62 protein-coding genes are annotated in these 42,829 nt (G+C 62.3%); 26 read left to right on the top strand and 36 right to left on the bottom strand.

From position 1 onward, the window contains the following. Positions 1-181: 181 nt before the first annotated feature. From SJY41_RS21855 to SJY41_RS21830, 6 genes are all read left to right on the top strand, one after another. Entirely contained in the window at positions 182-1,036 is an 855-nt protein-coding gene (locus SJY41_RS21855; protein WP_380778105.1) for a hypothetical protein, read from the top strand. Positions 1,037-1,199: 163 nt separating this feature from the next. Next, positions 1,200-2,051 carry a Lar family restriction alleviation protein gene (locus SJY41_RS21850; protein WP_380778103.1) on the top strand — a complete coding sequence of 284 codons (852 nt, stop codon included), beginning with the start codon at positions 1,200-1,202 and terminating at the stop codon, positions 2,049-2,051. Continuing rightward, positions 2,048-2,206 (top strand): hypothetical protein, encoded by a 159-nt coding sequence (locus SJY41_RS21845; RefSeq protein WP_380778102.1) that lies wholly within the window; start codon positions 2,048-2,050, stop codon positions 2,204-2,206. The genes SJY41_RS21850 and SJY41_RS21845 overlap by 4 nt, the downstream gene beginning before the upstream one ends. Further along, on the top strand, positions 2,203-2,412 hold the full coding sequence (locus tag SJY41_RS21840; RefSeq protein ID WP_380778100.1) for a hypothetical protein: 210 nt from the start codon (positions 2,203-2,205) through the stop codon (positions 2,410-2,412). The genes SJY41_RS21845 and SJY41_RS21840 overlap by 4 nt, the downstream gene beginning before the upstream one ends. Further along, complete coding sequence (locus SJY41_RS21835; RefSeq protein WP_380778098.1) at positions 2,409-2,624, top strand: hypothetical protein; 216 nt, start codon at positions 2,409-2,411, stop codon at positions 2,622-2,624. The genes SJY41_RS21840 and SJY41_RS21835 overlap by 4 nt, the downstream gene beginning before the upstream one ends. Then, positions 2,611-2,913, top strand: coding sequence for a hypothetical protein (locus tag SJY41_RS21830; RefSeq protein ID WP_380778097.1), 303 nt, complete (start codon positions 2,611-2,613; stop codon positions 2,911-2,913). Before SJY41_RS21835 ends, SJY41_RS21830 begins: the two co-directional genes overlap by 14 nt. 831 nt (positions 2,914-3,744) lie before the next feature. Here SJY41_RS21830 and SJY41_RS21825 read toward each other — a convergent pair. The 36 genes from SJY41_RS21825 to SJY41_RS21650 form a co-directional block, all read right to left on the bottom strand. Then, positions 3,745-3,927: a hypothetical protein gene (locus SJY41_RS21825; protein WP_380778095.1), complete on the bottom strand. Its 183-nt coding sequence runs from the start codon at positions 3,925-3,927 to the stop codon at positions 3,745-3,747. Next, positions 3,924-4,259 carry a hypothetical protein gene (locus tag SJY41_RS21820; protein WP_380778093.1) on the bottom strand — a complete coding sequence of 112 codons (336 nt, stop codon included), beginning with the start codon at positions 4,257-4,259 and terminating at the stop codon, positions 3,924-3,926. The genes SJY41_RS21825 and SJY41_RS21820 overlap by 4 nt, the downstream gene beginning before the upstream one ends. Next, on the bottom strand, positions 4,256-4,525 hold the full coding sequence (locus tag SJY41_RS21815; protein ID WP_380778092.1) for a hypothetical protein: 270 nt from the start codon (positions 4,523-4,525) through the stop codon (positions 4,256-4,258). The genes SJY41_RS21820 and SJY41_RS21815 overlap by 4 nt, the downstream gene beginning before the upstream one ends. Next, positions 4,522-5,076: a glycoside hydrolase family 108 protein gene (locus tag SJY41_RS21810; RefSeq protein ID WP_380778090.1), complete on the bottom strand. Its 555-nt coding sequence runs from the start codon at positions 5,074-5,076 to the stop codon at positions 4,522-4,524. Before SJY41_RS21810 ends, SJY41_RS21815 begins: the two co-directional genes overlap by 4 nt. Further along, positions 5,073-5,477: a hypothetical protein gene (locus tag SJY41_RS21805; protein WP_380778089.1), complete on the bottom strand. Its 405-nt coding sequence runs from the start codon at positions 5,475-5,477 to the stop codon at positions 5,073-5,075. Before SJY41_RS21805 ends, SJY41_RS21810 begins: the two co-directional genes overlap by 4 nt. Next, positions 5,470-5,784 carry a hypothetical protein gene (locus SJY41_RS21800; protein ID WP_380778087.1) on the bottom strand — a complete coding sequence of 105 codons (315 nt, stop codon included), beginning with the start codon at positions 5,782-5,784 and terminating at the stop codon, positions 5,470-5,472. The genes SJY41_RS21805 and SJY41_RS21800 overlap by 8 nt, the downstream gene beginning before the upstream one ends. 33 nt (positions 5,785-5,817) lie before the next feature. Continuing rightward, positions 5,818-7,974, bottom strand: coding sequence for a hypothetical protein (locus SJY41_RS21795; RefSeq protein ID WP_380778085.1), 2,157 nt, complete (start codon positions 7,972-7,974; stop codon positions 5,818-5,820). 24 nt (positions 7,975-7,998) lie between these two features. Further along, positions 7,999-10,887: a hypothetical protein gene (locus tag SJY41_RS21790; RefSeq protein ID WP_380778084.1), complete on the bottom strand. Its 2,889-nt coding sequence runs from the start codon at positions 10,885-10,887 to the stop codon at positions 7,999-8,001. Further along, positions 10,887-11,645 carry a hypothetical protein gene (locus tag SJY41_RS21785; protein WP_380778082.1) on the bottom strand — a complete coding sequence of 253 codons (759 nt, stop codon included), beginning with the start codon at positions 11,643-11,645 and terminating at the stop codon, positions 10,887-10,889. Before SJY41_RS21785 ends, SJY41_RS21790 begins: the two co-directional genes overlap by 1 nt. A gap of 44 nt (positions 11,646-11,689) precedes the next feature. Beyond that, a complete protein-coding gene (locus tag SJY41_RS21780; protein ID WP_380778081.1) occupies positions 11,690-12,310 on the bottom strand; it encodes a hypothetical protein in 621 nt (206 codons plus the stop codon). A 496-nt stretch (positions 12,311-12,806) separates the two neighbouring features. Continuing rightward, a complete protein-coding gene (locus SJY41_RS21775; RefSeq protein ID WP_380778079.1) occupies positions 12,807-13,289 on the bottom strand; it encodes a GNAT family N-acetyltransferase in 483 nt (160 codons plus the stop codon). Beyond that, positions 13,289-13,792, bottom strand: a complete 504-nt coding sequence (locus tag SJY41_RS21770) for a hypothetical protein (protein ID WP_380778077.1) — start codon at positions 13,790-13,792, stop codon at positions 13,289-13,291. Before SJY41_RS21770 ends, SJY41_RS21775 begins: the two co-directional genes overlap by 1 nt. Continuing rightward, positions 13,785-15,191, bottom strand: a complete 1,407-nt coding sequence (locus SJY41_RS21765; protein WP_380778075.1) for a packaged DNA stabilization protein — start codon at positions 15,189-15,191, stop codon at positions 13,785-13,787. Before SJY41_RS21765 ends, SJY41_RS21770 begins: the two co-directional genes overlap by 8 nt. Further along, complete coding sequence (locus SJY41_RS21760; protein ID WP_380778074.1) at positions 15,191-15,598, bottom strand: packaged DNA stabilization gp4 family protein; 408 nt, start codon at positions 15,596-15,598, stop codon at positions 15,191-15,193. The genes SJY41_RS21765 and SJY41_RS21760 overlap by 1 nt, the downstream gene beginning before the upstream one ends. Positions 15,599-16,019: 421 nt before the next feature. Further along, positions 16,020-17,360, bottom strand: a complete 1,341-nt coding sequence (locus tag SJY41_RS21755; RefSeq protein ID WP_380778072.1) for a hypothetical protein — start codon at positions 17,358-17,360, stop codon at positions 16,020-16,022. A 22-nt stretch (positions 17,361-17,382) separates the two neighbouring features. Continuing rightward, on the bottom strand, positions 17,383-17,877 hold the full coding sequence (locus SJY41_RS21750; protein ID WP_380778071.1) for a hypothetical protein: 495 nt from the start codon (positions 17,875-17,877) through the stop codon (positions 17,383-17,385). Continuing rightward, the gene (locus tag SJY41_RS21745; protein WP_380778069.1) at positions 17,877-18,269 is read right to left on the bottom strand and encodes a hypothetical protein; all 393 of its coding nucleotides are present in this window, start codon (positions 18,267-18,269) and stop codon (positions 17,877-17,879) included. Before SJY41_RS21745 ends, SJY41_RS21750 begins: the two co-directional genes overlap by 1 nt. Positions 18,270-18,342: 73 nt before the next feature. Beyond that, positions 18,343-18,798 (bottom strand): hypothetical protein, encoded by a 456-nt coding sequence (locus tag SJY41_RS21740; protein WP_380778068.1) that lies wholly within the window; start codon positions 18,796-18,798, stop codon positions 18,343-18,345. Positions 18,799-18,810: 12 nt separating this feature from the next. Continuing rightward, positions 18,811-20,079 carry a P22 phage major capsid protein family protein gene (locus SJY41_RS21735; RefSeq protein WP_380778066.1) on the bottom strand — a complete coding sequence of 423 codons (1,269 nt, stop codon included), beginning with the start codon at positions 20,077-20,079 and terminating at the stop codon, positions 18,811-18,813. Positions 20,080-20,178: 99 nt separating this feature from the next. Further along, positions 20,179-20,637, bottom strand: a complete 459-nt coding sequence (locus SJY41_RS21730) for a hypothetical protein (RefSeq protein WP_380778064.1) — start codon at positions 20,635-20,637, stop codon at positions 20,179-20,181. Then, positions 20,630-21,493, bottom strand: a complete 864-nt coding sequence (locus SJY41_RS21725; RefSeq protein ID WP_380784441.1) for a hypothetical protein — start codon at positions 21,491-21,493, stop codon at positions 20,630-20,632. Before SJY41_RS21725 ends, SJY41_RS21730 begins: the two co-directional genes overlap by 8 nt. After that, positions 21,477-21,656 (bottom strand): hypothetical protein, encoded by a 180-nt coding sequence (locus tag SJY41_RS21720; protein ID WP_380778060.1) that lies wholly within the window; start codon positions 21,654-21,656, stop codon positions 21,477-21,479. The genes SJY41_RS21725 and SJY41_RS21720 overlap by 17 nt, the downstream gene beginning before the upstream one ends. 137 nt (positions 21,657-21,793) lie before the next feature. Next, the gene (locus SJY41_RS21715; protein ID WP_380778057.1) at positions 21,794-24,070 is read right to left on the bottom strand and encodes a portal protein; all 2,277 of its coding nucleotides are present in this window, start codon (positions 24,068-24,070) and stop codon (positions 21,794-21,796) included. An 87-nt stretch (positions 24,071-24,157) separates the two neighbouring features. Then, complete coding sequence (locus SJY41_RS21710) at positions 24,158-25,642, bottom strand: hypothetical protein (RefSeq protein WP_380778056.1); 1,485 nt, start codon at positions 25,640-25,642, stop codon at positions 24,158-24,160. Between the two features lie 20 nt (positions 25,643-25,662). Continuing rightward, positions 25,663-26,094 carry a helix-turn-helix domain-containing protein gene (locus SJY41_RS21705; RefSeq protein ID WP_380778053.1) on the bottom strand — a complete coding sequence of 144 codons (432 nt, stop codon included), beginning with the start codon at positions 26,092-26,094 and terminating at the stop codon, positions 25,663-25,665. Then, positions 26,087-26,350, bottom strand: a complete 264-nt coding sequence (locus tag SJY41_RS21700) for a hypothetical protein (protein WP_380778051.1) — start codon at positions 26,348-26,350, stop codon at positions 26,087-26,089. The genes SJY41_RS21705 and SJY41_RS21700 overlap by 8 nt, the downstream gene beginning before the upstream one ends. Before the next feature lie 33 nt (positions 26,351-26,383). Then, positions 26,384-27,199, bottom strand: coding sequence for a hypothetical protein (locus tag SJY41_RS21695; protein WP_380778050.1), 816 nt, complete (start codon positions 27,197-27,199; stop codon positions 26,384-26,386). A 468-nt stretch (positions 27,200-27,667) separates the two neighbouring features. After that, positions 27,668-28,858: a VapE domain-containing protein gene (locus tag SJY41_RS21690; protein WP_380778048.1), complete on the bottom strand. Its 1,191-nt coding sequence runs from the start codon at positions 28,856-28,858 to the stop codon at positions 27,668-27,670. After that, positions 28,851-29,171 (bottom strand): hypothetical protein, encoded by a 321-nt coding sequence (locus tag SJY41_RS21685; RefSeq protein WP_380784002.1) that lies wholly within the window; start codon positions 29,169-29,171, stop codon positions 28,851-28,853. Before SJY41_RS21685 ends, SJY41_RS21690 begins: the two co-directional genes overlap by 8 nt. Then, the gene (locus SJY41_RS21680; protein WP_380778045.1) at positions 29,168-30,550 is read right to left on the bottom strand and encodes a DEAD/DEAH box helicase; all 1,383 of its coding nucleotides are present in this window, start codon (positions 30,548-30,550) and stop codon (positions 29,168-29,170) included. The genes SJY41_RS21685 and SJY41_RS21680 overlap by 4 nt, the downstream gene beginning before the upstream one ends. Next, positions 30,547-30,873 carry a hypothetical protein gene (locus SJY41_RS21675; RefSeq protein ID WP_380778043.1) on the bottom strand — a complete coding sequence of 109 codons (327 nt, stop codon included), beginning with the start codon at positions 30,871-30,873 and terminating at the stop codon, positions 30,547-30,549. The genes SJY41_RS21680 and SJY41_RS21675 overlap by 4 nt, the downstream gene beginning before the upstream one ends. Then, positions 30,870-31,010 carry a hypothetical protein gene (locus tag SJY41_RS21670; RefSeq protein WP_380784001.1) on the bottom strand — a complete coding sequence of 47 codons (141 nt, stop codon included), beginning with the start codon at positions 31,008-31,010 and terminating at the stop codon, positions 30,870-30,872. Before SJY41_RS21670 ends, SJY41_RS21675 begins: the two co-directional genes overlap by 4 nt. Beyond that, positions 31,010-31,330, bottom strand: a complete 321-nt coding sequence (locus tag SJY41_RS21665; protein WP_380784000.1) for a hypothetical protein — start codon at positions 31,328-31,330, stop codon at positions 31,010-31,012. The genes SJY41_RS21670 and SJY41_RS21665 overlap by 1 nt, the downstream gene beginning before the upstream one ends. 266 nt (positions 31,331-31,596) lie before the next feature. Next, entirely contained in the window at positions 31,597-32,055 is a 459-nt protein-coding gene (locus tag SJY41_RS21660; RefSeq protein WP_380778038.1) for a hypothetical protein, read from the bottom strand. A gap of 172 nt (positions 32,056-32,227) precedes the next feature. Then, the gene (locus SJY41_RS21655; protein ID WP_380784019.1) at positions 32,228-33,166 is read right to left on the bottom strand and encodes a DNA cytosine methyltransferase; all 939 of its coding nucleotides are present in this window, start codon (positions 33,164-33,166) and stop codon (positions 32,228-32,230) included. A 307-nt stretch (positions 33,167-33,473) separates the two neighbouring features. Beyond that, complete coding sequence (locus tag SJY41_RS21650; RefSeq protein ID WP_380783999.1) at positions 33,474-33,686, bottom strand: hypothetical protein; 213 nt, start codon at positions 33,684-33,686, stop codon at positions 33,474-33,476. Positions 33,687-33,785: 99 nt separating this feature from the next. Between SJY41_RS21650 and SJY41_RS21645 the strand changes: the two genes are divergently transcribed. From SJY41_RS21645 to SJY41_RS21550, 20 genes are all read left to right on the top strand, one after another. Then, a complete protein-coding gene (locus SJY41_RS21645) occupies positions 33,786-34,496 on the top strand; it encodes a helix-turn-helix transcriptional regulator (protein ID WP_380778035.1) in 711 nt (236 codons plus the stop codon). A gap of 303 nt (positions 34,497-34,799) precedes the next feature. Beyond that, entirely contained in the window at positions 34,800-35,126 is a 327-nt protein-coding gene (locus SJY41_RS21640) for a hypothetical protein (protein WP_380778034.1), read from the top strand. Further along, on the top strand, positions 35,123-35,512 hold the full coding sequence (locus SJY41_RS21635; protein WP_380778032.1) for an HIRAN domain-containing protein: 390 nt from the start codon (positions 35,123-35,125) through the stop codon (positions 35,510-35,512). Before SJY41_RS21640 ends, SJY41_RS21635 begins: the two co-directional genes overlap by 4 nt. A gap of 104 nt (positions 35,513-35,616) precedes the next feature. Beyond that, the gene (locus SJY41_RS21630) at positions 35,617-36,390 is read left to right on the top strand and encodes a hypothetical protein (protein ID WP_380778030.1); all 774 of its coding nucleotides are present in this window, start codon (positions 35,617-35,619) and stop codon (positions 36,388-36,390) included. Further along, the gene (locus SJY41_RS21625; protein WP_380778028.1) at positions 36,387-36,620 is read left to right on the top strand and encodes a hypothetical protein; all 234 of its coding nucleotides are present in this window, start codon (positions 36,387-36,389) and stop codon (positions 36,618-36,620) included. Before SJY41_RS21630 ends, SJY41_RS21625 begins: the two co-directional genes overlap by 4 nt. Beyond that, entirely contained in the window at positions 36,617-36,772 is a 156-nt protein-coding gene (locus SJY41_RS21620; RefSeq protein WP_380778026.1) for a hypothetical protein, read from the top strand. The genes SJY41_RS21625 and SJY41_RS21620 overlap by 4 nt, the downstream gene beginning before the upstream one ends. After that, positions 36,769-36,960, top strand: coding sequence for a hypothetical protein (locus SJY41_RS21615; protein WP_380778024.1), 192 nt, complete (start codon positions 36,769-36,771; stop codon positions 36,958-36,960). The genes SJY41_RS21620 and SJY41_RS21615 overlap by 4 nt, the downstream gene beginning before the upstream one ends. Continuing rightward, positions 36,957-37,232 carry a hypothetical protein gene (locus tag SJY41_RS21610; protein WP_380778023.1) on the top strand — a complete coding sequence of 92 codons (276 nt, stop codon included), beginning with the start codon at positions 36,957-36,959 and terminating at the stop codon, positions 37,230-37,232. The genes SJY41_RS21615 and SJY41_RS21610 overlap by 4 nt, the downstream gene beginning before the upstream one ends. After that, positions 37,229-37,429: a hypothetical protein gene (locus SJY41_RS21605; protein ID WP_380778021.1), complete on the top strand. Its 201-nt coding sequence runs from the start codon at positions 37,229-37,231 to the stop codon at positions 37,427-37,429. Before SJY41_RS21610 ends, SJY41_RS21605 begins: the two co-directional genes overlap by 4 nt. Before the next feature lies 1 nt (position 37,430). After that, complete coding sequence (locus tag SJY41_RS21600; RefSeq protein WP_380778019.1) at positions 37,431-37,682, top strand: hypothetical protein; 252 nt, start codon at positions 37,431-37,433, stop codon at positions 37,680-37,682. After that, positions 37,676-37,993 carry a hypothetical protein gene (locus SJY41_RS21595; RefSeq protein ID WP_380778018.1) on the top strand — a complete coding sequence of 106 codons (318 nt, stop codon included), beginning with the start codon at positions 37,676-37,678 and terminating at the stop codon, positions 37,991-37,993. Before SJY41_RS21600 ends, SJY41_RS21595 begins: the two co-directional genes overlap by 7 nt. Then, a complete protein-coding gene (locus tag SJY41_RS21590; protein ID WP_380778016.1) occupies positions 37,990-38,151 on the top strand; it encodes a hypothetical protein in 162 nt (53 codons plus the stop codon). Before SJY41_RS21595 ends, SJY41_RS21590 begins: the two co-directional genes overlap by 4 nt. Further along, complete coding sequence (locus SJY41_RS21585; protein ID WP_380778014.1) at positions 38,148-38,417, top strand: hypothetical protein; 270 nt, start codon at positions 38,148-38,150, stop codon at positions 38,415-38,417. The genes SJY41_RS21590 and SJY41_RS21585 overlap by 4 nt, the downstream gene beginning before the upstream one ends. Continuing rightward, the gene (locus SJY41_RS21580; protein WP_380783998.1) at positions 38,414-39,139 is read left to right on the top strand and encodes a YqaJ viral recombinase family protein; all 726 of its coding nucleotides are present in this window, start codon (positions 38,414-38,416) and stop codon (positions 39,137-39,139) included. The genes SJY41_RS21585 and SJY41_RS21580 overlap by 4 nt, the downstream gene beginning before the upstream one ends. Then, on the top strand, positions 39,136-39,627 hold the full coding sequence (locus tag SJY41_RS21575) for an HNH endonuclease (RefSeq protein WP_380783997.1): 492 nt from the start codon (positions 39,136-39,138) through the stop codon (positions 39,625-39,627). Before SJY41_RS21580 ends, SJY41_RS21575 begins: the two co-directional genes overlap by 4 nt. After that, positions 39,627-40,340, top strand: a complete 714-nt coding sequence (locus SJY41_RS21570; RefSeq protein WP_380783996.1) for a hypothetical protein — start codon at positions 39,627-39,629, stop codon at positions 40,338-40,340. The genes SJY41_RS21575 and SJY41_RS21570 overlap by 1 nt, the downstream gene beginning before the upstream one ends. Next, positions 40,337-40,666 carry a hypothetical protein gene (locus SJY41_RS21565; RefSeq protein WP_380778008.1) on the top strand — a complete coding sequence of 110 codons (330 nt, stop codon included), beginning with the start codon at positions 40,337-40,339 and terminating at the stop codon, positions 40,664-40,666. Before SJY41_RS21570 ends, SJY41_RS21565 begins: the two co-directional genes overlap by 4 nt. Next, entirely contained in the window at positions 40,663-41,202 is a 540-nt protein-coding gene (locus SJY41_RS21560; protein ID WP_380783995.1) for a hypothetical protein, read from the top strand. The genes SJY41_RS21565 and SJY41_RS21560 overlap by 4 nt, the downstream gene beginning before the upstream one ends. Then, a complete protein-coding gene (locus SJY41_RS21555) occupies positions 41,199-41,471 on the top strand; it encodes a hypothetical protein (protein WP_380783993.1) in 273 nt (90 codons plus the stop codon). Before SJY41_RS21560 ends, SJY41_RS21555 begins: the two co-directional genes overlap by 4 nt. A 186-nt stretch (positions 41,472-41,657) precedes the next feature. Then, on the top strand, positions 41,658-42,767 hold the full coding sequence (locus tag SJY41_RS21550; RefSeq protein ID WP_380783991.1) for a tyrosine-type recombinase/integrase: 1,110 nt from the start codon (positions 41,658-41,660) through the stop codon (positions 42,765-42,767). The last annotated feature ends 62 nt before the right edge of the window (positions 42,768-42,829 follow it).

Below are 42,829 nucleotides of genomic sequence, written 5' to 3'. Positions count from 1 at the left end.
CTGCCCTCCGAAGGCAGAGGCCACTGGTTCGAATCCAGTCGGGTGCACCAGAAAACCTAGGGTTTTCACCACCAGCCTCGCGCCATGCTCGCACTTTGATGCAGCGATTTACGCGCACAAAACCGGAACGCGCGTACACGGCTCGTACAAGGGTTTTGACGTTCGCGAATCGGGTGGCGCTATGAGCGGCAACCCGTACTTTATTACCGGCCCTGCGCTGATCTCGTTCTCGGGTGGGCGCACGTCGGGCAGAATGCTCAAGCACATCGTCGAGGCGCACGGCGGCAAGCTGCCAGATGACGTGTTCGTGTGTTTCGCCAACACCGGGAAGGAGCGCGAGGAAACCCTCCGCTTCGTTCACGAGTGCGGTACGCGCTGGGGCGTTCATATCCATTGGCTGGAGTTCGTTACCGATCTTCGCAAGGGTGGCGCGACCAGCCGGTACGAGGAAGTCGGTTACAACAGCGCTAGCCGTGAGGGTGAACCGCTCGACCGGCTGATCGCTCGCAAGCAAGCCCTGTTCTCGACCGTGACCGGGCGCTGGTGCACCCAGTATTGCAAGGTCGGTGTCCTTCACGACTTCATGGAAGCGCAAGGATACCCGCGCGGCACTTACACCGAAGTGATCGGGTTCCGCGCCGACGAATACGACCGGGTGCACGAGTTGCCCCGCAAGCCGAACAACGCCGACCGTAAATTGCGTTTCCCCCTCGCCGACGCCGGTGTCCGTAAGGCTGACGTGCTGCGCTGGTGGGAGTGCCAGCCGTTCAATCTCATGCTCGAACGCGGCACCGGCAATTGCGACAACTGCCCGTTTCTCAGCGACAAGGCCCGGATTGCTCGCGCTCGCCGCGACCCGGTCGGCCTCGACAATTATTGGGGCGCGCACGAGCGCAAGCGCAACTTCTCGTTCGGCTACATGAGCGTCGCGGACATTCTCGCGCACATCAAGAACAACCCTTTGCTGCCAATGAGCGACATCGAGGAAGACGCTGCCGATAGCGAGTGTGTCGGCTGGTGTGGAGGGGCGGCATGAAGCCCTACGGACCCGATAACAATCGCGGGCGCAGCGACGGCGGACACTGCGTCCATCACCGAACTGCCGACAATCCCAAGCAGCACGCGAAGGCCGTGGCAAAATCGCTTCGGCATGCCGCGCGTCAAGAAGCTCGCGCCCTCGTCAAAAAGGATCATTCAGCATGACACAGAATGTCACCCAGGATCGCTACAAGGGCTGGCTGTTGTCGTTCGACCACCCGCCGATCCCATGCCGGCAGTTCGATTGGTCGGCTACGCATCCCGATTACGATGGCGCGGACGACAGCAACGACGACCGGGGTCTCCAAGCCGCCACGCGGGACGAGTTGGTCGCAGCGATTGATGCATGGACCGACGACGCTGCCATTGATGCGTTCGCGGATAAGATGAGGACGAAGATGGCCGCAAGCCGAGCCAAGGGGCGAGAGGGCTGGAACGACCCCGAGCGGTGTTCGCCGGATACCCTTGCGCGGCTAATGTACGCGCACGCTGAGAAGGGCGACCCGGTCGACGTCGCGAACTTCTGCATGATGCTCGACCACTACGGGGCGTCTACTTCGGTCGGGGCTTTGGACCACGAGCGCGAGATCGTCTCGATAATCTGCAATGCCGTTGCTGATGTACGCGCCGCAATGCAGCCGTTTATCGCGCTGATTGATCGCGTCGAGGGCTTCGACGGCTGGTGCGAGGCGCGAAACCTGAGTGGTGAGCGGTTGAAGGATAGCCCGATTTACGTGGCGGCGTATCTCGCCGCGCGTGATCCGCAGTATCCGAGCAAGTCGGTCTCGGTTCCGGATGCGTCACACGAGCTACTCCCCTGCCCGTTCTGTGGAGCGCGCTCGCCCACAGAGTCCATCACGCGGGCTACCGAAGACCTGACGATCTGGTCTGTCGAATGTGGCGCGTGTGGGGCTGAACGAGCGAGCGATACCAGCGCGGAAGAGGCTCAGGCTCTGTGGAATACGCGGCCATCGCCAACTCCATCCACCACCAAGACTGGAGCACTGACATGAAGCCCTTCCCGTTGTTTCTACTTATGGTGCTGATCGCTGACTGGCTGGTGCGTCATCAAGTGCCGTGGTGGGCTTCGATTGCTGTGCTGTCGGTGTGTTTCTTGACACTGTTCCGGGACGCCTCCCCCCTCATACAATTGGAGCAAGCAGCATGAGCGAGAACAACCCGGCGACTGTCGGAACATTTGCATGCCCGATTTGCGGCAAGGATACGCCGCACTACCACAGCCCCGAAGAGGTCAGCGAACACCGCGAGAACGAGGCGTGGGTTGAGGCAAGCTGGCAGCAGATACGCCCAATCTTGTTTCCTGAGCCCACCCCCACCTCCGAGACCGACCAGCTTGGCGGGGTGGCGGTATGAGGCTGTATGCGATCATTCTCGCCGGCGCGCTGGGCTGGTTCATCGGCAAGGCGCTGAACGTGCCTGTCTGGCGCGATGGCTGGGACGTTGGCGATCGAACGGACATCGCACTTACCGCTGCGATCCTCATGTGGGTGCTGAACGCGATCGCCGACGACCGCCACAAACGCACCCCACCCCCAACATCAGGAGCCGACGATGGGATTGCTTGAAGAGCGGGTGCTTGCCGAACGGCTGCGGCAGTTCGTTGCTATGCCGGCGATGGCGTATCCAGGTATCGGCACGATCGCGAAATGGTGTGGCGATGCTGCGGACCGGATCGAGGAACTGGAGGCAGCATTGCAGCCGTTCGCGAAAGCCGGTGAGATCGTCGGAGAGTCGAACGGCTTTTCAGACTTCTACGTTTACAGGCCAGCGGCGGGCGAGGACTATGCGATCTATGGCGACCACCTACGCCGCGCCCGTCACGCCCTCGCTCTGTCGAAAGGATCGGAGGGGTGAGGAAGCACCGGCACATCATTGTCGCAGGCTGCATAGTCCTGCTGGCCTCGATCGCGGACAAGGCGGGGTATCATGCGATTGCTATGGTCGTGATGGGATGCCTCATCGGGCATTTCGCAGCGCAGTTAGATAAGAGGCGCGCTCCGTAGCCAGCGGGGCGGCGCTCTACGAACACCAACCCCGCCGACCCTAGCCCGATGCCGCGATGGCAGAGCGGGGACCTGAAACTGGCGTCGGGCGCGGTTACGATCCACATTCGCCTCCGGGTCTAGAAATCCCGTCAGCAGCACCATGCCATACCCAACTATGTCGCTGCGGCCCGCGGACCCGGTTACTGGCGCACCTGTTGCCCGATAGTGGACACCGCCGCAGCGAAACCCTCTTGCCACGACTCGGACAGAAATGCTAGCGGGTATGTATCGCTGCTGCCTGAGGGTGGCTTTAGACGAGACCATAGGAGGTTGCCATGCACCTCACCCGGAAACGGGTTGGCAGTCGGGAAAGACCGACCTGTTCTTACCACCCCTAGCGGAATCGTTCCCGACCTGTTCTAATGCGGCGCATGACCGACACCACGAGCCCGATGGACCTAGACAACATGCGGTCCCTCGGTATCCGCTCGCTCCATCTGTGGTGCAGTTGCGGTCGTCATGCTGTGGTCAACGTCGACAAATACCCCGGAAACTACGAGGTGCCGGCGATGAAGCGGTTCTTCCGGTGCAGTGCATGCGGGAAGCGCCCGAAAGAGGCCAGACCGAACGGGGCTGACATGCGGCGTGATCCGTTTGGCTCGGGGTTGGTCATTACGGAGAAGAACGGGGCTATGCGGTATTAAGCCCCCAACCGCTTCCCGATCTGCCGCCCCGCCTCAGCCTCTACCGCATCGACCAGGATGTCCTTGACCTTCTGCTTGGTCATCGGGTTTGCAGGATCCGCGATGGCCTTTCCGATTGCGGGGAGGACGATGCGCTTTAGGAGTAAGTTGGCGATTGCGCCGAGGCCGGGGATTTTCATGGTTGAACGTCCTTCACGTTGACTGGGTCTGCAGGCGTGCCGGTCGGCCCGTCCTGTGGCGGCGTGCTGGCCTGGGCAGCGGCGATCGCTTCGAATGCCTTGGTGTTGTTGTCGGCTCGCTTCTCGTCGATCTGATTCTGGCGGAACAGCAGCGCCCCGATGGTGCCGAGCAAACCGGCGAAGGCGACGACGGACTTGTCGGCGATCGCGATCAGGCTATCCGGCAGCGCAACGCCGCGGATGCCGCTGACGACAATAGGGGCAAGCGCCACGATCAGGGCGGCGCCGATTGCCGCGAGGAATGCGCGATACTGCATCTCGGTCGAGTTCATATCTCGTTCTCCTCCACGCCATCGGTCAGCTTCGTGATCGCAGCCTGCAACACGCCGATCGCGGTGAACCGGTCGAGCGCTCCCCAGCCGTAGATCGAGATGGCCTCGCCGTGGCTGAGTTGCACGCCGACCATCGCGCGGGTTCGGTCGTCGTCATCGGTTTCAGCCTCGATGCTGTCCGCCGACTTGCGCAGCATCGCCGGCACGTCGCTGGCGTTCTTGTCGTAGAGGGTGGCGACTAGGGCTAGTTCGGGGCGCTGGATCATGCCGCGATCCCAATGCGGTTCGCGATCCAGCCGTAGAAGAACGCCTCATTCGCCGGACGTGCTTCCGTGATGTCGGCGTATCGTCCGACCTGGAACCCGTCGATCGTCTTGAGAAGCACTTCCTCGCCGGCTACTCCCCGCCGCTGCTTATAGCTTTGCAAACCGGCTATCGACATCGCGCCGATCTGGCCGTCGACCAGCATATCCGGATAGAGCGTTGCGCCGGCGTTCAGCAGGTTGAGCGCGCGCTGTAGGAAGCCGCCTGCAATCGCCTGCCCCATGTTGATGCCCGTATCGAACATCTCGGCAGCGACCCTCGGGAAGACCGTAGCGACCTGGTCGAACCGCACGTCGGTCCAATAGCGGCGCTTGTAGATCGTCACCGCGGATTCGCGCGGGAACACCTGCATGTCGCCCTTGTAGCCGAACGCCCGCGCCACCTGTTCCGTGACGCCCCAGCGCGTCGGCCCGCCCTTGTCTGCCGGGTGGTTCGAATAATCACCTTCCCTGCCGATTACCTCGTCGACGAGCTGGTCGATGGTCTTGGTCATTCCGCGTCCTCCGCTGCCGTTATCTTGCCGCTGTGAAGCCCAGCCTTTTCCGTCGCCAATTCCAGCTTCTGCGCGGCGCGAACCTCGCGAGCCTTCGCAGCGATTGCCACCGCACGACCGGGGTCGATCTCGATCATGTTCAGGATCATATCGAGCACCTGTTCGAGGTTGCCGATGTTGTGCCGATCGACGCGCTGCTCTGCCTCCAGCTCGGTAATCCGACGCCGCATCCCCTTCATGTCCGCCGCGCGTTCCTTCAACAGATTGCCCTCTCGTTCGTCGGTGAGCTTTTGTGTGATGGGCTTTTGACGGATCAGCGCGACGACGATCAGGCCAACAGCGGTCCAGATTCCAACCCCGCCTGGCGTGATTTCCGCGATCCATTTGGCGATGCTATCCATGGTCGAAGTCCTCGCCAGCGGTAGCCAGTGGCTTGCCGCGCCCGTAGGAAACCATCAGCCGGATCACGTAGAGACCCGTCAGGAAGCCGACGAAGTAGATCGCCTTCCATGACCCCAGGTCGTTCGGCGCGATTAACCAGCGGGCGATATGCGAGTTCATCACCAGCGCGACGAGGAACACCGCCAGGCGCATTGCGTCTCCGGTTCGCGCACTGCGTTGCCGGAAGGCTGCGTAATAGGCTCCGGGCGCCGCGTAGAGCATCGCAGCGCCCCAGACGGTTAGATGTGCGATCCAGTAAGTGTTCACGCCCCTACCCCTCCCTGTTGTGGATGTGGGTCATCAGTACTGGTACGCCCCATAAGTGAACGGTGCCGACGTCAGGTCCGTCCAGAGCTGTGTGTTGGCGCCAAGGACCGACAGCTTCAGGCTGTTCGTCTGCGTCGTGATCGAAAACACGTCGCCGGCAGTGCTGGCTTCGTTGCTGACCTGGATCGTGATGACGCCGGCCGAATTGAACGCCGTAATCCGCCGCATCTGCACGCCAACGCCGGGTTGCTCGCCGAAGATGTAGCCGTACAGGACCGTACTGACCGGCAGCGGGATAACGACGCCGGTCGTCTGCGATACGTTCGCCTCGACCAGCACGATGGGCACGCGCTTGAACGGTAGGCCGGCGCTGCCGAGGTGGCTGATTGTGGCGCCGGTAGGCAGGAACTCGGTGTGTAGCGCCCCGGCGATCTCCTCGAACGTGGGCACGCGGATAACCGCGCTTTCGCCGATCGCCATCTGGATATCGACGGCGCGGTTGATGCCCATGCCGGCAGCGGTTTGCGCAGGCGTGCCCTCAGGCCGGACCGCAATGCGCGGAACAAAGGCAGGCTGAACCGCTGCGATTCCCGCTGGAGACTCGACCAGCGATTTTGCCAGCTTACGGAAGGCTGGCGCGATGACCTCATCGACACAGACGCTGTTCCAGTGAACGATCTGCAGCGGGTCGTAATATCGATCCTCGCCGTGCCTCACGACGGCCCGAACGTAATCGAACATCACGTCGAGCAGGACAGCGTTATACGCTGATGCCGCGGTCTGCTGTCGGATGTCCTGCGACACCAATTGCTCTCGCGTCAGGATCTCGACAGGCGTACCGTCGACGTCGATGAACCCGAACGCCTCTGTAAAGCTCGGAGTTAACTCGGTGAACGGATCGATCGCGACCCGCCAGATCGTCACCCGCGTTGGGCCCGCCGTCGTCAAGGCCACTGGGGCGCCAATCACGTAGTCGTAGGCGTTGACCGTGGCGACGTTGTTCAGGACGAGCTGCGCCTTGTTCACCGACACCGAGGCGATGCGGTAATATCCGCCGTTGACGATAGGCGAGAGCAGATCCGGGTTTGCTACCCAGATGATCGCACCCGGATAGAGTGAGCTATCGTCGAACGTGCCTGCATCGGACGTGATCGTGTTGCCGCCAGAGAACGATACGAGCAGATCGCCATCGGGTGCCTGGTCGTTCTTCTGCCCGCGCTGGAAACTGCGTGTCGGATACGACGTCGGCACCGTGTAATTGAGCGCGCGGCCCTGCACTGGCAGCAACGTCACGGGATCCGTACGGGTCTGCTTAGACTTGCCGACGTGCGGCATTGGCGGGATCATGTTGATCACGTCGCAGTTGTGCTCGTCGCACCAAGCGTAGATGGCGGCCATGAATACCGGCACGAGACTGCGCGTCTCGCCGACGTTGAAGTTCTCGGGCGAATAGTCGTTGGTGCCGTAGCAGCCGATAAGGAGATCGGGGCCGTACTCCTCGGCATATTCCCGCGGAGACTTTGGACGGTCGATCGCCGCGTTCCAACCGGAATAGGCCGTTCCGTTGACGCCGAGATTGATGAACTCCCATACGCAGTTACCCTGCGGATCGAGCGCGGCTTTCAACTCACGCAGCGCGATCTCGACGGGGCTGTTGCCGGGCCCAGCCAGCCCTCCATCCTCGTTGAGCATGTTCGACGAGCCGAAGCCTGCAATCTTGATCGGCGTGGTCGAGAAGGCGCGATCGCGGACTGCGCGTGACAGATGCGGTAGCGCAGCTAGGGCAGACTCTGAATGCTGGTCGATTGGGCCCTGAAGTCCCTCGTCTCCTTTATCGCCCTTCGCACCGGGATCACCTTGCGCGCCGGCTGCGATCGGGAACTTGCGACGTGACGCGGGGATGCCTGCGCCAGTTGAGCCAGCATAATAGACGATGCGCCCGGCACGGTTACGCACCCGGACAGAGAAAAGCTCGTCCTCGCCGAACACGTCGGACGGCGTACCGTCTCGCACGATGTACCCGCCCGACGTGCGCAAAGGCTGGGCGGCCGGAATGGTCTTAGCGGCGTCCCAATACAACGGGCTCGGGGTCGCCTCCGGGTTGCCATAGGCAGGCCCAACCCAGACGTAACCGCCCTCTAGCGCCGTCGCGTCAAGGTCGACGAAAACCTGATAGGTGCTGTCAACCATTGCTGCTACGCTCCACGGATGCGATCATTGTTGCGCCCCTTCTGCTGGGGCCTGTTGCTGGCTGTTTTGCCCGTCGATTATCTGGGCGGGTGCAGTGCCTTCCTGCGCGGTTGCTGGGACGGAAGCTCCTTGCGTCAGTCTCCGAAGCCCCGATTGAATCCCAAGGACATCTTGAGCGATGGCCGGCTCAGCCTTGGCGATACGGGTTAGGCGCTCTGCCCAAGCTTGAGAGGCTGCGGGTGTCGGTACGCGTGGAGGACGCGCCAACCATCGAGCGAACCGCGGCGATGCCAGTAAGCGGCCTGCGCCGTAGGTAAGACCAAGAACCTTGCCGACCGAGGCGTACGCTGCGGCGCCTTCCGCCAGCTTGATAGCACCGCCGCCAACCCCGAGCGCAGATGCGCTGTTCGAATGATTATTGAACTTCTGGGCTTGTTTTGCCGACGAGGCCACGCGGGCTAGATCGTTGAGAGCCGCGCGTCCCTCAGCACCGAGCAGACGGTTCTTTGCGGTCTCGCCAATATCGTTCCAGTGTGTCAGAAACGTCGAAAGCGAAAACACCTCGCCCGTCTCGTCCTGATTGCCCTTGGTCGCCTGCCCAAGCCGCTGGACTAGGGACGCGCGAACGATGCCCTGCTCGTTGGCCGGCAATGCATCCAGGAAGCCGACGAACCGGCGGTTATTGCCGCTCATTGCCGACTTCAGCGCGCCGACGATCTGTTCGCCCGACTTCTCGGTATTTTTGCCAAGGATAGGCTCGAGCTCGTCATCGATAACGCGCAGGCGCTCGGACCAAAGGCGATCGGCGCGCCGGTATGCATTGGCTGCGCGATCGAGACCTTGCGATCGCAGGCCATTGACGATGTCGTCGGTCGCGGCGGTAACGACACGATCTGCGACTCGCTGGATGTTGGAACCGCGAAGGCCCGTAGCCTCAAACTGGTCCCGGACAGCCGTCCGCATGTTCCGCAGGCCGCGGATAGTATTCGGCTGCTGCAAAGCGTCGCGAAGGCCTTGGAGGACCGCCAAGCCGGGGCTCGCAACTGGGCTTTCTTCAAGCGGTCCGATCTCTTGATTGAGCACGCGCAACGCGTCGGGCGTATCCACCCGGGCTTGGCCGCCAGCAGATTCCGCGACGTCATAGATCCGCCCGATACGTTGCCCGGTCGTCCGGATGTACTGATCAGCGCCAGCGCGCGCGGCTTCACCTGCGGCCTCCGGATTAGTTGCCATGCCAAGCGAAGCGGCCACGCGATCGCGGACAGCCTGCGAAGTGTCGACGGTAGCTTGTGCAGCCCTGCGTACAGCACCGCCTCCGCCGATCGTCTGCGCGACGCCTGATGTCGCCATCCGCGTTGCTGTACCGCCAACGTCAGCAGGCAAGGGCGTAATACCCTGCCGCTCCATAGCGGCGAGGGTCTGCTGCCCTTCAGTAAGCGCTGGAGCCACGCCACGCGCAGCAGCAGCCCGACGCGCCAGCACTGCACCCCCACCAAGCGACAGCGCACCCGCAGCAGCACCGCCGAAAGCAGCGCCACCAGCCGCGCCGATAGCGCGATCGCCTAGACCGCCTTCAGCCTCACCCGCGCCATAGACGGCACCGATCCCAGCGCCCTCCATGGCCGAACGCATGGCAAAGGTCCGGTTCGCCTGCATCGCGGCAACTTCACGACCCAGCCCCTGCCGGATCGCCGCAACACCAGCCGCGCGCGACGCGGCACGCGCGCCGGCGAACTCGATCCCACCCAAGGGGAGCGAGCCGACCATCTGCCCGGCGAAGCGCGCGACACCGCTGTTCTGCTCGTCGAACAGTTCCTGGCCGCGGCGACGGTCGAGGTTCTGGTCGTAGGTTCCGCCCTGCGTGACGGTATCCGCCAGCGCGCCAGCCTCGTCGAGAAAGCCCAGCGTCAGCGCATTCCCAGCGCCGCGAGCAGCCGCACCCACCGAGCCGTCGCCAGCATCAACAGGCGCTACTTCGGCCTTGTCGTAGCTGACACCGATGCGCTCGGTGCCGCCCTTGCCGTAATAGTCCGCGATTTGCTGTGCGTTTGCGTCAGGCAGCACACCGGCGCCCAGCGTGTCATAATACTGCTTGAGCTGCGCCGCGTTCGGCTTCGTCAGCGAGAATTGGTAAAGCTTCTCCTGCGCCTCGGGCGACAGCTTCGAGACGCCAGCCGCGAGTTGCGGTCCCTCGCCGTTGAACTGCACGCCTCCGCGACTGTCAGGACCGCTTGGCGGAGTTGGACCCGCCGGGGGCTGGCCGCCAGCAGCAACCGCTGCCCCCGTCGTGCCGGATTTAGGATCACCTCCTTTCGCCTCTGTCGCACCGGGAACCGCGAACCCGGACTTCTTCAGAGCCTCATCGATCTGTGGAGCAGCGCCACCGGCGCCGATGCGCGCAGACTGAAGCAGCGTGTTGAGCCGCTTCGTCTTATCCTTGATAACCTCGTCGCTGTCGCCAAGCTGGGGGAAGTAGCTCTTACGGTAACCGGTCAGCTGCTCCTTCGTATACGCCGCGCCCGTGCCGAGTGTCAGCGCTGCGTCAAGGATGTCACCCTGCGCGGCCTCAACTCGCTGGCGGTCACTGCCGGTTAGGCTGTTCGCGATCGCTTCGGGCGCCACGCCACGAACAGCCTCCTGGAACCAGCCAGGTCGCTGCTGATCCGCGGGCACGTCGTTGAGCTGGTCCAGCGATCCCGCAAGACGTGTCGCTAGGAAGGCAGTCTTACGCTCCCCCTCAGATACCTTGCCGCCCGCAGCGCCGGCCGCAGACGAACCCAGCAGCCCCTGAGACGAATAGCTGTCGAGTTCCTTCTGGACCTCTGGCTTCAGCGTTTTCCCGAGCGACTCCGCGCGCGCCTTCGCCGCCTGTAGCAGCTGAATCCGCTCCTTTAGCTGTCCGGTCGCAGCCATTACTGAATCAACGCGTCAAGTTGGGAGTCGCTGAACGCCCCCTTCTTTCCGCCCTTACCGCCGCCAGCTGCCTTGCGATCGGCACGATCCGAAGCACGCTCAGCGCGAGCGCTTGCGGCGTCCCCGCGAGCAATGGCCGCGTTCGTGGCACGCTCGCTGTTCGTCACGCGGCGCTCTTCTAGCTCGGCCCGGCGGTCAGCACGCTCATTGTCAGCCCGCTTGTCGTCGGCCTTACCACCAACGCCGAGCGTCTCCATGACACTTGCCGCATGATCCGACCCGACAAGCCCAGCCATCGCGTACGACAGGTAAGCTGTAGCCTCCTTGGCCTTCCCAGCCTTGATCATGTCGACCGCGGCCTGAGTGTGCGAGGTATCGATGCCGCTGTTCTTAAGTGCCTCGATCCGCTTCTCCAGAGTGGACGCCGCCAGGTCATTGTTGCCAGCGGCTAGCGCGCCAAGGGCACCGAAGCCCGTCCCGATCAGATCCTGCTTCTGCGAGGTCGTGTAGCTGTCGCCTGCCTTCTGAAGTGCAGCGGCCTGCTCGGGATGCTTTAGACCGATATCGCGCAGACGTGTTGGCGTTGGGTCAGCCTTGTACGCTTCGACATCCGCCAGGTATGCGGCGTGCTCCTGCTGGTCGATCGTAAACTTGTCGCGCGCGAGTTGGGCCAGCTTCTCCTGCCGCTGGTTGTCCGCCTCGATGTTCTGCTTCTGCTGACGAAGCTGAAGGCCCTGCACCAACGGGCTGAAGTCCAACCGCGTCTGCATCGAATTGTAATCAATAGGTCCCATGGCCATCGTCAGAACCCCGCAATCGCGCCAGCTGCTTGCAGCATGGTGTTGTAATTGTTCGCCACGACGTTGCCCTTGGCGATCTGCCCACCCGCGATCGCGGCGCCTTGCTGGTTGAGCAGCGAGCCGATGTTATTCGCCGAGTTCATCGCGTTGTTGCCCACGCCCGCCGCGGCGTTCTGCCCCAGCGAGGTCAGCCCGTTCAGGTTCTGCATCTGGTTCTGAATGGTCGTGTTCAGCAGGTCGGCACGAAAGCGCGACAGGCTGTTCTGCGTGTTGCCGCCCCGAAGCCCGCCAGTTGCGGACGCGTTCGCCAGAATCGCTTCCTCGCCCTGCTGGACGCCGCTGGTGTACTGAGGCGAGGACAGGAGCGCGCTGATCGACGTCTGCTGGTCGGCTGTGCCGTTGAGACCAAGCAGCGCCATCTGCTGCGTGAGGGAAGCGGTGCCGGCGTTGACGAATGGTTGCTGAAGGCCACGAGCCTCACCGCGCGCGGCTACTTGCTCGGCGATAGCCTTATCTGCGGCGGTTGCCTGCGTTTGAGCTGCTGCCTGCGCACCTTTGGCGGACTGGTTCGCGCCGGTGATACCACCGAGGACTGAACCAATCGCGTCGCCGATGAAACTCAAGCCCGTTGCTCCGAAACAAGTTCAGGAGCACGACCGGACTGTGCAATACGCGGTGGCTAAGGTATGCCACGGCGATTCGGGTATTGCAATACCCGCGGGAGGATGAATGCTGTTTCTTGCTGTCGCGTTGCAGGTGACGACCACGTGCAATCGTTTATTCGATACGGTCACATGCCGCAGCTATGGCGGGCCAACCGTTCTCGTCACCGAGCCCACGGCGCCGCGCTCAACGAAACGCTACGGACATGATGTGCCGCAAGCCAAGGACCTATACATCGGCTGCGCCCTAGCTGAGAAGGGTGAGGACGTTCCGGTCGGGGTAGACGATGTCGCCCCTTTCAGCGCTGCGAAGTGCCTATTGGTCGCAGGCGTTGCGGTGCAATCGGCTGAAAAACAGGGGGCCAAATGCCTGCCAACTGCTGCCGAAATGCCCCGAGCATACCGGGCGGTGTATGATCTCCTCCCGGCGTCGGCGCGTAACGGCGATGCAATGCAACTAATGGTTGCTGCCGTGGCCTATCGCTGTGGAGAGAAGGGCGCCCCTAACTAACCCTAGCACGACAATGTCAGTCGGCACCCCGCCAACCATGCAAGCCGAGCGCCGCACACCCTCGTCGACAAAGCCTAGACGCCGGCAGTAGTTTGCTGCGGACGGCAACGAGCCGAGCACATAGGCGGTAGCGCGTAACACGTCAGGGGTTGCGAACACCGTATCCAAGAACAGCCTCCCGAGCGCGCGACCGTGCGGGATAGCGGGGCGCAGCATCGCGGCGTGAACCTCGACCTCCCATCGCGTGAACTGAACGGCGATAAACACGCCGACGAGCGAGCCGTCTACGTAGGCGCCGTGGTAGCTGACGAGCGGGTGGTCGATATAACCAGGCTCGCGTCCGTCCTGCGCAAGCTTGGCGTGCACCCACGGGTTACAGAGGATGGCGTTGGTCGCGGCGCTATCCTTGATCGGCTGTACAGACAGCATCAGCTCTTCAGTGATTGGTTCGAGCGCCCATCCACGATCAGCGCCGCGACCCGCGACGTAAGTGCTGCGACCTGGTCCATCAGTGCTTGCACATCAGAGGGGGTGTAGACCGCAGAGGCGGTGCCCCCGGCGTAGGCGGGTAAGGCGCTGCGTGAGGCCCCGCCGCTAGGCGCCGAGAACACGGGGCCCACGTTTTTCGATACCTTCGTGTCCGCGAGGTCATAGGCGTCATCCGCGCGGCCCTGTGCGGCATCCGCCCGCGTACCAGCGTCTTCAGCTTTGCCGTCCGCTGTTTCCGCCGCCTCTTGCGCTCCTGTGGCCTTGCCATCCGCGGCCTCAGCAGCAGCCTGCGCATCGCCGACGTCAGCGGGAGCGAGCTCGTAAACGGCGCGTTGCAAGTCCCCATAAGCCTGAACCGCAGACGGGCTGGATCCAATGCCCGACGCCGCAATCTCGCGATCGGTGAGGAACGTGTACTCGTTGTCTGTGACCCTGCTAACCATTCAAGGGCTCCAGTTGAGCCTCCAAGCGCGCGAAGGCCGCGGCGCCGGTGACCAGCCCGGAGAACCGGTAGCCACGCCAGCGCCTGATCCGCCCACCCCGACGCCAGCCCGGCCGCGTCTCACGTTCGCCGATCGCACCAAGCGATGCCGTCCGCTTCTGGCTCCAGGTTACGCCGTCGTCGGTGTAGCTCATATCGACGAACGTCTCGGTGACGGACCGGCCACCCAGCGGCACCAGCTCCAGGTCATGTACGATCGCACCGGCTCGCCCATTGTAAACCAGTGGCGTGTCGAACTGGAACGCGTACTCGGCACCGAACAGCGTCGGCTCCATCTCGTCGACCACCCCGATCGCGCTGACGGTCCCGCACCACCACTGGTTGTTATAGAACGTGAAGTGCCGCGCGGGGTAGGCAAGCGATAGATCAATCCCGCCCGCCAGCCGCGACCACACGGGAAGGTCGAATTGCTGTGATGCCGTCCAGTGATAGACCCACGATTCGGTCGGAAGGTGGACAAGCAACTCGGTCATGCCTGCGCCATTGCGCGCCTCGAGCTCGACCAGCACCAACTCGCTTTCGGTGAGCGCGGCCAGAGCGTCGTCGAGGCCGCGGGGGCTGATCCGAATGCCCTGCCCCGATCCCGCAAGGTAGATCGCAGGCGACTCATTCCGGCCCGAACCGCAGAACGCGAACGTCTCGACGAACGGCGTGAACCCGTGCGGTCCGACGCATCCTTTCGGTATCTGCCCACCACGCGACCGCGCGAACGGGAAGCCGGTAGAACCTCCGTTGATAAAGACCTCGATCGTGTAGCGGTTCAGCGCATAGACCTGCCCACGCAACGCCAGCACGCCAGTTACCGGGTCCGGGTCCGCTTCCGAGGATCCGTACTTGAGCGGGTCGACCGACGTCGGATCGTTCAGTTCAGTCACGACCAGCGAGGCGCCGTCAGTTGTGATGAAATAGCCATCCTGCCAAGCCATCGAAAGCACCGGCCCAAGGTCGGGATCGGTCACCTGCGTCAGGTTCGTGCCGTCGTAATACCAAAGGTCACCGCCCGATGCGATGCCGAGACGGTCGAAGGACTCTGCAAACGTGACCGGACCGCCAAGCCCGACGTTGCCGACAGCGAGCACATGGCCGGTCGTTGCGACGCGGTATAGGAAGGTCCCCAGCACTCGCAGATGCTCACCCTTGAAGACATAACCGCCGCGGTCCTCGCCCAGCGTGTCAGCCATCTTGCGCAAGCCCGGCGCTACCTTCAGATAGCCTTTGCTGATGCCCGTCCCGGTGCCGTCGCCGCTCTCCGCGATCGGCATTAGGTTGACCGGAAACGAACGCGCGAAATCCGCCGTCGTCTTGGCGTAGATGCCCGACAGGATGGGGATCTGCACCATCAGTACGAGAACCGGCGATAGTATCGCTCACCACCACCATGCGCGACGGACTGCGCGCGCTGTGCTGTCGGGATTGCGAGCGTCTTGGCGGTGGCAAGGTCATACCCGCGCTTGGCGTCTTTGGTGAGGCCAGAACCCGGCGTTTTGCCGAAATCTGCGGCCATCCGGAGCGCGAGGTTCGCGATCACGCCCTGATCCGACCAGCTGGGCGTCGTCATCTCTTCGGCGTCGTTATCGCCATCACTAGGAGTATGACGGAGATCAACGCCGACCGCCGCCCACTCGCCCAGCATCGTATCCAGCGAGTCCCGCGCCTGCGCTCGCTCGTCAGGCGTCACGTCGAACTCGTAGTCGCCCATCGCGAGGCGTCCGAAGGCTCGAGAGAGGATGCTGGCTCTGGTGGTCATATAGCACGGCTCCGCATGAATTGCTGGAGCGGTGCCGGCGCCGCTTTTACTCGACGGTGGTGATATAGCTTAAATGTGGGGTTGTTGGCTAGCCCTTGTCACCATTGCCGATCCAGCACACATTCCCAGCACTCCTTGGAACCAGCATCTGTCACAGTCCCGCAACTGTGACAGCGCCCGCCATCGGGGTTCGCCCGGCGGGTAGACTGCGCGCTCCTCCTTGAGTTGTTAACCTCTCCCACAACCGATGCTAGCCGGCTGAAAATGCGTAGGCACCAAGGAAATGCTCGGATCAAGGCTCACCTCTTTTACCGCCTAATCGGGAAAGATTAATCCCCCGGCGAGCGCCATAACGCGACACGCCAAAGCGGTAAACTCATTTGAAGGATTTACCGTTGGTAAGTGTCTTAACACTTTGTTATTACATGTAGTCCATTAAGAATGCGCGTGTGGCGTTGGCCTCGTCAGCATAGTAAAGGTCGTTTCCGTGGAGGCCGTCGAATATCTCCCCAAGCGCGTTTAGCGCCGCCCAGCCGCCAGTTCGCGCATGGTTGTTGATAAACAGGAGATCATTGGATGCTGCTAATTCGGCCATCACCGCTACAACTTGAGCCTGAGCGTCGGCCGTCGCTAAGCTGAAATCGCTCGGCATACCTGTCATCAACAGGCAGTCGCCGCTCAACTTTGCCTGTGTGATGAGTGCCTGGAGGCTTGTTCGGTAGGTCGCGATAGGGGTTGCGCTTGCTGTGAGCGCCTCGTTAATTGTTAGCGCAATAATTGTCAGGTCCGGCCCAATTACCGACTGCCCCCTAATCGCACCAAAAGTAAACGCTGAACTAGCAAACACCCATAAGCCAGCGGTGGAAGACGACCAACCCGCGCTGACAACATCGACTGCTGGCACGGTGCTATCAAAAGCGATAACACCTGTGATGAACACAAGACCGGAAACACGGGAGAGGTTGAGCGTGTGCGCACCTCGCGTGACCGTGATCGTCGTTTTAATGAACCCGTCTACCCCATCCTGGACAACCGTTTGCAGCACCGCGCCGCCATCTACGGCTGCGGTGAAGGCCCCCAGCCCGGAATTGCGCGGCGAGTATATCTCGATGGTGTCGCTTTGACCCGGAATGGCGAAGTCCATGCTGTTCGTCGTCGTACCGTTGAAGAACATCGGACCGCCGACACCATCAGCAGTCCCGTAAGTCCAACCTGCACCGAAGGTCAGACGCGGATCATAGCCGGTTGCGAAAACACCGTTGCCGCCACTGCCCTTGGTGGTGCCAGTACCCATGAAATTCGTATGGACAGCAAGTAGGCCGGCTTGGGAAATACCCTCAGCCAAACGTACCCCGAAGCTACGAGCGCGAGCGCCGGTAAGCGCGGGAAATCCGCCACTGCCAGCGCCAACGCCGACCTTCGTGCTATCCCCGACAATCAAGATCCGTCCCCGACCTTTACCCGCCCGCACACGTGCCATCGCTCTCCGCCACTTTGGCAATGCGCCTATCCGGGCAACGACGGCCCGTGCCGTGGGGTCAGCGAATCCTACGCCAGAAGCTACGGCAGCATCTACCGAGGTCTGAGTTAATGTACCAACCGCCATGGACTTGCCCGCCAGATAAGCCGGGTAATCGAACGACGCGTCAAGCTGGTTATCCGCCTGCCCCGCGTCGATCAGCGCACGCTCTGCGGCCTGAGTACCAGTGTAAAGCGCGTTGGTCTGCTTGCCATAAGCAGGAACGAGAAGGCGGACGGTCATGCGGCGTTCCTTGCGATATGGGTCATACTGGAGCCCTCACCAGCACGTTGATCCAGACAGGGGTGGTGACGGGGGCTATGATGTTCGTGACAGCGCCCAGCAGGCTGACGACGATCGTCTTGGGCACGCGCTGCACGAGGATCACGACCTGCGTGTTCGTGGCGCTGTTCTCCTCGACGCTGGCGTCATTGCGATAGGTCGCGCCGTTGGGTGTCTCGGCTGTCGTGGTGACCGCGGGCTTGGTCCCAGCAACGTACGGCATCGGGTAGGTGAACACCGCCCGGCCATTGGCATCGGGTGTAACCTGGATCCGCAACGCCTGCTGACGGTTTGCGCTGGTCAGGCCATCGGCGATAGCCGCGTCGGCCTTCGTCATGGCGCTGTCAGCCTTGGCCAAGACCGGCGCGATAGACTGGTCCATCAGCGCCTGGACTTGGCCGATCGTCACACCTGGAGGCGATACGAGCTGGGCGTGCGCAGGCGTTGCAACAAACGCGAGAAGGGCGAGCCAGCGCATTACTGGACCTGCGCCGATGCGAACGCGTAGGCGACCGCGGCTTTTGTCGTGCAGCTCGTGGACGATACGAACGCGGCAAGCCCGTTATAGAATGGGAGGGGCGCGGGGAATGTGTCGCGCAGCCCGGTATTTATCGCGACAGGCATGCACCAGCGGATCAGGGAAGGCGTCAACGCGCCGTCTGCGGGGACCGTCAGGCTATCGTATAGTACGGCGTACCCAGCCGTCGCGCCATTGACGATGTTGACGCTGCTAGCCTGCCCTACGCCGGTCATTACGACGGCTCCAGATGCGGCGCCGCTCGACTGGGTCTGAACGGCGACGGGGCGGGCGGTTTGAGCCGTGGCAGGCGACGCGACCAATGCCAGCGCCAGTAAGATGATATTGCGCATCAGGTGTCCCCCTGCCCCGGTTCTCAACGTGGGTGACGCAGTCGGGGGTATTCCCGCGCCACCCACGTCAAGCTTACAGGCCGCTGATGAGCGACATGTCGTTGGTGTACGCCGGGCCAGCCGACGTCACTTCGCCGATCTCCGAACCCTTGAGGCCGAGGCGCTTCAGCAGCGTCTTGACGTACGGGGTACGATTTTGGCCAGCGCGCTCGAGCTTTAGCAAGCCAGCTGCCATCACGTCGGTGACGGGGCTGTCCTTACCGTTCACGCGCTTGTCGAACGCATCGGGCGCGTCCTCCAACATATACGCATACTGCTGCGACTCGTCCGAGCCGGGCCAGCGATCGACAGCGGGGTCGCCCGGCTGCGCGCCATCGGTCAGAGAGATACGGGCATCCTTGGCGGCGTCCTTCACCGCGTCCAGAGCGCCTTCGTGGCGTGCCTTCTCCGCTTCCGCGTCCGTGACCGTGAGGCCAGCGGGCGCGTTGTCGGCGAGGTTCGTGCCGGTCGTGTCTTTCTTGGTCGTCATCGTGTCCGCTCCTTATGCCTGATTGAACATGACGACGCCGGCCTGGTCGGGCGCGAGAAGCGCCGTGCCGAAGTCGATGTCGACGCGAGCCTTGAGCGACAGGTCGTTGATGTTGCCCTGGCGCGTGTAGGTGATCGGAAGACCGAGAACCGGCGTGGTTGCCTTCATCACCGACCAGCCGTCGCCTGCATCGACCTTGAACGAACCCGGCAGCAGCAGCACCGAGCGACGCGAGAAGAACGGGTTGATCTCCGCGGTCGTGGTGTTGAGCCACGTGATCGTCGCACCGTTTGCAGGCGTGGCGGTCACGTTCTGGTATTCGCGGCCGGCGATCGTCGCACCACCGTTCGAGATGATCGCAGGGGCGATCGTCAGCGTGTTGGTCGACGTGTTGACAGCAATCACGCGGAACGTCTGTAGCTGGCCGGTGTCCTGCTTCGAGATCCGGTGCATCGCATTGACGCCCGCGATCGTGAAGGCATCGCCCTGCTTGACCGAGGCGATTGCAGCAGCAGTCACGACGAGCTGCGAATAGCGGTTGTCGCGGTTGACCTGCTCGCCGTCCGGTTCGGTCGTGAACGCGGCAGGCTCCCAGTACTGGTTGGCGCCGTTGACGGTCGTGGCACCGCCAGCAGCCGCAGCTAGGCGGATGGGCTGGTCGTCGCGATAGACCTCGTAGTTCGCGATATCGATCAGCTTCGTCTTCTCGTAGGCCGAGAGATTGACGCCGTTCATGGTCTGACGGCTGGCGAGGTTGGATGCCATGCCGATCGCGGCGCGCGTGCCGATGAAGGCAACGCGGTCGTCGACCGGAACGCCAATCTCGTCCATCTGCGCCTGGCTGACAGCGAGGTCGTCGAAGCCGGTCGGCGCAACGGTGCGTTTGGTGAAGATCGCGGCCTCGAGCGCGACGCGACGGCGAACCGCGGCGTTCACGTCCGATGCGAGCTTGGCCTTCGCCGAGTCCATCCAGCGCGTCATTGCCCGCTCGTTGCGCAGGTTCTTCGACGACAGCACCTTGGGGCTAGCCTTGTGGAAGCCGACCGATGCCGGCACGACCAGTTCGGTCAGGCCGTCGAAGTTGCTGGTCTGATCGAATCCGTCGTAGCTCGAGCCGATCATCGGCGTGTCGACCCAAACGCGATCGCGCGTGTAGACCATTTCGGCCGGGGTAAGCTCGTCGAACAGCGTCGCGGCCTGCCCGTAAGCAAGCTGATCCTCGAATGCCTTCACCATGTTGGTGAATGCGACGCGCTCTTCCTTGAAAAACGATGAAGCCATGTGGTGATCCCTGAGTAGCGGGGCCGAAGCCCGGTTTCGCCGCTACTCAGACATCACGGTTGTCTGGGGACCGATGGCGCGGGTATCCAGATACCCGAACTATTCGGCCAGTGCAAGCGTTTCCGGTGGCCCCTTCGAGGAGCCCTTCCCACCGGTCTTGGTCGCACGCTCAGCCGCCAGCTCGGCACGCAGCGCGGCGATCTCGTCGTCCTTCGCGGTCGTTGCTGCGGCCATCCCGGTCACAACACCATGCGCGGCCTGCGGGCTGATATCCCAGCCATCAGCAGTCAGCGCCTCGGCCTCGTCGGCGGTCTCGGCGATGATCGTGTCGCACAGCAGCCCGGCGAACTGGTTATCGATCCGCACCTCGCGTGGGCGCCCGTCGTTGTGCGTCGTCAGGACCGTCGTCTCTTCGACATCGGTCATGCGATACATCATCCGGGGGTATGCGGAGAGGTATTCGCTGGACGTGTTCTGCGCGTCCTTGTCGAGCCGCGAGAACTCGGTTTCCATCGCTGCACGAAGCAGCGCCTTTTCGCGTGCGGTCAGATTAGCCACGGCGTTTCATCTCCAAATCACGATCGTACTTGATGAGTGCGGAGTAATCCCCGCTGGTGTCGGCATCGCGTTCCAGGCGTGCGCGGCGGGCGTCTCCCTTAGCAGCGCCGCCAGTGCCGCCCCGCACCGGCTCGATCGGCGTTGTTGCCGGTTTGCGTCGTTCCACCTTGACCTCCTTCGCCATCACGGCTGCTTCTGCGATGAACTCGGCGGGATCGTTGACGAGGGCTTTCAGCTTATCGAGGCTGGCGGCGGACGTGCCGAGATACAGCATCAGGCCCGCACCGTTGCCTCGCGCCGCCTTGATCAGCATCGCCTGCTGCGTTGGATCGAACGTGTCCTCGACCTTAGCGCGCGCCGCATCCTTGCCGGTGACACGTAGAGCGCTCCAGCCGTCCTCGAACGCGCGCTGCTGCGTGTTGAACTTCTCCTGCGCCTGGCGGATCGATTCATCGCGAGCCGTTACTTGAGCATCGGCGTTGCGCTTCTTGTCGATCCACGCCTCGACAGCCTCGCCGTGCGCGTCCTCGTCGTAGTCGAAGTCTTCAAGCTTCGGGCGCGCGCCAACCTCGACGGGCGCAGCGCCAGCGCCTTCAAGCTCACGGACGCGGGCCTTCTGACGCTTCAGTTCCTCGCGAAGATTCCGGATGCCCTCGGGCTCGTCCTCGCCGCGGACATCGTCAGCACCGAACGTGACGACGTCTTCCTCTGCATCGTCGTCCTGGTCATTGCTGTCGTCGTCGAGATCGTCAGGCTCCTGATCGTTATCGTTCGCCTCAGCATCCGCCTCCTGCTCGTCGTCGAGATCCAGATCGGGTGCGTCTTCGGTGAAGTCGTCTTCAAGCTGCGTTGCCATCAACCCGCACCTCCTCAGCCAGTAGGTTCATGAGAAATACAGCGTCTTCAGCACCTAGATCGCCAATAACGTAGCGTAAGATGTCCGAGTGGGTATGATCGGCGTCAAACGTGACGCTATCGCCATCATCACGCACAATCGGCTCTCGCTTAATCTCTGCCATCCGGCGCCTCCGGATGGCCGTGCACGACCCAGCTTACCAATACATCAGCATCTGCAATGAACTGCTTCAGGTTCAACAGCCCTCCAGGGGGTGCGGGCATAGAGGCCAGTTGCTGAAAGGCCCAAATACGGATTTCTTCAACTTGCATTGTCTCTCTCCGGCTGGTTCATCTGTCGTTCGTGCTGCTCGACGCGCATGGATGCATCGACTGCGCCCATCGTGCGGTCGTGCTGGTGCTGTTCGTCGGTGTGCTCGATGTTCGTGGCGCGTTCGACCTCGTCCAAGACCTGCGCACGGTCGTCGCGATCGATCGTGGCGAGTGCGGCCGCGGTCTGCGCCTTGGCCTTCTCGGCGTTGGCTTCGGCGGTGATCCGCTTCGTTTCTGCCTCGATTAGCGCGACCTGCGCCTTGGTCTGCTCAGCCTGGGCGAGCATGAGTTGCGACTGCGCAACGATCATGTTCGGATCCTGCTGCTGACCCGCAGCCTCTGCGGCCTGCTGCAACTGCGCCGCCTCTTCCTCACTCGGCTCGACCCAGCCGCCTTGGAGCCCCTGCTTACGGATGAACGAGCGGTAAGCCTCGGTGCCTTCGCCCTCCATGTTGAGGACAGCGACACCCAGTGCGGCGTCTGCATTCGCGGCGTTGCCATTGGCGGTGTAGGCCGATGCGAGCCCAGTCATCGACTTCACCGTCGCATCCTGGCGCGTCTTGGTCGCAGGGCCGACGTCGACCACGACATCGTACTTGCCCGTCGTCAGGTCATTCACGCGGTGCTCGCCGCCATCATCGGTACGCGGCTCGGCGAGCGTGATGGTGGACTGCTTACCCTCGGCGTCGAGGCTGACCATCTTGCGGCCCTCCTCGACGTAGAGATCGCCGGCCATCGAAAGCCACACGCGCCCGCAATGTGTCAGCGCCAGCGAGAAGTTATCGTGCCAGAGGAAGTCTGTCACATCGCCGCGGTCGTTCACCAGCTGTATTGCAGCGGCCGACGTGTTCGCGGGGACAGTCTCGGGCTGGTCGTTCATCCCCATCAGATCGGGAATGTCGGCGCCGGCCACCTGGATCAGCGCTGCGGTCGCGGGCGAGACCTGAGCGGCGGGCAGCGTTCCCGACATGCCAGCTTGGATGATCGCGCCGTTCTCATCGTAGATCGGCTTCAGCAACAGCACGGCAGGCCGCTTGACCTTACGGCTAGCCCACGCGTCGAGGATCGCGGTATCGACCTGCTCAGGTGCAACGATCGGCGTGTCATCGCTCGGCCCGCTCGCGGACTCGGCAAGGTTGCTGACGACGATGTTGTAAAGCCTGGTCGCATCGATCGCCGGCCGTACCATGCCCTGCGCGCGCTCGATGCCCTGCACATACGAACGCTCGGCATAAAGCGGGATGATCGGGATGAACTTGCCTGGGATCGTCGTCGGGCCTTCGAGACATTCCGCGCCAGTCAGTAGGTAGCGGCGAACGATCTGGCGCTTGATCCGGCGCTGCTTGATCTGCTCGTAGCCCTGCTGCTCAAGCTCGCTCTCCAACGTCGGCTGGTCGTCGCGCTCAGCCTTTAGATCGGCGTCATCGAACGTACGCTCTTCGGGGCGCATGTCATCGGCGAGTACATTGACGCCCTTCATCTGGAAGGTGCGGCGCAGTACCGAGCGGTCTTCAACCTCGAAATACTCAGCCAGCGTCAGGCTATCCGGCTGAATCCAGTCGTAATCATAGTTGCTGACGCCATCGAACGTGGAAGGCGTGGCATCGGGGTACTTCTCTTCGAACGCATCCCGGCTCAGCGTGGTCAGCAGGAACGCGAACCGAGCGTCCGACTTGTCCTGGTGCTTGGCGTCCAGGTCGAAGAACATCGACTGATCCGCATCATAGATCGGCTCGAACCCGATACGCTGATTCTCGTTCGCCTCGTCTTCGTCATCTTCCCAGCGATCACGCAGACGCCAGCCACCCAGCCCGCCGTCAATCGCCTCGTCGAACGCGTTGTCCTGCGCAGACCCGAAGCCACCCGGGCTGTCGAGCATATCGGCGCGGTACAGTCCGTCGAGGTTGTCGGCGCTGGCTCGGTCGCTGTCGTCGCCCTTCGGTTTGAAGTCGACCTGCTTGCGGCTCGAACGGTACTCGCCTTTGACGCGGCGGATCGGGCGCAGAAACTTCGGCACCTCCATGCGGGGCGCGCCGGTGTCGATCGGGTCGCCGTTGTCGTCGACGGTCTCGCCGATCGCGTACTGGCCTTCCCACTGCGCTCCACGGATACGGGCAAAGCGGCGATCAGCCAGGTTCTGCATACGCTCTTCACGCACCACGCCCCAGATCGCGTCGAACCGCTTCATGGCCCGCTCGTGGACCTTCGCGTTACGCTCGCTCGTGGTCTCGCGCTTGGGTGCCGTGGTGTCGTCGGTGTCCGCCATGACCGAACCAATTACGCGCGCGAACCGGTTCGGTCATTTTGTCTTAGTTTGTCTTAGCTGTGTCCGATAACGCTCTTTCTCGGACACTCAACCTCGCCTGAATCCGACCGACATCGAGGGCACGACGACCGATGTTGCGGCCTTCGGTTTTGCCGTCTTGCGGACTGCAGCAGTCTCGAACGCCTTGTACCCATGGCTGAACTGATCGTGCAGCGGCTTATCCTTCCACACCGACAAGCGATCGTCCCACTCCTTGCGGTAGCTGTCGAGGCAATCGACCAGTCGGGCGCAACGCTCTTCGTCAATCCAAACGGTGGGCAGGTATGCACGGCTCGCGTCAATGCCGTCCTGTTCAGACGAAATGCGCGGCACGACACGCACCGGCTTGATCCCCACTTCCTCGGCGTGCTGGCGGGCGCTCTTGGCGTCCTTGCCCAGCCGGCGATGGTCAGCATCGTGGGGCATGAAGTGCTCACTGTAGTTGTACCCTCGCCTGGTCAACTCGGCTCCGTAATGGTTGAACCCCTCCCCGCTGTTCTCGTAATAGTCGATCAACCGGCGCTCCATGCCAACGTCTTGCCAGAAGCAGAGCGTCATCGCGTCCCCGACGCCCAGATCCCACGTCGTGTAGACCGGAATGTCTAGCACCGGGATACGGCATATCCGGCCCTGCGCGCGCATCTTTAGCATCTGGGGGCCGAAGTACGCGCCCTCCACACTGGCCTCGAATGCCTCGTCAGGCGTGGATGGGAACTCCTGCTTCATCTTCTCGCCCTGCTGCTCGGCTTTCTTCACGTACCAAGCGCGCTGCCCCTTGGTCAGGTTGATGCCGAATACTGCCAGCTTGGAGAAATACTCGCGCATCTCTGTGGTTTCGACGACATCAGCGTCGAGCGAGTATCCCTCATCCCGGTACCAGGGGTAAAAGTGAAACCTGAAATCCAAGTCCGTCAGATTCTTACCCGCATCTTGGAGTTGCCGGGCCGTCTTTACCATATCGTGATACTCGCCAGCGCGCCCTTCCGCGGTGCTTTCGATCGTGATCACCTGGCCTGCTGCGACCGTGTTGAACGCACCTGACACGACCTCTGCGGCACGCTCGGGGTACTTGGCGCAAAGCTTTCCGAACTCCGAAACGTGAAGCCTTTGTAGCGTGCCCGATCGCAACGAGGTGCCGACGCGGATGCTCGACCCATTGTTGAACCGCAAGCTTTCCGCGCTGTCGTTGTCGGCTGCGCGTATCTTACGGAAGGTCGCCGGCAGGTGGTCATAGGCATACTTGATCTTGTCGCGAAAGAAGGCCTTCGCATCGACCAGGTTATGCGCAATCACGCCAGCAGACAGGTCCGCGAGAAATAGGCAGTCGTCCAACATGTCGAGCTGGATTACCGTCGTGAACCCGCGTTGGCGCGCCTTGAGGATGATATCCAGCTTCCAACGGTTCAGAATGAACTCTTCCTGGTCCTCGTTCATGCGGAACGGTACGCGCTGCCCCTGCTTGTTCTTGATGTCATAGAACCCCCCCCGGAGCCGCGACAGCTTGTCAGGGTAGCGAGCCATCATCGTGGCCATGAACTCGCGCTCTACGGGACTCAGCGTTCCCCCAGCCACGCGCCCATGTCCTTCGGTAGTTCATGCTCCACAGTGGTCTTGTCGCGCCACTGCTCGGGCTTGCGGTTCTTCAGCCAGAAGATAGCGGCGGTGGTGTCTGGCGGATAATGCTCGACGTAGGGTTCTACGATCGGGACGCCATCAGCCATCATGATCTTGACCGCATCGTGGCTGTAACCGAGTGCACGACGGTACAGCGATTGCTCCACACGCGCATCGGCTGTTTCCTTGCCGACCTTTAGGGCCTCCGAAAATTCCGGCTGGGTATGCTTCCAAAGGTAGAGAGTGCTCTCCGCGACCTCAAAAAACTCCGCCGCCTCCCGATCAGTAGCCCCCAGCGAAGCTAGCTTACGCGCCTGCTCGACAAACTCGGGCTTGAACGATGTTGGACGGCCAACCTCTCGCTTATCCACGTGCAAACTCCCTCTGCTTCAACCGCCGCGTCCGGTTCCTGATAGCCCACGGTGTGCGCCCCATCTGCTCGGCGACCGCATACGCCGGAAGGCTGGCCGACAACCGGCGCAAGACCTGGTCGTCCTCAGGCGTCCACGTCATCCGCGGGCGTTCCTTCATCACCACGACGCGCAGCATATCGGACTCGGCGGTCGTCAATGCACGGGTGCGGCAAAGCTGATCTGCGAAATGGATCGCGATGTCTTCGGTTCTCATAATCCCCCTACTCCCCCAACCCAAAAAGATGCGTCATGCGGAGGTGGCCGGGGTGGCGCCAACGAAAGTCATGCCGTGCGCAGCGCAGTATCGGCGGAATGCAGCTTCATGCAGTTCACCCGGCAGCATATCGATGCTGTGGCCCAGCGTGCCGCCCTTCCATGATCCCTTGCGCTTGCCAGTCTCAGCGCTGAACCAGAGGTCGAGCGAGCGGCGAACCTTGTTGCGGCGAAACAGCGACAGGAACTTGCACCAGCGCTCGCCGAACGCCCATTCACGTTCCTCGATCTTCGTCGTCGCTGTGATGCGCTCGCCGTCGTAGTCGTCGAACTCGAACAGCGCGCGGGGGCATACCTCCTGCAACCGCTCGTTCTCGTCGCTCTCAGGTGTCCTCCACTTGGCGCGGTTGTGAAGCTTGGCGAACAGCGTGCCATCGATGCCGTAAAGGCGATGCCCAACGAACCGCCATTGCGTCCAAGGCAGGAAATAGCCCCACCGTTGCTCGGTGCTGCTGTCGTTCGTGACGCGGCCTAGCGAAACCGACAGATAACCCTCAGTGACCGAGAAGCCATATTCCCGCTTGCCCATATCCCAATAGCCGCCAGCCGGGTTGCTCGACCACGGCGCGGCGCTGGTATCGACCCAGCGCTTCCACGGCTTCACGATGGGCGGCAGAATGACAATCAGCGTGTGGCCAAACGCGCGGAGACGGAGCGTGGAAAACTGCTCGTCATCCTCGTCGCCGTTCGACGTGATCTCGACTGCCAGCGGCCGATAGGTCTTCTCGCGAGCATAGATGAAGCGGCCCAGCCGGCGATCGTTGTCGCTCCAACGGTAATATGCACTCATCTTCCTGCTCCTTCATTCGTAACGGGGGACATTGGCGATCCGCAGTGGTGGGCGAGATACCCAGCGGCGTGGCTGACCTCGATGTCGTACTTGGCGGCTAGTTTGGTGGGGTCCGCGCGTCTGATCGCTGACGGGTCCGCACGCAGCATGGCGACGATGAAATCGGTGAGGGGGAATTTCATGGCGCGGTGACCACACCCGGGGTGACTACACCCCTAGTTGAAATCGGAAGCCGGCCTGAAACACCCTCAGCCACCCCTATATTCCACTCTATATCTTTATTTATAAAATAGGGTGTAGTCAGTGTAGTCAGGGGGGTGAAAGCCGCAGAAATATGCCGTTTTTGCTGACTACACCCTAGTGTGGTCAATGCGTAGTCAGGCGTGTGGTCAAACGGCCGCATCGGTCCCAAGTGACTACGCTTGGTCCCCGATTGACTACGCTTGCGGATGGGGGGTGTAGTCCGGGTCATTCCGGCATCCTCCAGAGCCTCGCGCTGCGGCGGGTGCCGTCAGGCTGGCGCTCTTTGCGGACCACTTGCGACCATCCCAGATCGTCCATGATCGCGGCAATGCGGTCCTTTGCGCGTTGATCGTGTTGGGCGACCGGCATCTTCAGCGCGTCGGTCAGCAACTGCGCCGAGGTGTACGCAAACCCTGGCGTCAGGTGGTTTGCGACCGTGTCTTCCCACACGTCGCCCTGCATGCGGCTATCCTGCTCACGGATCGCCAGAGAGGACTCTTCCTCGCTCAACCACCAGTTCTCGCCATCGCGGAACCTCGTCAGCGCCTCAGCCCATAGCTGGTCGCGCTTGCGCTCAAGGCGGGGAAGGTCGATCGCCGTACAGGCAACCGGCCAGAAGCGCCGATTGCCGGTGCTGTCCGTAAGATACCCCTGCCCCGCCTTCGGGTTGACCGACGCGGCAAGCACGCACTGGCGCGGATACTCGACGGTATGCCGACCGTACGACGGGCGGGTCTTGTCGACCTGCATCGTGATGATCGCCTTGACGAGCTCGACATCAGCCTTGCGCAACGCGGAGAGCTCCGCGAACTCGACGACCCACTTGCCAGCGATCTGCTCGACGAAGCGCTTATGGTCGCGCAGCTCGTTGACCATTTCCGTGAAGTAGGAAGCGCCAAACAGGGTGCGCAGTGCGGTCGACTTCTTCAGCCCCTGCGGACCCTCTAACACCAGCATCGTGTCCATTTTGCAGCCGGGCTGATAGACGCGGGCAACGGCACCGATCATCCACTTGGCACCGACCGCGCGCTCGTATGGCCCGTCCGCGGTGCCGAACAGAATATGCAGGAACCGATCGAGCCGCTTCGTACCGTCCCACTTCAGCGCGTCGAGATATTCGCGCACCGGATGGTATTTATTGAACAGAGCCGTGCGTGCGACCGCAGCCGGGATGTCGGTCTTGCTTGGCGAGAACCCGGCCTGCTCGATCATCGTCTGAATGTCGACGTAATCGCTATCGCACAGCGGATCGCCGCACCATTCGACCTGCCCGGTCAGCTCGTTGTGACGGATCTGCTTCCCCAGGCCGGGTACATTCTTCATGTACTGCATGAGGTTGTAGAGCGTTTTCTTCTCACCCTTCGACCCGACCTGCAGGTTTCCGCGCCACGCGTTGAGAGGGATCGGCTCACCCATTGATCTGTTCCAATGTCAGCGCGACCGCGTCATCACCGGAGCCATCGGTGGAGCGTGCGAGAATATATGTTCCGCCGGCGCGGTTGAGCGCTGCGGCAAAGGCTTGTTGTTTCGGGCGCCAGGCATCGCGACCGACTTTGGCCTCGATGCCGATCATGCGACCGTTGACGCAGGCGAGGATGTCAGCCGAACCCGGCAGACCATACCGGATCATGCGGCCCTCGTTCTTGAGCGCGCCGGTGTTGTTCGACCACGCGAGACCGAGCGGTGAGACCGCCAGCAGGAGCTTGTTGACGAGATCGTGGTGCGTCATGCGCCTGCCGCCCACTGCTGGCGCTGGCGCATGATGTGGCCGGCCCACTGCGACGGGTATTTGTACCGACGCTGACGGCCGAGCTCGATCAGATCCTGCAGGGTGCGCGCTGACTTGAGCTCGGTACGCTTGCGCGCGCGGATGGCGTCGAGATCGACTACCTCGAGTTCGCCTTCGACTTGCTCAATCTCACGGCTCTGGATCGCGTAGGTGTGGCCGCAGCCGGGGCACTCAGGTTGGGGTGCGTGGATCAGGAAGCATTTTGGGCATTGCTTGACCGGCACCTCGGATTTCTCCCCACGCTTCTTCTTCGGGCGATCGTCCAAGGTCCATTCGCGATCGTCGTCGGGCAGCCCGTGACGCATGGCGTTGCCCGCGTGGTCGAGAATGATCGCGTGCGGCTTGCCCTCGGCGGGACGCAGACCGCGGCCGATCTGTTGAAGGTGGAGAGACAGCGATTGCGTCGGACGCAGCAGGATAACCGCCTCGACCGCGGGAACGTCGAAGCCCTCGCCGAACAGGTCAGCGTTGCTCAGGACGGTGATCGCGCCGCTGGTGAAGTCCGATACGATCGCGTCGCGCGCACCGCTGTCCATGCTGCCGTCGACATGTGCGGCCGCGATCCCGGCGTCGCGGAACTGCTGAGCGATGTTCCGACTATGCTCGATCGATACCGCGAACACGATCGCGCGCTTGCCTGCTGCGAGCCGCTGATAGTGCGACACCGCGTCGCCGACGATCGACGGTTTATCCATGATCTTGGCGAGGTCGTCGCGTTTGAAGTCGCCGCCCTGCGAGGCGACGCGCGACACGTCGGTCGACATCGCCGGCGCGTAGAGCTGGTAATCGCACAGCGCACCCTGCTCCATGAGGTCGGCGACCGATGGCCCCTGCACCATGCTATCGAACCATGTGCCCAGCCCGCGGCCATCCAGGCGCCAGGGCGTGGCGGTCAGGCCGACGATCTGCGCACGCGGGCAGGCCTCGTAGATAGCCTGGTACTGCGCGGCGCCCATGTGGTGGCACTCGTCGAAGATGATCAGGTCGGGCGGAGGAAGCTTGCCGAGCCGGCGCGCAAGGGTCTGCACCGAGCCGACCTGCACCATCGCATCGGGATCACCGATCGACCCACCCATGACCAGTGAGTGCGGGATCTCCATCGACCAGAACGTGCGGCTGGCCTGCAGGATGATCTCGCGGCGGTGAACGACCCACCAGCACCGGCGACCGCGCTCGGCTGCAGTCTTGACCATGTACGCAGACGTGACGGTCTTGCCGCCCCCCGTCGCGAGCTGCACCAGCACCGTGCGGTCCATGCTGCGGAACTGCGTGCGAATGTCGGCAATCAGGTTCTGTTGATACGGGCGGAGCTCGATCATGCGTAGGCCCTCCGCATCATGTCGGCCGAGAAGATCAGGGACTCGATCGCGACCCGGGTGAACGCGAGCGACTGCGGGTCCGCGCTAGACAGCGATGCCAACGTCGCAATGCGTGCAGCCTCGGCGAGAATGAATTGTGCCTCGGGATTGGCTCGCCGCAACGCCGCAGACGCGCGATCCCGCAGCCCCATGATCTCGACCCGCGTCGCCATCGAAAGAGGGTCGCAGTTCGGGTAGTGGATGCTGACCGCGGCGCGGTACGCAGCGTCCATGTCCGGCACCGCACGCAGCGGTACGACGTTGGTGCGGGCCGCGGCGGTCACTTGAGCAGGTTCCGCAACCGAGCCGCAGCCTGGTCGGAAATGGCCGAGCGAAACTGATACGCGAGGATGCGGACCCAAAGCGGTTCGGCCTTTACGGCCTCTTGGACGGCTTCGCGGGCGATACGGGCGGCGGTCATCAGTAACGGCTCGCAACTTCGCGGCGGTGCTTCTCGACCATCGCGTTTTCGTTGGCGGCTATGACCTGCGGTGCGTTCCGCTCGTCTGCTGCCCGCTGATCTTCGACCATCTGCAAGGACTCTGCGGCGGTGAAATGCTTGCCGCGGAGTGTCTTGTAGAGCTCGCGATAGGCAGGGTGGATATGGGCCAGCTTGCCAGCGCTAACCGCAGGCGCGCGCTTCCGGGCAACCTCGACCGTGCGACCCTTCTCGAAATTACGAGCTCCGACGGTACGACCCAGAAGGCTGCACCGAGCCGCGTAAGCAGGATCCTGCATCATGCGAACTGCTACGGATCGAACCGATGCGAGCCGCTGGGCGCGAACTTCCGGATCCGCATATGAGCGCTTCATCGCGACTGACATAGAAGCGCGCTTGTCCGGATCCGCGTTGACAATCGCGTTGGTGCAAGCCTGACACCGACCCTTTGACCGATAGCTGATCTTGTCCCCGCAATCGCTGCAGGTGCGCTTGTTCTGGCAATCCCAGCAGACGCCGCAGCGGTTGCTACCATGCAGAACCACGTCGCAGGTTGTGCATGTGCGCTTCATGATGCGCGCGCCTGGCTGGAGAACGGCAGGAACTCAGCAATGATGATGTCTGCTGCTGCAGTCGCCGGCGCTTCCTCAGTATGATCGATACGACGATCGGCAGCAAAGCCCATGAACGTGCCGAGCGCCTGCATAGCAGCGACAGCACTCTCCAGCGGGCAGTCGGCCTCCAGCTCGTCGGTAGGCGTTGCGGAATAACCGATCGTTGCCATGATCGCTGCGACTGCGGGCTTGCCAATGACGACTGCGATCGAGAGGGCCACCGATAACGGGGGCTCTTTGTCCTCAACCCGATAGGCCTTAATGCGGCGTGGCTTAATACCGGACGCGGCACCGAGCGCTTCGTCGGTCCAACCGCCAAGCTGCGCCGCCCGTAGAACCGATTTGAATACACATTGGACGCGATCAGGGCTGACAATGCCGACGTCGTCCGCAGAATTGTTGTGCTGCGTCATTTAGAAGCACTCCTATGAATTGTACGGATCGCCCCTTCGCCACCCTCACCGCGCCCATCCTGAGCGTCGCGTTCGCAGGGGCTTGGGGTGGACCGCGCGAGGATCGGGCCCAGTACGAAACCGGTGATCACGCTGGCGGGGAGCCAGATGGCGAGGATGGTGGTGAGGGTGTTCATGCTGCGATGGCCTGCACCGGAGTGCCATCGAGATGACCGATTACGGCTTCGATGAACCCCGTCGCGACTTCGGCATTAATTGCATTGCCGTAACCGCGCAGTCGTCCCACACGGGCGGGAGCCCCATGAGCCAGCGGGAATGTGCCGGGTTCAACTGGCCGCCACTTTCCATCTCGGCATCCGAGCCAGTCAGCATCTCTCCAGAAGCCGTTAGTCGGTGCGGACCTGTCATTTTCGCGGATTGCGTCAGCGATTGGCCGGTCATCCCCGGAGTTATGCCCGTACCCGCCCGTTCGCCGTCCGAAGCTGCTGGTGTCGACCAGCCCGCAAGTGGAGCCGAGCGCGGCAGGTCGCGTGGGTTCGTCCCGTTGCCCGCTGAGTTCCGATGGTCGCGAACCACTGGCGTGTGCCAGCCCGCTAGGTGTGTCGCCATTGCGGTCAGGGTGTCGAACGTGCCCCGGCCCCATCGAGCCCCCGAGGATTCCCCATCCTCCGTACGAGGCGTCGGCCACCCCGCGAGCGTCGCGACCGCAGGAAGTAACATCGACCCCGAGCCTGGCCGGTTCACTACCGCGAAGTCCGGCCCTGCCTGTTTCGCCATCGGCGTGGGCCGTCCAGAACGCTCGGTCGCGGATGTTCGGAGAGCCGAAGCCCGCAGCCGGGAGCGGCGTACACCCGAAGGCGTAACCCATTCCTTCCACGTCAGCTTGTACAAGGTCGAGCCAAGGATCGACGTTGCTGCTCGCAACCTGCTCGCCAATGATGTCGACAGGGCCGCACTGCTCGACGAGCCACTGCCAAGCGGGCCAAAGGTGCCGCTCGTCACCAAACCCGCCTCCTTTGCCTGCCGCGCTGAAAGGTTGGCATGGGCAGGAACCGGTCCAGACCGGTCGATCGTCGGGCCAACCGGCGCGGCGCAGGGCGTAGGACCACACTCCAATTCCGGCGAAGAAATGGCACTGAACATATCCAGAAAGCTCATCTGGTCTAACATCGCGGATATCCCTTTCATCGACGATGCCGGGTGCAATGTGACCAGCGGCTATGAGTTCGCGCAGCCATGCCGCAGCGAAGGGGTCGATCTCGTTGTAGTAGGCACCCTGCCCACTCACTTCCCAAACACCCGAACAGCAACCCGCTCAGTCGGCGAGGTGTGCAGGTTGATCATGGGACCGTTGCGGATGGCGCAGACGATGGGGGTGGACTCGAGGATTGTGGCCTTGGTGGGGGTGCTAAGGCGCTTCATGCCGCAGCCTGCACGTCGGTGGGCTGGTAGGACGCCATGAAGTCGCGCACTTTGGCCTCGGTCTCAGGCCAGACCCGCCTGCCCTTCTGCAGCTGGTTGACGAAATGGGGGTCGCGCAGAGCCTTTCGGCCAAACGTGAACGGCGACATCTCGTGATCTTCGATGAAGGTCGAGATTGCGTCGACCAGCGGGAGGGTTTCGGTCTGCATGAACAGGAACGTAGTGTAGGATGCGTCCCACCGTCAAGCAATAACTGTGGGACTCGTCCCAGCATTCCCGTCGATCTACATTTGTGGGATGAAACCCACATGAATGACGACAGTTCAACCCCGTTGCAGATAGCTATCCGAGATGCTGTTGCGGCGTCCGGACGGACGCGTGACGCGAACGATCAGCTTCTCAAGAAGGAGCTCAACACGACCGGTAAGCCGCTTTGGGATATCGAGCGCGGCAAAAGTAAAAAGCCGGGCGTTGATACGTTGAGAGCGATTGAGCGTGTGCTTGGATTGCGGGAAGAGCAGCTTGTGGGCATCGTTTTTCCGCGGACGGCTCCAGCGGCGCAACCCCGACAAGAGCCTGATCAACCGCCGATGCGCAAAGCCGATGACGGCACCGTCAGCCTCAAAGTCGTCGACCTAAACCTGGCGATGGGCGACGGCGGGAACCTCGACGACTGGGCCGACGAGGAATCGGTCGAGTTCGATTTGAACCTGCTGCGCTCGATCACACGATCGCCTGCCGCTCGGGTCATCGTCGTGCGTCCGCGCGGCGACAGCATGTTCCCGACGTTGCTGAACGGTGACTGGGTGCTGATCGACACGACGCAGCGCACACTGAACCTGGACGATAAGATATGGGCATGCAGCGTCTACGGCGCCGGTGCGGTCAAACGGCTAAAGGCTATCGGCAAGGGCAAGGTCGAGGTGCGCTCCGATAACCCGATCGCAGGGAATCGGGAGGTAGACGCTGGCGACTTGATCATTCTTGGCCGGGTGATTTGGATAGGGCGGGAAGCATAATGCCGGCACCTACCGGCATACTTTCTGACGAAGAAGTGACCGAGGTAGCTAATGCTATCAATCAAAGAGCTAAGGACCCTTCCGACCCCTGCCCGAATTGCGGCAAGGTTCCCTCGGAGGTGGTCAATAGAATCGGCGTCGCGACCTTTGGTGTTTACCCAGGTCAAGCCGCAGCTGGCCTCCCTGTCGTGTCGACAGTGTGTACCCAGTGCGGATTCTATAGGCAGTTTGCGGCAATGGAATTGGGGCTAAGCTTTGCAGATGAATTGAAAACCCTGTTAGAGGGTAAAGGCGCGGTTCCGAATGGCTGAGTATGGCAAAGTCTACACGTTTCCTAGAGGTGGGAAGGCTGGTCCCTTGCATGGCGACGATGGAGGGAGCACATCAGGGCCTATGGACCCGTGGCAGAACAGCGTTGAGACTCGCCTTACCAGTTTGGATACGCGTTTAGGCAAGATCGAGCCTAACGTCAGTGATATTAAAACTGACGTCGCCGTGCTTAAGGCAACCGTCGCGACAAAAACCGATTTGACGACTCTGGGCGATAAGCTGTTGCTGAAGATGCAGATATACCTTGGGCTGGTCGCTGCTCTAGTTGTCGTCGCAACGGCAGTTTCTAAATTGGGGTGAGGCCTCTTAGCCTAGCTATCGTCGGCATAGATTACCCGAACAAGCGCGGCCCGGCCCGCCGCTTCGAGCTTGAGATATGCCGCCCCGGCGAGCCGATCGAGCTGCGGCCAGAACCGAACAACCCGCACGACGAGCACGCCATAGCCGTGTTCTCCTGCCGCGGTATTCAGCTCGGCTACCTCGCCTCCGAGCGCGCCGTGCTTATCGGCACCCTGCGTCGACAGGGTCACGAGGCCGCAGCCATTTTCCAAGCGCTAGAGCCTAAGGTCGGCTGGATCCGCGTGGCATTCGACAGTGAAGAGCCGGTGCTTCCCGCTCCGAAGCCACACGCGCCCGAACCAGGCGCAGATGGCTTTTGGCCGGACCCGGTCTGGGACGACGATTGAGGAAAGTGGGATAGGTCCCACATTTAGCGCTTGACGCCGTAGGATGCGTCCCACATAACACCTCCAACGACAGCGACATTCGGTCGCGTCGATTTGGAGGCGTTATGTCCCAGACCATTACCGCACCGACGCCGATGTTCGCGATCGGTGAGACTGTTTACGTTGCAAGCGTCGAGCGTCAGACTGAGAAGCTGCCGTGCCCCGATTGCTTGGGCGCGAAGAAGTGGGCGGTCCTCTCGCCTGCTGGCGGCGAGTTCACAACCGACTGCCCGCGCTGCTCTAAGAGCTACTACGGTAACCGAGACCTTCCCTCGCTCGACGTTGAGCATTGGGCTGGCAAGGCACTCGCTCGCACGCTTACCGGCATGGAATTGCACGTAGGCCAAGCCGTCAAATATCGCTCCAGCATCAGCGGCAGTTCGTCGTGGATCGTTCGCGAGAGCGAAGCGTGGCGGACCGAAGCGGAAGCGCAGGCTATCGCGGATAGCAAGGCGGCTGAAAAGAACACCGAGGCCGCTGAGAAGCCGGAAGTCCTGAACGCTCGCCACTTCGCCGATCTGACGCTGGACGAAGGCAAGTGGGACGCGTTCAAGAACGGCGTCTGGAACACGCAGTACCATGCCTCGAACATTGTCGCGAAAGTTCGGGAGGCCGTCGAAGGCGAGGACGGCGAGGAAGCGCCGAACAACACAGAGGCACTGGAGAATCTGCGCGAGGCTCTTGGCTGTGATTTCAAGTACCACGTCGAGAACCTTCCCTTTACGCCGCTCGTCACCGCCGCGCTCGCTAGCGAGGACCCAGTCGTGAAGGCTGCTGCTGACGCGCTGCCGGACGCCATGAAGGCGCTGATGACGCGTGCATGGGAGTCGGTCGCATGAACGCCCCCGCCAACATCATCCGCTTCCCCGCCCCGCAGCACGACCTACCCATGTCGGTAGTGACGCAAGCCGCGCTGGCCCTTCCCCCTCTCCAGCAGATCGAGCTGATCCGGCTCCTGACCGGCGAGTTCTCGTACAGCTACGGCGCCGACGAGATCGACCGCGGCATCGACATGATCCTGATCGACATTCGGGATGAAGCTGAGCTGGCGTTGGGTGTGCGGTCGTGAGCGCCATGCTCCCCGCCAGCGAGGCGATGTATTTCCACCGCGAGCCTGTGCGCCACATCGTGCAGTTCCAGGAGCGCGAACGGCTGGCCCGGATCGATCGCAACTCGCGTGACGCTATCCGTAGCGCGCGGTTCTGGGGTTTCGGGTCGTGAGCGCTGCAGCAATCGCCTCGTTCGCCCCGACCGGTTGGGCAAACCCTGACCTCGGCCGCGCGTACTTCGCCGTCGAGGCCGCGCTGAAAGAGCAGGCGCAACCCGCTGAGTCCCCCATCACCGAAGCCCTCTCGCGTGCCCTTGCCGCGATCGAAGAGGCTGACTGCGAAGTGGAGAAGTATTCGTGACGCACGCGCATCCCATCAACGCCGCAACCGTCGAGGTGAAGTGTCAGCGTTGCAAGCAGCCGTTCATGGCGCGGGTCGCCGATCGTAAGCGCGGCTGGGGCAAGTTCTGCTCCAAGTCCTGCAAGGCAATCAAGCAGACACAGCGGACTGGACGCGGCGCCCCTCAGGAGCACGCCGCCGGTAGCCTTCGAGCACTCGGGTACAACGAGCCGGGTTCCTATGCCGATTATCTGGAGAGCGTTCACCCGTTCAGTGACGAGGCGTTCTCGTGACCGCCTTCTTCACCGCCACCCCGCAGCGTTTCGCAAACCCTGACGACTACGAGGACGCATCCGTGCTGATCGCCAGCATCGAGGCGGCGCTGTCGGACCCGACCTACGCCACTCGTCGTGCTGCTGGGCAGGCGATGATCGACCTTTCCTTCGACGCGCACCGTGATGCTGCGTTGGCAAAGCTGGGGTATATTTAACATGGAAAACCCACCCGCATTCCCGATCCCCGATGTTCGCACGCACGACGGGTTCGGTATCAGCGAAGGCTCGCCTGGCATGACTTTGCGCGACTGGTTCGCCGGTCAAGCGCTCGCCGGTTTGCTCTCCAACCACGCTGTTTCCAATCAAGACAGTTGGGAACCCGACCCACGCCAGTCGAGCGCGAGCAACGCCTATCGGTACGCCGACGCCATGCTCCGCGCCCGCACCCAGGAGCCCACCCCATGCTGACCGATACACCACTCTGTGTTGCTGACGTGCTGGAGCGCGCGGCTGATCTGATCGAGCCGGAAGGTGCTTGGATACGCGGCTCATTTGTCGGGGAGCGGAACGGCATAGAATGCTTTTGCGCAATGGGTGCCATTGATCGCGCTGCCGGTACCGACCAAGATCTAGACGAGACGGTAATATTCAGCACGCTGCGAAAGGTGATCGGTCGGCAGTCGATCGTAAGCTGGAACGACTCCCCCGAGCGCACCCAGCCCGAGGTGGTCGCCGCCCTCCGTCGCGCCGCCACGCTCGCCCGCGCAGGTGACGCATGATCTGGCAGCACCCCTCCGCCCTGTCGATCCGCGACCGCGACATCGCCCTGATGCCAATCGCCGTCGAGCCCGAGTTCGCCACCCCCCTTCGCACCGCCTGTTTCGCCATCATGGGCGTGACCTTTTTCGCTGCATTGTTCGGGAGTTTGCTTTCGTGATCATCACCCTAGCCGCAGCCCTTTCCTACCAGGCGCACATCAACACCCGGGCAACGCTGCCCGAAGCCTACGACGCCATTCGCAGCGCCGTCACCAGCGAGCGGACGATCGAGGCCGCGTGCAAACAGACGTGGTGCGCGATCCCGACGTCGGTCGGCAAGCTGGTCTTTCAAGGGGCTTACGTCACCGCTGTTTGGCCGCGTCGGACTCTCGTTTCTGCTGGCCCGCGCGCCGCTCCCCTTCCTCGTGTGGAGAACGTCCGTTGAACGCGCCCGCAGCATTCACCAGCTACTCGCCGATCGGGAAGCCGCACATCGTTTGCCATGCCGAGTATGAGCAGGGCTCGGAAGCGTGGCTTCAAGCCAGATGCGGGTTGCTCACTTGCAGCGAGGTCAAGCTGATCCTGACCCCTACGCTCAAGATGGCGAACAATGACAAGACCCGTGCTCACGTTTGGGAGATCGCGGCGCAACGGATCACGCAGCATGTCGAGCCGACCTACATCGGGGATGAAATGTTGCGCGGCCACGAGGACGAGATCCGTGCGCGGCTTGCCTATTCGGAGATGTTCGGCACGGTTTCAGAGTGCGGGTTCATCACGAACAGCCTGCACGGTTTCACGCTCGGGTATTCGCCCGATTGGCTGGTCGGCGACGATGGCCAGGCGGAAGCCAAGTCACGCCGCCAACGGTTCCAGGTGCAGACGATCGTCGACGGCACGCCTGACGAGCATGTCCTGCAGCTGCAATCCGGGCTGGTCGTCACCGAACGCAACTGGATTGATTACGTGTCGTACTCGGGTGGCATGCCGATGGCTGTGATCCGGGTTGAACCTAACGACGCCATGCAAACCGCGATCATCGCGGCCGGCCGCGACTTCGAACAGCGCGTGCAGGACGCCATCGGCACCTACCACAAGCGGCTTGAGGCTGGCGATCTGCGTTGGGTGCCCACCGAGCGTGTCGTCGAGCAGGAGATGCACCTGTGACCGCTCGCGCGCCAGAACGCCTAGAGGACGCATTTCACTATGACCCAGAGGCCGGCGTTCTGACACGTCTGTTTAAGGGCGGGCATCGCCGGGTAGTTGGTTCGAAAAAGGATCACGATGGCTACACGAAGATCGGCTTTAATGGTCGAGAATACGTGGCGCACCGGTTGATCTGGTGGATCGTATACGGCGAACTTCCCGACCGTTTCATTGACCATATCAACGGCTGCAAATCCGATAACCGTCTCTGCAATCTTAGACTTGCAACCGATGGCGAAAACAAATGCAACGTCGGGAAACGTAAGCACAACACGTCAGGATTTAAGGGCGTGACGTGGGACAAAGAAAATCGCCGCTGGCTGGCTAGCGCGACCTTGAAAGGGCGCAGCCATTTTCTTGGCAGGCACCCCACGCCCGAGGCTGCGGCAGAGGCGTATCGAACTTTCGCCAAACAAAATCACGGCTCTTTTTATAGGGAAGTCATCTAATGGATATGTCATCCGTCATCGTTGCCAAGAGCGACCAGTGGAATGCCGACGACTTCGCAGGAGGCGCCCGCACCTTCACGATCGAGGACGTGTCGATCAAGCCTGGAACCGAACAGCCGGTATCGATCAAGCTTGCCGGCTCGGACAAAGTCTTTCGCCCCTGCAAGACCGTCAGCCGCATCCTCGTTGCTGCATGGGGAGCCGATGCCAACGCATACCGCGGTCGGTCGATCGAGCTCTACACCGACCCCGGCGTGACCTGGGGCGGCATGAAGGTCGGCGGTATTCGTGTCTCGCGCATGTCCGACATTGCCGCGCCTCTCGTGATCGCGCTTCAGGAGAAGAAGGGCAGTCGTAAGATGACGACCGTGCAGCCGTTGAAGGTTGTCGCGCCAGCATCCGACGAGCCGACGATCGAGGGTGCCGAACACGCTATCCGCACTGCTGAGACTCCCGACGAGCTGAAGACGATCTGGCTGCACAAGAACATGCGACCGTTCCGCGACAAGCTCCAGACGATCATGGAACAACGCAAAGCCGAGCTCACCCCGGCAAACACGGATACCGCGGATACCGTCGCCATGTTCGATACAGCCACCACACCCGAAGCGATCGAGGCTGCGGACAAAGCTGCGAACGTGCTCAACATCGCAGCGGATCCGGCCATCGTTGAGGCTCGCGAAAGCGCTTGGACGCGAGGGACTGGCCAGTGACGACATCAGAACAGCAAGCGGTGCCGGTTGCGGGGGAGGCGCGACGCGTGGCGTTGGTCGAGCGGATCGGCACCATAGCCGATCTGGCCTGCACGACACCATTGACGGGCGGATTGGGCGACGTGGCCTATGCAGCAGCGTTCCCGGATGGCCTCAAGCCGATCGCCACGTTCCGCACTGACGATCCTGCCGACTTGGAGCGCGCAAAAGCCGTGTTGAGCCGGGAAGCTCTCACGCGGTTCTTTAGCCCCGGTGGCGGTGGAATGTCCGCTTTCACTGACGCTCTCGCCACCTCACGCTCGCAACACGAAGGGGCTGGAAGATGAGGATCGCAAGCCATCATCAGGCAGGGACTGCAGAACATAAGCTGTCGGGACTGCTGACGGGGAACGTCCAGTACACGCCGACTTGCGCGTGGCCGGATGATTGCACGGTCCAGTGGGGCCACGGCATTATCCCAAGCACCCCGTTTTTCGAGGCATTCCCGACCGGCACATTCATCCGCGGCGAAGGTCCGACGATCGCCGACGCCGAGGTGAAGGCGTTCGCACAATTCGAAAGCGAATTTTCGTGTCGCCACCTGTGGGGCCGTCAGCGTCCAGGGCGATCAATCTACCTCAATGGAGCGGGCTGGTGCCGAAAGTGCGGCGCGTTCCGGGGGAAGATGTTCGCCGAGGTCGTGGAGCTTGGTCACTGGAGAAAGCCGGTGACCGTATGGGAGGCTGACTTCCTCCATTCGCTCGAAACCGACGCCGAGATGAACGCGCACATGGACCGCAAGTACCCGGCCGACAGTAAGGCAAGGCGAAAGAACGCGCGAATCCTTCGTCTGAGAATGAACCTGTTTGGAGCCCTGCAATGACGACCACCAACACCGAGGCGGGGGCTTTTGCAGACGTGGCGGCGAAGCTAACGGAAGTGCAGCGCAGGGGTCTTACGAACGCGATCAATTTCGGCGTGGGCTACTGGCTCTGGCCGAACGGGACTGCGCGGGGAGCGATCGCGCTGGGCCTCGGAATGCGGACAGTCGACGGCGTTGCCCTAACTCAGCTTGCACATGACGTCCGCCAGCACCTTGAGCAGGGGGCGACGGCGGGGGTTGTCGGGGGGAAGGAGGCGGCTGGTGGGTGATATCACGTACGCTCACGAACGAGCCAAAACGCCGGCGCAATGGTGCGAACACTTCGCCGCTCGCGACATCGAAATGTCGGAGCGCACCCTACGCGCCAAGGCCCGCAGCACCGGGTCCTATTTTACGCTCGGTAAGGCGATGCTGATTACGCCCGAGCAGATCGATCATATTTTAGAGGATGGCGCATGCCGCTCGAACCCTACCCCCGCGGCAAGACGTGGTGGGTCAAAGGCCGGATCCAGTTCAACGGCCGCGACGTTACCGACTACATCCGCGAAAGCACTGGCGCATCTACAGAAGCTGGCGCGCGGGAATGGATCGCAGAACGGCAGGCGCGGGAAGAGCGCCGCCAGGTCCTAGGCCATGAGGAAGCGGACGAACGCGACTTCACGTTTAACGATGCTGTCGTGCTGTACCCCGCGAACACCGAGACCGCGAAACACCTTATCCCGATCGCGGAGCGGATTGGCTCGCTGCCGATAAAGAAGATCACCGCGAAGATGATCCGCGATCTGGGCGCGTCGCTCTATCCGAAGAACTCCGCGGACACATGGCGCCGCTGGGTGATCGCCCCTGCCCGCGCCGTCATCAACAATGCGAACGAGCTGGGCAGGTGCCCGCCGATCCGGATCACCGGTTACGACAAGGCCGAACGTGTGCGGCAGGATCGCAACCGCGGCAAGGTGAGCCGCAAGCCCAAGGTGCCCGGCGATTGGGCTTGGATAATAGCTTTTCGTGCGAAGGCTTCGAAGCGGCATGGCGCGCTGGCATTGTTCATGTTCACGACCGGCGCACGCGTCGGTCAGGCTGTCGCAATGCATCCGGACGCGCTCGACCTCGACGCCGGCACTGCGATCATTCCCGGTGCGAAAGGCCATGAGGATCGCGTGGTGCAGCTTATGCCCGAGTTAGTCGCGGAACTGCGTTCGCTGCCGGCCAAGTTCCCGCGCGGCTGGGACCGACGCTATCCCGAGAACAAGCGGGTGTTCGGATGGGCGAGCAAGGACGGGCCACGCAAAGGCTGGATCACGGCCTGCACGAAAGCAAAGATCCCCCACCTCCCGCCGCACTCCGCTGGCAGGCATGGCTTCGGGCAGGAAATGCGCGTGCGCCAGGGCGTCGACACCAAGTCGATCGAGAGCGTCGGCGGGTGGTCCGCAAAGGGCGGGATGATCGACAAGATCTACACGCATGCCGAGGACAGCGACTCGAAAATTTTAGAGGCCCTTCGTACAGGCTTCGTACAAGCCAAAGAAAAGACTGGCCTGAAACCCGCAGAAAAGGTAGGTAAATAGCTATGTTGAAAGCTGCCCTCCGAAGGCAGAGGCCACTGGTTCGAATCCAGTCGGGTGCACCA

The sequence above is a fragment of the Sphingomonas sp. R86520 genome (genome assembly GCF_042466285.1).
In the GTDB taxonomy this organism is placed as follows: domain Bacteria; phylum Pseudomonadota; class Alphaproteobacteria; order Sphingomonadales; family Sphingomonadaceae; genus Sphingomonas.
The sequence above is the reverse complement of the archived record's forward strand: the minus strand, read 5'-3'. Positions and strand labels throughout refer to the sequence as shown.

What these genes read in the sequence shown, in the direction of transcription:
- SJY41_RS21855 (WP_380778105.1), top strand. Translation starts at nt 182, where the DNA reads ATGAGCGGCAACCCGTACTTTATTACCGGCCCTGCGCTGATCTCGTTC.
- SJY41_RS21695 (WP_380778050.1), bottom strand. Translation starts at nt 27,199, where the DNA reads ATGAGTGCATATTACCGTTGGAGCGACAACGATCGCCGGCTGGGCCGC.
- SJY41_RS21845 (WP_380778102.1), top strand. Translation starts at nt 2,048, where the DNA reads ATGAAGCCCTTCCCGTTGTTTCTACTTATGGTGCTGATCGCTGACTGG.
- SJY41_RS21715 (WP_380778057.1), bottom strand. Translation starts at nt 24,070, where the DNA reads ATGGCGGACACCGACGACACCACGGCACCCAAGCGCGAGACCACGAGC.
- SJY41_RS21850 (WP_380778103.1), top strand. Translation starts at nt 1,200, where the DNA reads ATGACACAGAATGTCACCCAGGATCGCTACAAGGGCTGGCTGTTGTCG.
- SJY41_RS21670 (WP_380784001.1), bottom strand. Translation starts at nt 31,010, where the DNA reads ATGACCGCCGCCCGTATCGCCCGCGAAGCCGTCCAAGAGGCCGTAAAG.
- SJY41_RS21595 (WP_380778018.1), top strand. Translation starts at nt 37,676, where the DNA reads ATGCTGACCGATACACCACTCTGTGTTGCTGACGTGCTGGAGCGCGCG.
- SJY41_RS21625 (WP_380778028.1), top strand. Translation starts at nt 36,387, where the DNA reads ATGAACGCCCCCGCCAACATCATCCGCTTCCCCGCCCCGCAGCACGAC.
- SJY41_RS21720 (WP_380778060.1), bottom strand. Translation starts at nt 21,656, where the DNA reads ATGGCAGAGATTAAGCGAGAGCCGATTGTGCGTGATGATGGCGATAGC.
- SJY41_RS21590 (WP_380778016.1), top strand. Translation starts at nt 37,990, where the DNA reads ATGATCTGGCAGCACCCCTCCGCCCTGTCGATCCGCGACCGCGACATC.
- SJY41_RS21805 (WP_380778089.1), bottom strand. Translation starts at nt 5,477, where the DNA reads ATGGATAGCATCGCCAAATGGATCGCGGAAATCACGCCAGGCGGGGTT.
- SJY41_RS21740 (WP_380778068.1), bottom strand. Translation starts at nt 18,798, where the DNA reads ATGACGACCAAGAAAGACACGACCGGCACGAACCTCGCCGACAACGCG.
- SJY41_RS21765 (WP_380778075.1), bottom strand. Translation starts at nt 15,191, where the DNA reads ATGGTGCAGATCCCCATCCTGTCGGGCATCTACGCCAAGACGACGGCG.
- SJY41_RS21820 (WP_380778093.1), bottom strand. Translation starts at nt 4,259, where the DNA reads ATGAACTCGACCGAGATGCAGTATCGCGCATTCCTCGCGGCAATCGGC.
- SJY41_RS21630 (WP_380778030.1), top strand. Translation starts at nt 35,617, where the DNA reads ATGTCCCAGACCATTACCGCACCGACGCCGATGTTCGCGATCGGTGAG.
- SJY41_RS21680 (WP_380778045.1), bottom strand. Translation starts at nt 30,550, where the DNA reads ATGATCGAGCTCCGCCCGTATCAACAGAACCTGATTGCCGACATTCGC.
- SJY41_RS21725 (WP_380784441.1), bottom strand. Translation starts at nt 21,493, where the DNA reads ATGGCAACGCAGCTTGAAGACGACTTCACCGAAGACGCACCCGATCTG.
- SJY41_RS21750 (WP_380778071.1), bottom strand. Translation starts at nt 17,877, where the DNA reads ATGCGCTGGCTCGCCCTTCTCGCGTTTGTTGCAACGCCTGCGCACGCC.
- SJY41_RS21710 (WP_380778056.1), bottom strand. Translation starts at nt 25,642, where the DNA reads ATGGCCACGATGATGGCTCGCTACCCTGACAAGCTGTCGCGGCTCCGG.
- SJY41_RS21815 (WP_380778092.1), bottom strand. Translation starts at nt 4,525, where the DNA reads ATGATCCAGCGCCCCGAACTAGCCCTAGTCGCCACCCTCTACGACAAG.
- SJY41_RS21560 (WP_380783995.1), top strand. Translation starts at nt 40,663, where the DNA reads ATGAGGATCGCAAGCCATCATCAGGCAGGGACTGCAGAACATAAGCTG.
- SJY41_RS21660 (WP_380778038.1), bottom strand. Translation starts at nt 32,055, where the DNA reads ATGACGCAGCACAACAATTCTGCGGACGACGTCGGCATTGTCAGCCCT.
- SJY41_RS21650 (WP_380783999.1), bottom strand. Translation starts at nt 33,686, where the DNA reads ATGCAGACCGAAACCCTCCCGCTGGTCGACGCAATCTCGACCTTCATC.
- SJY41_RS21745 (WP_380778069.1), bottom strand. Translation starts at nt 18,269, where the DNA reads ATGCGCAATATCATCTTACTGGCGCTGGCATTGGTCGCGTCGCCTGCC.
- SJY41_RS21795 (WP_380778085.1), bottom strand. Translation starts at nt 7,974, where the DNA reads ATGGTTGACAGCACCTATCAGGTTTTCGTCGACCTTGACGCGACGGCG.
- SJY41_RS21555 (WP_380783993.1), top strand. Translation starts at nt 41,199, where the DNA reads ATGACGACCACCAACACCGAGGCGGGGGCTTTTGCAGACGTGGCGGCG.
- SJY41_RS21685 (WP_380784002.1), bottom strand. Translation starts at nt 29,171, where the DNA reads ATGACGCACCACGATCTCGTCAACAAGCTCCTGCTGGCGGTCTCACCG.
- SJY41_RS21735 (WP_380778066.1), bottom strand. Translation starts at nt 20,079, where the DNA reads ATGGCTTCATCGTTTTTCAAGGAAGAGCGCGTCGCATTCACCAACATG.
- SJY41_RS21810 (WP_380778090.1), bottom strand. Translation starts at nt 5,076, where the DNA reads ATGACCAAGACCATCGACCAGCTCGTCGACGAGGTAATCGGCAGGGAA.
- SJY41_RS21550 (WP_380783991.1), top strand. Translation starts at nt 41,658, where the DNA reads ATGCCGCTCGAACCCTACCCCCGCGGCAAGACGTGGTGGGTCAAAGGC.
- SJY41_RS21665 (WP_380784000.1), bottom strand. Translation starts at nt 31,330, where the DNA reads ATGATGCAGGATCCTGCTTACGCGGCTCGGTGCAGCCTTCTGGGTCGT.
- SJY41_RS21570 (WP_380783996.1), top strand. Translation starts at nt 39,627, where the DNA reads ATGGATATGTCATCCGTCATCGTTGCCAAGAGCGACCAGTGGAATGCC.
- SJY41_RS21640 (WP_380778034.1), top strand. Translation starts at nt 34,800, where the DNA reads ATGGCTGAGTATGGCAAAGTCTACACGTTTCCTAGAGGTGGGAAGGCT.
- SJY41_RS21700 (WP_380778051.1), bottom strand. Translation starts at nt 26,350, where the DNA reads ATGAGAACCGAAGACATCGCGATCCATTTCGCAGATCAGCTTTGCCGC.
- SJY41_RS21840 (WP_380778100.1), top strand. Translation starts at nt 2,203, where the DNA reads ATGAGCGAGAACAACCCGGCGACTGTCGGAACATTTGCATGCCCGATT.
- SJY41_RS21760 (WP_380778074.1), bottom strand. Translation starts at nt 15,598, where the DNA reads ATGACCACCAGAGCCAGCATCCTCTCTCGAGCCTTCGGACGCCTCGCG.
- SJY41_RS21835 (WP_380778098.1), top strand. Translation starts at nt 2,409, where the DNA reads ATGAGGCTGTATGCGATCATTCTCGCCGGCGCGCTGGGCTGGTTCATC.
- SJY41_RS21775 (WP_380778079.1), bottom strand. Translation starts at nt 13,289, where the DNA reads ATGCTGTCTGTACAGCCGATCAAGGATAGCGCCGCGACCAACGCCATC.
- SJY41_RS21690 (WP_380778048.1), bottom strand. Translation starts at nt 28,858, where the DNA reads ATGGGTGAGCCGATCCCTCTCAACGCGTGGCGCGGAAACCTGCAGGTC.
- SJY41_RS21755 (WP_380778072.1), bottom strand. Translation starts at nt 17,360, where the DNA reads ATGACCGTCCGCCTTCTCGTTCCTGCTTATGGCAAGCAGACCAACGCG.
- SJY41_RS21825 (WP_380778095.1), bottom strand. Translation starts at nt 3,927, where the DNA reads ATGAAAATCCCCGGCCTCGGCGCAATCGCCAACTTACTCCTAAAGCGC.
- SJY41_RS21770 (WP_380778077.1), bottom strand. Translation starts at nt 13,792, where the DNA reads ATGGTTAGCAGGGTCACAGACAACGAGTACACGTTCCTCACCGATCGC.
- SJY41_RS21600 (WP_380778019.1), top strand. Translation starts at nt 37,431, where the DNA reads ATGGAAAACCCACCCGCATTCCCGATCCCCGATGTTCGCACGCACGAC.
- SJY41_RS21830 (WP_380778097.1), top strand. Translation starts at nt 2,611, where the DNA reads ATGGGATTGCTTGAAGAGCGGGTGCTTGCCGAACGGCTGCGGCAGTTC.
- SJY41_RS21645 (WP_380778035.1), top strand. Translation starts at nt 33,786, where the DNA reads ATGAATGACGACAGTTCAACCCCGTTGCAGATAGCTATCCGAGATGCT.
- SJY41_RS21790 (WP_380778084.1), bottom strand. Translation starts at nt 10,887, where the DNA reads ATGGCTGCGACCGGACAGCTAAAGGAGCGGATTCAGCTGCTACAGGCG.